The sequence below is a fragment of the Priestia flexa genome, assembly GCF_021441905.1.
GTDB lineage: Bacteria > Bacillota > Bacilli > Bacillales > Bacillaceae_H > Priestia > Priestia flexa.
This window is the reverse complement of sequence record NZ_CP090431.1, coordinates 3,785,001-3,837,500: the sequence shown is the minus strand read 5'-3', so window position 1 is coordinate 3,837,500 and position 52,500 is coordinate 3,785,001. Positions and strand designations below refer to the sequence as shown.

At 36.5% G+C, this 52,500-nt stretch carries 52 protein-coding genes, 2 tRNA genes and 1 rRNA gene (2 of these 55 running past the window's edge); 3 read left to right on the top strand and 52 right to left on the bottom strand.

Annotated elements, in window-relative coordinates; all coding sequences use genetic code 11:
* The 18 genes from LZP85_RS19755 to spoIIE form a co-directional block, all read right to left on the bottom strand.
* A 16S ribosomal RNA gene (locus LZP85_RS19755) occupies positions 1–741 on the bottom strand (it extends 812 nt beyond the left edge of the window).
* Positions 742–1,061: 320 nt separating this feature from the next.
* Positions 1,062–3,953 (bottom strand): type I pullulanase, encoded by a 2,892-nt coding sequence (pulA, locus tag LZP85_RS19750; protein WP_224840385.1) that lies wholly within the window; start codon positions 3,951–3,953, stop codon positions 1,062–1,064.
* 164 nt (positions 3,954–4,117) lie between these two features.
* Positions 4,118–5,602, bottom strand: a complete 1,485-nt coding sequence (gene lysS, locus LZP85_RS19745; RefSeq protein ID WP_025909854.1) for a lysine--tRNA ligase — start codon at positions 5,600–5,602, stop codon at positions 4,118–4,120.
* Positions 5,603–5,931: 329 nt separating this feature from the next.
* Positions 5,932–6,444 (bottom strand): 2-amino-4-hydroxy-6-hydroxymethyldihydropteridine diphosphokinase, encoded by a 513-nt coding sequence (gene folK, locus LZP85_RS19740; RefSeq protein ID WP_025909853.1) that lies wholly within the window; start codon positions 6,442–6,444, stop codon positions 5,932–5,934.
* Positions 6,444–6,803, bottom strand: a complete 360-nt coding sequence (folB, locus tag LZP85_RS19735; protein ID WP_025909852.1) for a dihydroneopterin aldolase — start codon at positions 6,801–6,803, stop codon at positions 6,444–6,446. The genes folK and folB overlap by 1 nt, the downstream gene beginning before the upstream one ends.
* Positions 6,796–7,650 carry a dihydropteroate synthase gene (folP, locus tag LZP85_RS19730; protein WP_025909851.1) on the bottom strand — a complete coding sequence of 285 codons (855 nt, stop codon included), beginning with the start codon at positions 7,648–7,650 and terminating at the stop codon, positions 6,796–6,798. Before folP ends, folB begins: the two co-directional genes overlap by 8 nt.
* A complete protein-coding gene (gene pabC, locus LZP85_RS19725; protein ID WP_226639687.1) occupies positions 7,628–8,521 on the bottom strand; it encodes an aminodeoxychorismate lyase in 894 nt (297 codons plus the stop codon). The genes folP and pabC overlap by 23 nt, the downstream gene beginning before the upstream one ends.
* Positions 8,522–8,524: 3 nt before the next feature.
* Positions 8,525–9,106 carry an aminodeoxychorismate/anthranilate synthase component II gene (gene pabA / locus LZP85_RS19720; RefSeq protein ID WP_025909849.1) on the bottom strand — a complete coding sequence of 194 codons (582 nt, stop codon included), beginning with the start codon at positions 9,104–9,106 and terminating at the stop codon, positions 8,525–8,527.
* 6 nt (positions 9,107–9,112) lie between these two features.
* A complete protein-coding gene (locus LZP85_RS19715; protein WP_061785374.1) occupies positions 9,113–10,519 on the bottom strand; it encodes an anthranilate synthase component I family protein in 1,407 nt (468 codons plus the stop codon).
* A 147-nt stretch (positions 10,520–10,666) separates the two neighbouring features.
* Entirely contained in the window at positions 10,667–11,611 is a 945-nt protein-coding gene (cysK, locus tag LZP85_RS19710; RefSeq protein WP_025909847.1) for a cysteine synthase A, read from the bottom strand.
* Between the two features lie 202 nt (positions 11,612–11,813).
* Positions 11,814–12,692, bottom strand: a complete 879-nt coding sequence (gene hslO, locus LZP85_RS19705; RefSeq protein ID WP_119542750.1) for an Hsp33 family molecular chaperone HslO — start codon at positions 12,690–12,692, stop codon at positions 11,814–11,816.
* A gap of 17 nt (positions 12,693–12,709) precedes the next feature.
* Positions 12,710–13,477: a type III pantothenate kinase gene (locus tag LZP85_RS19700; protein WP_025909845.1), complete on the bottom strand. Its 768-nt coding sequence runs from the start codon at positions 13,475–13,477 to the stop codon at positions 12,710–12,712.
* 157 nt (positions 13,478–13,634) lie between these two features.
* Positions 13,635–15,548 carry an ATP-dependent zinc metalloprotease FtsH gene (gene ftsH, locus LZP85_RS19695; RefSeq protein WP_025909844.1) on the bottom strand — a complete coding sequence of 638 codons (1,914 nt, stop codon included), beginning with the start codon at positions 15,546–15,548 and terminating at the stop codon, positions 13,635–13,637.
* A 93-nt stretch (positions 15,549–15,641) separates the two neighbouring features.
* Complete coding sequence (gene hpt / locus LZP85_RS19690) at positions 15,642–16,181, bottom strand: hypoxanthine phosphoribosyltransferase (RefSeq protein ID WP_025909843.1); 540 nt, start codon at positions 16,179–16,181, stop codon at positions 15,642–15,644.
* Positions 16,182–16,208: 27 nt separating this feature from the next.
* Positions 16,209–17,588, bottom strand: coding sequence for a tRNA lysidine(34) synthetase TilS (gene tilS / locus LZP85_RS19685; RefSeq protein ID WP_234561899.1), 1,380 nt, complete (start codon positions 17,586–17,588; stop codon positions 16,209–16,211).
* Between the two features lie 84 nt (positions 17,589–17,672).
* Entirely contained in the window at positions 17,673–18,635 is a 963-nt protein-coding gene (locus LZP85_RS19680; RefSeq protein ID WP_035320698.1) for a serine/threonine protein kinase, read from the bottom strand.
* Entirely contained in the window at positions 18,604–19,347 is a 744-nt protein-coding gene (locus LZP85_RS19675) for a vWA domain-containing protein (protein ID WP_025909840.1), read from the bottom strand. The genes LZP85_RS19680 and LZP85_RS19675 overlap by 32 nt, the downstream gene beginning before the upstream one ends.
* Before the next feature lie 70 nt (positions 19,348–19,417).
* Entirely contained in the window at positions 19,418–21,895 is a 2,478-nt protein-coding gene (spoIIE, locus tag LZP85_RS19670; RefSeq protein ID WP_119542751.1) for a stage II sporulation protein E, read from the bottom strand.
* Positions 21,896–22,221: 326 nt separating this feature from the next.
* On the opposite strand from spoIIE, the gene LZP85_RS19665 reads away from it, so the two are divergent.
* Both LZP85_RS19665 and LZP85_RS19660 read left to right on the top strand, forming a co-directional pair.
* Positions 22,222–22,295 (top strand) — tRNA-Met (locus LZP85_RS19665).
* 11 nt (positions 22,296–22,306) lie between these two features.
* Positions 22,307–22,378 (top strand) — tRNA-Glu (locus tag LZP85_RS19660).
* A 106-nt stretch (positions 22,379–22,484) separates the two neighbouring features.
* Here the strand turns inward: LZP85_RS19660 and LZP85_RS19655 are convergent.
* The 25 genes from LZP85_RS19655 to metG all read right to left on the bottom strand — a co-directional run bounded on the left by LZP85_RS19655 (position 22,485) and on the right by metG (position 45,646).
* Positions 22,485–22,955, bottom strand: a complete 471-nt coding sequence (locus LZP85_RS19655) for a S1 domain-containing RNA-binding protein (RefSeq protein WP_119542752.1) — start codon at positions 22,953–22,955, stop codon at positions 22,485–22,487.
* Between the two features lie 89 nt (positions 22,956–23,044).
* Positions 23,045–23,416 (bottom strand): FtsB family cell division protein, encoded by a 372-nt coding sequence (locus LZP85_RS19650; RefSeq protein WP_025909837.1) that lies wholly within the window; start codon positions 23,414–23,416, stop codon positions 23,045–23,047.
* 4 nt (positions 23,417–23,420) lie between these two features.
* On the bottom strand, positions 23,421–24,044 hold the full coding sequence (gene yabQ, locus LZP85_RS19645; protein ID WP_119542753.1) for a spore cortex biosynthesis protein YabQ: 624 nt from the start codon (positions 24,042–24,044) through the stop codon (positions 23,421–23,423).
* Complete coding sequence (yabP, locus tag LZP85_RS19640) at positions 24,041–24,346, bottom strand: sporulation protein YabP (RefSeq protein WP_025909835.1); 306 nt, start codon at positions 24,344–24,346, stop codon at positions 24,041–24,043. The genes yabQ and yabP overlap by 4 nt, the downstream gene beginning before the upstream one ends.
* Before the next feature lie 99 nt (positions 24,347–24,445).
* The gene (locus tag LZP85_RS19635; RefSeq protein WP_025909834.1) at positions 24,446–24,709 is read right to left on the bottom strand and encodes an RNA-binding S4 domain-containing protein; all 264 of its coding nucleotides are present in this window, start codon (positions 24,707–24,709) and stop codon (positions 24,446–24,448) included.
* A gap of 20 nt (positions 24,710–24,729) precedes the next feature.
* Positions 24,730–26,184, bottom strand: a complete 1,455-nt coding sequence (yabN, locus tag LZP85_RS19630; RefSeq protein WP_025909833.1) for a bifunctional methyltransferase/pyrophosphohydrolase YabN — start codon at positions 26,182–26,184, stop codon at positions 24,730–24,732.
* Between the two features lie 27 nt (positions 26,185–26,211).
* Positions 26,212–27,807 carry a putative polysaccharide biosynthesis protein gene (locus LZP85_RS19625; protein ID WP_076513785.1) on the bottom strand — a complete coding sequence of 532 codons (1,596 nt, stop codon included), beginning with the start codon at positions 27,805–27,807 and terminating at the stop codon, positions 26,212–26,214.
* Positions 27,808–28,027: 220 nt separating this feature from the next.
* A complete protein-coding gene (gene spoVT / locus LZP85_RS19620; RefSeq protein ID WP_025909831.1) occupies positions 28,028–28,564 on the bottom strand; it encodes a stage V sporulation protein T in 537 nt (178 codons plus the stop codon).
* Between the two features lie 196 nt (positions 28,565–28,760).
* Positions 28,761–32,291 carry a transcription-repair coupling factor gene (gene mfd, locus LZP85_RS19615; RefSeq protein WP_119542754.1) on the bottom strand — a complete coding sequence of 1,177 codons (3,531 nt, stop codon included), beginning with the start codon at positions 32,289–32,291 and terminating at the stop codon, positions 28,761–28,763.
* Positions 32,292–32,359: 68 nt separating this feature from the next.
* Positions 32,360–32,590 carry an anti-sigma-F factor Fin gene (locus LZP85_RS19610; protein ID WP_025909829.1) on the bottom strand — a complete coding sequence of 77 codons (231 nt, stop codon included), beginning with the start codon at positions 32,588–32,590 and terminating at the stop codon, positions 32,360–32,362.
* Positions 32,591–32,651: 61 nt separating this feature from the next.
* On the bottom strand, positions 32,652–33,209 hold the full coding sequence (gene pth / locus LZP85_RS19605) for an aminoacyl-tRNA hydrolase (RefSeq protein ID WP_025909828.1): 558 nt from the start codon (positions 33,207–33,209) through the stop codon (positions 32,652–32,654).
* Positions 33,210–33,298: 89 nt separating this feature from the next.
* Positions 33,299–33,931, bottom strand: a complete 633-nt coding sequence (locus LZP85_RS19600; RefSeq protein ID WP_025909827.1) for a 50S ribosomal protein L25/general stress protein Ctc — start codon at positions 33,929–33,931, stop codon at positions 33,299–33,301.
* Between the two features lie 149 nt (positions 33,932–34,080).
* Positions 34,081–35,034: a ribose-phosphate diphosphokinase gene (locus LZP85_RS19595; protein WP_025909826.1), complete on the bottom strand. Its 954-nt coding sequence runs from the start codon at positions 35,032–35,034 to the stop codon at positions 34,081–34,083.
* 18 nt (positions 35,035–35,052) lie between these two features.
* Positions 35,053–36,432 (bottom strand): bifunctional UDP-N-acetylglucosamine diphosphorylase/glucosamine-1-phosphate N-acetyltransferase GlmU, encoded by a 1,380-nt coding sequence (gene glmU, locus LZP85_RS19590; protein WP_025909825.1) that lies wholly within the window; start codon positions 36,430–36,432, stop codon positions 35,053–35,055.
* A 195-nt stretch (positions 36,433–36,627) separates the two neighbouring features.
* A complete protein-coding gene (spoVG, locus tag LZP85_RS19585) occupies positions 36,628–36,918 on the bottom strand; it encodes a septation regulator SpoVG (RefSeq protein WP_025909824.1) in 291 nt (96 codons plus the stop codon).
* A 144-nt stretch (positions 36,919–37,062) separates the two neighbouring features.
* Complete coding sequence (locus LZP85_RS19580) at positions 37,063–37,440, bottom strand: RidA family protein (RefSeq protein ID WP_025909823.1); 378 nt, start codon at positions 37,438–37,440, stop codon at positions 37,063–37,065.
* Positions 37,441–37,460: 20 nt separating this feature from the next.
* On the bottom strand, positions 37,461–38,282 hold the full coding sequence (gene purR / locus LZP85_RS19575; protein ID WP_025909822.1) for a pur operon repressor: 822 nt from the start codon (positions 38,280–38,282) through the stop codon (positions 37,461–37,463).
* Between the two features lie 56 nt (positions 38,283–38,338).
* Positions 38,339–39,208, bottom strand: a complete 870-nt coding sequence (ispE, locus tag LZP85_RS19570) for a 4-(cytidine 5'-diphospho)-2-C-methyl-D-erythritol kinase (RefSeq protein WP_119542755.1) — start codon at positions 39,206–39,208, stop codon at positions 38,339–38,341.
* 180 nt (positions 39,209–39,388) lie between these two features.
* Positions 39,389–39,562 (bottom strand): alpha/beta-type small acid-soluble spore protein, encoded by a 174-nt coding sequence (locus LZP85_RS19565; protein ID WP_025909820.1) that lies wholly within the window; start codon positions 39,560–39,562, stop codon positions 39,389–39,391.
* 147 nt (positions 39,563–39,709) lie between these two features.
* The gene (veg, locus tag LZP85_RS19560) at positions 39,710–39,943 is read right to left on the bottom strand and encodes a biofilm formation stimulator Veg (RefSeq protein ID WP_025909819.1); all 234 of its coding nucleotides are present in this window, start codon (positions 39,941–39,943) and stop codon (positions 39,710–39,712) included.
* 292 nt (positions 39,944–40,235) lie between these two features.
* On the bottom strand, positions 40,236–41,102 hold the full coding sequence (yabG, locus tag LZP85_RS19555) for a sporulation peptidase YabG (protein WP_076513780.1): 867 nt from the start codon (positions 41,100–41,102) through the stop codon (positions 40,236–40,238).
* Positions 41,103–41,187: 85 nt separating this feature from the next.
* Positions 41,188–42,066 (bottom strand): 16S rRNA (adenine(1518)-N(6)/adenine(1519)-N(6))-dimethyltransferase RsmA, encoded by an 879-nt coding sequence (gene rsmA, locus LZP85_RS19550; protein WP_119542756.1) that lies wholly within the window; start codon positions 42,064–42,066, stop codon positions 41,188–41,190.
* Positions 42,063–42,623, bottom strand: a complete 561-nt coding sequence (gene rnmV, locus LZP85_RS19545) for a ribonuclease M5 (RefSeq protein ID WP_025909816.1) — start codon at positions 42,621–42,623, stop codon at positions 42,063–42,065. The genes rsmA and rnmV overlap by 4 nt, the downstream gene beginning before the upstream one ends.
* A 167-nt stretch (positions 42,624–42,790) precedes the next feature.
* The gene (locus tag LZP85_RS19540; protein ID WP_076513778.1) at positions 42,791–43,561 is read right to left on the bottom strand and encodes a TatD family hydrolase; all 771 of its coding nucleotides are present in this window, start codon (positions 43,559–43,561) and stop codon (positions 42,791–42,793) included.
* Positions 43,562–43,633: 72 nt separating this feature from the next.
* Positions 43,634–45,646 carry a methionine--tRNA ligase gene (gene metG / locus LZP85_RS19535; protein ID WP_225002335.1) on the bottom strand — a complete coding sequence of 671 codons (2,013 nt, stop codon included), beginning with the start codon at positions 45,644–45,646 and terminating at the stop codon, positions 43,634–43,636.
* Between the two features lie 505 nt (positions 45,647–46,151).
* On the opposite strand from metG, the gene LZP85_RS19530 reads away from it, so the two are divergent.
* The gene (locus LZP85_RS19530) at positions 46,152–46,436 is read left to right on the top strand and encodes a transition state genes transcriptional regulator AbrB (RefSeq protein WP_025909813.1); all 285 of its coding nucleotides are present in this window, start codon (positions 46,152–46,154) and stop codon (positions 46,434–46,436) included.
* Between the two features lie 24 nt (positions 46,437–46,460).
* Here the strand turns inward: LZP85_RS19530 and rsmI are convergent, their stop codons facing one another.
* The 9 genes in view from rsmI to LZP85_RS19485 are tightly spaced (at most 54 nt apart) and all read right to left on the bottom strand, a layout consistent with a single transcriptional unit that may run on beyond the window.
* On the bottom strand, positions 46,461–47,336 hold the full coding sequence (rsmI, locus tag LZP85_RS19525; protein WP_025909812.1) for a 16S rRNA (cytidine(1402)-2'-O)-methyltransferase: 876 nt from the start codon (positions 47,334–47,336) through the stop codon (positions 46,461–46,463).
* On the bottom strand, positions 47,314–47,601 hold the full coding sequence (locus LZP85_RS19520; RefSeq protein ID WP_025909811.1) for a GIY-YIG nuclease family protein: 288 nt from the start codon (positions 47,599–47,601) through the stop codon (positions 47,314–47,316). Before LZP85_RS19520 ends, rsmI begins: the two co-directional genes overlap by 23 nt.
* Entirely contained in the window at positions 47,588–48,334 is a 747-nt protein-coding gene (locus tag LZP85_RS19515; protein ID WP_025909810.1) for a tRNA1(Val) (adenine(37)-N6)-methyltransferase, read from the bottom strand. Before LZP85_RS19515 ends, LZP85_RS19520 begins: the two co-directional genes overlap by 14 nt.
* Positions 48,335–48,384: 50 nt before the next feature.
* On the bottom strand, positions 48,385–48,750 hold the full coding sequence (gene yabA / locus LZP85_RS19510) for a DNA replication initiation control protein YabA (RefSeq protein ID WP_025909809.1): 366 nt from the start codon (positions 48,748–48,750) through the stop codon (positions 48,385–48,387).
* Positions 48,751–48,764: 14 nt separating this feature from the next.
* On the bottom strand, positions 48,765–49,592 hold the full coding sequence (locus tag LZP85_RS19505) for a PSP1 domain-containing protein (protein ID WP_025909808.1): 828 nt from the start codon (positions 49,590–49,592) through the stop codon (positions 48,765–48,767).
* Positions 49,593–49,596: 4 nt separating this feature from the next.
* Positions 49,597–50,589: a DNA polymerase III subunit delta' gene (gene holB / locus LZP85_RS19500; RefSeq protein WP_061785784.1), complete on the bottom strand. Its 993-nt coding sequence runs from the start codon at positions 50,587–50,589 to the stop codon at positions 49,597–49,599.
* Between the two features lie 37 nt (positions 50,590–50,626).
* Positions 50,627–50,956, bottom strand: a complete 330-nt coding sequence (locus LZP85_RS19495) for a cyclic-di-AMP receptor (protein ID WP_025909806.1) — start codon at positions 50,954–50,956, stop codon at positions 50,627–50,629.
* Positions 50,957–51,010: 54 nt separating this feature from the next.
* Positions 51,011–51,637, bottom strand: a complete 627-nt coding sequence (gene tmk, locus LZP85_RS19490) for a dTMP kinase (RefSeq protein ID WP_025909805.1) — start codon at positions 51,635–51,637, stop codon at positions 51,011–51,013.
* Between the two features lie 13 nt (positions 51,638–51,650).
* A protein-coding gene (locus tag LZP85_RS19485; RefSeq protein WP_206833788.1) for an aminotransferase class I/II-fold pyridoxal phosphate-dependent enzyme crosses the window boundary here: on the bottom strand, positions 51,651–52,500 show its 3' portion. Its footprint extends 584 nt past the window's final position; 850 of the gene's 1,434 nt are visible here — the last part of the coding sequence; its start codon lies beyond the right edge, outside the window; its stop codon occupies positions 51,651–51,653.

The window sequence follows — 52,500 nt, the reverse complement described above, 5'->3', positions numbered from 1 at the left end:
CGCCTTCGCCACTGGTGTTCCTCCACATCTCTACGCATTTCACCGCTACACGTGGAATTCCGCTTTTCTCTTCTGCACTCAAGTTCCCCAGTTTCCAATGACCCTCCACGGTTGAGCCGTGGGCTTTCACATCAGACTTAAGAAACCGCCTGCGCGCGCTTTACGCCCAATAATTCCGGATAACGCTTGCCACCTACGTATTACCGCGGCTGCTGGCACGTAGTTAGCCGTGGCTTTCTGGTTAGGTACCGTCAAGGTACAAGCAGTTACTCTTGTACTTGTTCTTCCCTAACAACAGAGTTTTACGACCCGAAAGCCTTCATCACTCACGCGGCGTTGCTCCGTCAGACTTTCGTCCATTGCGGAAGATTCCCTACTGCTGCCTCCCGTAGGAGTCTGGGCCGTGTCTCAGTCCCAGTGTGGCCGATCACCCTCTCAGGTCGGCTATGCATCGTTGCCTTGGTGAGCCGTTACCTCACCAACTAGCTAATGCACCGCGGGCCCATCTGTAAGTGATAGCCGAAACCATCTTTCAATTTTCTCTTATGCAAGAGAAAATGTTATCCGGTATTAGCTCCGGTTTCCCGGAGTTATCCCAGTCTTACAGGCAGGTTGCCCACGTGTTACTCACCCGTCCGCCGCTAACGTCATAGAAGCAAGCTTCTAATCAGTTCGCTCGACTTGCATGTATTAGGCACGCCGCCAGCGTTCATCCTGAGCCAGGATCAAACTCTCCGAAGAAATGTTTGACTTGCTCATAAAAGTTTAAAAAAATTAACGTTGACGTTTGTCGCTTTGTTCAGTTTTCAAAGTTCAACCGTCGCTCTTAAGCGACTTTTCTATCTTACCAAGTTTCGAACTCAGTGTCAATAGTTTTTTTGTTTCCTTTGAGATTCGTTTGTGTCTCTCAAGGACATTTATAAATATAACAGACATATTATTATATAGCAATACCAAAATAATAAGTTTAAATTTTCTAATATCTTCTATTCGTTATATCAGTTGGATAAAAAGGAAAAAGACAGCTTTTAAACTATCTTTTTCTAAGTAATAGTTAAACTTTACTTCCTAAAAGTATTACCTTCTAAAATAAATGTACTAAAAGCCGGTACAGTTACATTATCACTTTTTATTTTCTTTATAGACTTTGTACCAGCTTTTTTTCCATCGACAAGCAGGGATAGATTGCCTTTGCTAGAGACTTTCATTTTTATCTCATTGGAATTGGCATTGTGTATGATAGTTAGTTGATTTTTGTTTTTACCTTCCAATGTATAAGCTACTACATTTTTAGGTGCATTTAAGAATGATAGGTTCTGACGAATCTCAGAGGCAGTTGTCATACGAAATACTGGATACTTTTTACGAATCTCAATTAAACCTTTCATATATTCAACCTCTTGATTAAATGCTAAACGCCGCTCCCAATCTAGTTGATTTACAGAATCTGGTGATTTGTAGCTATTATGGTCCCCACCTTTAGTTCTCATAAACTCTTGACCAGCATGTATGAAAGACACTCCTTGTGAAGTTAACACCATAGATGAAGCAAGCTTATGCATTTGCTTACGCTCAAGCTCAGTAGCATTTGGATTCGTTAATAGTAGTTTGTCCCATAAAGTATGATTATCATGGGCTTCTACATAAGTTACTACTTGTTCAGGATCTTGATAAGTAGATGTTGAAGAATCGTATTGAAGGCCACCTGCTATACTCTTTTTCATCGTGTCTTCCATACCTTGTTTGCCATTTACAAAGCCGCTATCTTCATCATAAAATACACTACCTTTTAAACCATCACGAATAACATCATTAAAATGCGCTACGCCTGGCATTTTGTTTGCATTCTTCTGGTTTGCTTTTTGGTCAGCAGGTAAAGGCGTATTTAAATCCCAACCCTCTCCTAAAACAATAATACTCGGATCAATTTTATTTAAAGCGTCTCGTACCTCTTTCATGGTTTCTACATCATGAATTCCCATTAAATCAAAGCGAAAACCGTCTAAATTATATTCTGTTGCCCAATATTTTACAGAGTCTACAATAAACTTCCTCATCATTTTACGCTCTGATGCTGTATCGTTTCCAACACCTGTTCCATTAGCTAACGTTCCATCTTCATTATATCGGAAATAGTAACCTGGTACCAACTCATTAAAGTTTGACTCACTTACAGCATACATATGGTTATACACAACATCCATAATTACGCGTAAATTATTTTTGTGCAGTGATTGAACCATCTGCTTCATTTCTTTAATTCTTACTTTAGGTTCATATGGATTTGTAGAATAAGAACCTTCCGGCACATTATAGTTCTTTGGATCATATCCCCAATTGTACTGCGGCTCGTTTAATTTTGTTTCATCCACTGTGCGGTAATCATAGATAGGAATAAACTGCACGTGCGTCACACCTAAATCTTTAATATGATCTAATCCTGTTTTAACTCCACCAGGTCCTCTTGTTCCTTCTTCAGTAACGCCTAAAAACTTACCTTTATTTTTAATTCCACTATTTGGATCAATCGATAAATCCCGTACGTGCAGCTCGTAGATAATAGCATCTTCGCGGTTTTTCAAGAATGGCTTTTTCGCTGGCCACTTCTCTGGGTTTGTGGTTTTTAAATCTACCACTACACCTTTATCTCCGTTTACAGTTACAGCACGTGCATACGGATCAACAGCCTCATTCCACTTATCTCCAATTTTAACTTTATACGTGTAGATTAATCCATCTTGATTTCCTTTTAATTGTGTAGTCCATGTACCTCGCTCTGCTTTTTTCAGTGGAATTTCTGTTCCGCTAGTTGAGTCCCACTTTTTATATGAGACTAGTTTAGCTTCAGTAGCAGTAGGAGCCCATAAGCGAAAAGACGTTTTATCTTTTTTATACGTATTTCCTAAGTCATTTCCGTCATAATAAAACATGTCATCAAATTCTTTAGAACGCACTGCTGCTCCAATTTCAACCGTCGCGCTTCCAAACAAGGATTTCGATATCTTATATGCCTTTGTTAAATCTAAGTTATTTTTCGTCACAACTCGAACCTTGTTCGTTGTTTTTTCTTCCTTATTTAATGGTATCACTTCCTTAATTTCTACTCCTTCTAATGTAATACCAGAGTTATCTGCCTCTTCTATAGCGAATGGAACGTTTGTTTGAAGCGTAATTTCATTCATTTTATCAATAGTAGCTCCAACAATCTTTGGATTTAAATCAATTTGGCTTGGATCGTAGAATACACGCTCGATTCCTTGAGCAATCCAAATTTCAGCTGATCCATCTTCTTTAAATTTCGTGATATAGCGATTATCTAATTCTTTATTCCCCCATTCGTTTCCATTTATGCTTTGTCGAGCAATAAACCCTACCTTTTGAATACCTTGGGGATCATTCAATTCAAAAGTAGCAACTTTTCCAAAATCATCTTCATCTTTAAACTGAACGGCTTGTCCACTCTTTCCATCTGGCCAGACCCACAAATCCCAGTCTTTATAGTTCTTATCATAACGTGCATAATGAATGGTTACTTTAACGTTCTCATAAGATGGTAAATCACGATACTCTCCATCTGGTGGCTCGTTATATACTGTGTTATCTCCACTTTTTATCCATACTTCCCCTTCACCATTTTGGATATCAACCCAGCGATCTTCCCCATCTTTTTCCCAAGTATCTGTCCGGACAATAAATCCTACCTTTTTGGTGTTTGTAGGAATTTCAATCTCAGCAACTTTTCCAAACGCATCTTCCCCTGTAAAGTCGTACGCTTTCCCTTCCCCGCCTTCAGGCCAAATCCATAGGTTCCAATCTTTTGTGTTATTCGGCGCTTCTTGATAATGAATAATTACTTTCCCTGTATTTGCAAACGTTTGCATAGGGAAGCTCGAAAAAGCGGAGGCAAACATTGCAAAAACGATTAGAACAACAAACCATCGATTAATTTTCATAAAGCCCATCCCCTTTGTTTATAGTCGATAACAAATCTATTATATAAAAAATGAAAACGTTTGCACAATATAAAATTTTTAATTTTCGAAAATTAAATCCAAAAGACCTATTAAAAAAATAGATAATAATAAATAAAAAAGACAGCCAATTAGCTGTCTTTTTATTAACGGTGGCGCATTTGCGGGAATAACAGTACATCACGAATAGAAGGAGCGTTTGTTAATAGCATAACTAATCGATCAATACCAATTCCTAAACCACCAGTTGGCGGCATACCATATTCTAACGCTTCAATGAAGTCATCATCCATCTCATGTGCTTCATCGTTACCTTGTTCTTTTTCTTTTAACTGCGCTTCAAAGCGTTCACGCTGATCAATTGGATCGTTTAACTCCGTGAAGGCATTTGCATGCTCTCTTGCTACAATAAATAACTCAAAGCGATCAGTAAAGCGAGGGTCATCCTCATTCTTTTTCGCTAATGGTGAGATTTCTACAGGATGTCCGTAAATGAATGTTGGTTGAATTAATTGCTCTTCTACTTTTTGTTCAAAGAATTCATTTACAATGTGCCCGTATAACATATGCTCTGTAATTTCAACATTGTGTTCTTTTGCAAGAGCACGTGCCTCTTCAACAGATGTTTCTTTCCAGAAATCAACGCCTGTATATTGCTTAATAGCATCTACCATATGAAGTCTTGTCCATTCTGGAGTTAAGTCTACTTCATACTCCCCATACTGGATTTTAGTCGTTCCTAATACTTCCTGAGCAATATGTGCAATTAAGTTTTCAGTTAATGCCATAATATCTTTGTAATCAGCGTATGCTTCATAAAGCTCAATCATTGTAAATTCTGGGTTGTGACGAGTTGATACCCCTTCATTACGGAAGACGCGACCAATTTCGTACACTTTTTCTAAGCCACCAACAATTAATCGTTTTAGGTGTAGCTCAATTGCAATACGCATATAAAGCTCCATATCTAGAGCATTGTGATGAGTAACGAATGGACGAGCCGATGCACCACCAGCAATTGAATGCATCATTGGTGTTTCAACTTCTAAGTAGCCATTATTATCTAAGTAGCGGCGCATTGATTGAATAATACGGCTTCGCAAGATAAATGTTTGTTTACTTTCTGGATTAGTAATTAAATCTAAATAGCGCTGACGATAGCGTTGTTCAATATCTTTTAAGCCGTGATATTTATCCGGTAAAGGACGTAAAGCTTTTGATAATAGCGTGAAGTCTTTTACTTTAATTGATAATTCACCAACTTTTGTTTTAAACAATACGCCTTGTACACCAACATGGTCACCAATATCAACTGTTTTAAAGATTTCGTATTGTTCATCCCCTACTGAATCTTTACGAACATAAAGTTGAATTTGACCCGTTAAATCTTGAACGTGAGCAAAGCCTGCTTTTCCTTTTCCGCGCTTTGTCATAATACGTCCTGCTAATGAAACTGAAACTTCATTTTCCTCTAAAGCTTCTTTTGTTAGTTCTTCATATGCATCAATTATCTCTTGTGATGTATGTGTACGTTCGAAGCGTTTTCCAAATGGATCCATACCTTGTTCTCGAAGGTTGTTCATTTTTTCACGACGAACGAGAAGTTGATCATTTAATTCTTCATGATTCATTATGTGCTCATCTCCATCGTATTAATAAATTTTCTAAAACAGAAAAAAGGCCAGCTTTTCCACTGGCAATTCCTACGTTTCTTTAAAATTATTATAAATTCAGTCGTTTCTCTATGTCAAATCGCTTTAGACTTACAGTGTGTTCTTGTCTCAAGCTAAAACAACTTGATATAGTAATCCAACTGCCTTAATGCGTAATTATATCGCTTCTTTTCTTTACGCACTTTCGACCTTATCGAATTCTAAATAATGTTTGGTTATCAATTTCTTATTGTAACGAACTAAGAAAAGCAAGTAAACCTCCTGGCTCTTAAAAACAAAAAACGTTTTTATGGAGCCGTTACATCATATAAGTTACCAATTAATTTAATCCCTTGTTCTGCAGCTAGTCTTTCCGCTAAGTATACTGTCGATGTATCCTCAATAGGTATAATGAGGTCACTAGCAATTTCTGCTAGAGGGACCATTACAAATGCTCTTTCTGTCATCCGAGGGTGAGGAACAATAAGTCTAGAACTATGTATAACCTCTTCATTATACAGAAGAATGTCCAAATCTAACGTACGAGGTCCCCATACAACCTCTCTTTTTCGGTTCTGCTGTAGCTCAATCGCCTGCAAAACATCGAGCAACTCTAGAGAAGAAAGTTCTGTTTTAATTTCGGCTACCATATTTAAGAAAGCGCTTTGGTTAGTATAGCCAACCGGATCCGTCTCATATACGGAAGAAAGATTTTCTAATAAAATGCCTTCATGACTGTCTAGTGATTGAACAGCTTGCTTTAAGTAGTTACTGCGGCTTTTAATATTAGACCCCAGGGCTATAAAAGCTCTATTGTTCATTAGCGGCTCCTTGTAATTTCGACGGCAACCGAATCATAATGACCTTGAATCGGAGGGTCGGGTTTATATACTTTTACGGTACAAGCTTGAATTAGATGATAAGAGGATAAAACCGTTGACGCAATGGTCTCAGCAATAGTTTCAACCAGCTTAAACGTTTCTTTCTCCACAATGTTTTTACAGACTTCGTAGAGCTCTGCATAACTTACAGTTGCTTCTAAATCATCCTCTTGTCCAGCTTTTTTTAAATCTAATTCTACTGTTAAATCTACATTAAAACGTTGACCTAACTTATTTTCCTCAGTAAAAACGCCGTGATAACCATAAAAGCGCATATTATTCACATAAATTTTATCCATTCTCGATTACTCCTTTACCTACTAAAACATCCATCATCTTCGTAAAGCGAGCAATCTCTTTCACATCGTGTACTCTTGTCATATGAATACCTTTAGAAATACCCATTCCAATAGTAGCAGCAGTTCCTTCTATTCGTTCCTTTGGAGGCAAATTAAGGACGTGTCCAATTGTTGACTTTCGAGATGTAGCCAACAACACAGGATAGCCTAGTGCTGTAAACTTATCTACATTTTGAATAGCTTCAATATTTTGCTCTACTGTCTTAGCAAATCCAATCCCTGGGTCTAAAATAATATTCTTATCTTTTACACCAGCACTTTTAACGATTTTTATGCTTTCATATAAATCAGCAATCATATCTGGAATGAGGTTTTGATAATTTTTATTGTCTCTATTATGCATGAGGATGATAGGTACATTATAATCAGCAGCTACTTTTGCCATCTCCGGGTCAGCCTTTGCTCCCCACACGTCATTAATAATGTGTGCACCTGCTTCAATTGCTTGCTTTGCTACCTCAGATTTATACGTATCAATAGAGATAGGTACGTCTAGAGTTCGAGATAATTCTTTGATAACAGGAATTGTACGCTCTAATTCTTCTTCCACACTTACTTTATCGCTTCCTGGACGTGTTGATTCACCACCGATGTCAATGAGGTCTGCACCATCTATGACCATTTGTTTAGCATGCTCAATTGCTTTATCGATATGGTTAAATGAACCACCATCTGAAAACGAATCTGGGGTTACGTTCAGGATCCCCATAATCAATGTCTTTGTAGAATAATCTAACTTATGGGAACCACAATCGATAAATTGACTATTTACTACCGTTTTTGTCATCTAAGACTTCCTTTCGTACGCCTTCTTTATTCCATAAATGCGAAGTATATTTCTCATATTGTCGCTGTAATGTATAGGTTAGCGTTTGTTCACCCGTTTTAAACTCTTTCTCTCCAATTTTATGGATAGCAAAAATTTCTTGAATTGAATTTGTCATAAAGATTTCTTCGCTCTCAAGAAGCTCTGATAGTGTAAAGAATCCTTCTTTAATAGAAATCCCCTTCACACTTAAAAGCTTACATATAAATTGGCGAGTAATACCGTTTAATATTCCCGTTTCAACAGCAGGAGTAAAGACGGTGTTATCTTTCACAAAGAAAAGGTTTGAAACAATTCCTTCCGCTAAGAACCTTTCCTTTGTTAAAAAAATCCCTTCCTTACTTATATCGTTTCCAACTTCTCTTTTAGCTAAGATATTATTTAAATAATGATGAGATTTCAACCGTTCATTACTTTCGGGAGTATTTCTTTTTGTTTCAAGAATAACCCCCTCTTTTATAAGAGGGGTTTTCTTATCAGGCATAGACTTCATATAAACAATAAGTGATGGACGAGTATATGCTTCTACCTGTAGTCCAATTTCACCTACACCTGCTGATACGTTTAGTCGAACATACGCATTTTGAAGATTATTCTTTTGCAGCAACTCATTAAGAATTGTAAGTATATCTTCCTTTGAATATGTCCATTCAATATTTAAAAGCGATAAACCACTTTGTAATCGACTCAGATGATCATCTAATAAAAATGGATGACCATTATAGATTCTCATTGTTTCAAATAAACCCAGGCCATACATATAACCATGATCAAAAGGAGAAATAGTTGCTTTGCTTCTTTCTAAAATCTCTCCGTTTACATAAATGTACAAAGGTTACACGCCCTTTTTCTGATACGTATTAATAAAATTTTGCAGCATTTCTCGACCATATGAAGTCATAATGGATTCAGGGTGAAATTGGACGCCCTCAATTGGCATAGTTTTATGGCGAATAGCCATAATCTCATTTTCATCTGTCCATGCTGACACCTCAAAACAATCAGGCAGAGATCCAGCTTCTACAATTAAAGAATGGTAGCGAGTAGCTGTAAACGGATTGTCCAACCCTTCAAAGATTGTTTTTCCATCATGGTGCATTTCTGACGTCTTACCATGCATAAGTTTATCAGCTCTGATAACATTTCCACCAAATGCTTGACCAATGGACTGATGTCCAAGACAAACGCCAAAAATCGGAATTTGACCAGCAAAATATTTAATTGCTTCTAAGCTAATACCAGCTTCATTTGGGCTACATGGCCCTGGAGAAATCATTAAAAAGTCAGGGTTAAGGTTTTCAATCTCTTCAATTGTAATTTCATCATTACGCTTGACGACTAACTCATGGCCTAGCTCACCTAAATACTGTACTAAATTAAATGTAAATGAATCGTAGTTATCAATCATTAAAATCATCTGTTCTCATCCTCCACTCAACTCTTTTTCACTCTGCTCTTTTGCTTTCCATAAAGCCATAGCCTTTTTCAATGACTCTTTGTACTCATACTTAGGGTTGGAGTCAATAACAACACCAGCTCCCGCCTGTACATGTACTTGACCATCTTGAACGACCATTGTACGAATTGCGATGTTAAGTTCCATCTCGCCGTTATAGCCTATCCAACCAATTGATCCTGTATAGACACCTCTTCGAACGGGCTCTAGTTCTTCAATAATTTCCATTGTCCGAACCTTAGGTGCACCTGTGATGGTTCCTCCTGGGAATACTGCATCTACTACATCTACAATGTCTTTATTGTCAGCAATTTCACCTTTGACATTTGATACGATGTGCATAACATGGGAGTATTTTTCAATCACCATAAACTCATCTACACAAACAGTCCCATACTTACTTACTCTACCTAAGTCATTTCGCTCTAAATCAACAAGCATTACGTGCTCCGCACGCTCTTTCTCATTTTCAATTAACTCTTTAGCCAGTGCACTGTCTTCTTCGTTTGTCTTCCCTCTAGACCTTGTTCCTGCAATTGGTCTTGTACTAAGCTCAACTCCTGATTTTTTAACTAATAACTCTGGTGAGCAACTCACTAAATGAAACTCATCGGTTTGCATATACGACATGTATGGAGAAGGATTAATCTTTCGGACTTGTTCGTAAATATGCATTGGATGTGTATTAAGAGGCTGTGACTGTCTTACAGATAAGTTAACTTGAAACACATCACCTTGTCCAATATATTCCTTTATCCTTTCAACAGCCACACCAAACTCTTCTTCTGACATTGACAAAGTTGTGTGTGTATTAACACTCTTCACTTTCTCATAAACAGGAGTATACTTCGTTTCAGACAACCATTGATTTTTATATGAAGTTAAACGAGCTTTAGCATTCTCTTCATCTGTATGGTTAACCATTATCCATAGCTCTTCTTTATGGTGGTCATATACAAAAACATCATCAAAAATTAAGAAATAAATATCAGGCATCTTTAACGGATCATCTGCTATTGTTGGTACATGTTCTACATACCTTACGTAATCATAGCTAATATAACCAATGGCCCCGCCTTGAAACGGAGGTAGCTCTTTACGCTGAGGTGTTTGGTACTTCTTCATCCATTTACGCATTAAATGCATTGGATTACCTTTTTCAACACTTCTTCTTCCTTGCTCTATAATATGAAGCTCGTTAGACTCTCCTCGTAAAATAGCGATAGGATTAAGGCCCATAATATGAAAGTTACCGCCTCGCCCACTTTCCAACAATATATGATGCGGCTCATCTACAGATAATTCTTGATACTTACTAAACCATTTATCCTTAGGAATCGAAATCGATTCACCCCATGTCATTCGTTGCTGCATTTGCTCACTCTCCTAAAATGAATCACCTATCCTTATTTTACATGATTTTAGAAAGTTATTCACTAGATGAAAAAAACTACCCCTTTAAGCCACAAAGTTACTATGACTTAAGGGGGTAGCTAAATAAAAACTATTTATCGTAGCTTATCAAGACTGACCTTGTGTTTGCTCTTCGAATTGGAATAATGGTGTACTTAAATAGCGCTCACCGTTACTTGGAATAATGGCTAACACTTTTTTACCTTTTCCTAATTCTTTTGCTACCTTTAATGCTGCAAAAATTGCTGCACCTGAAGAAATTCCGACTAATACACCTTCAGTTTTAGCTACTTTTCGAGCATAGTCAAATGCTTCTTCATTTTTCACAGGAATAACATGGTCATATAGGTCTGTATTTAACACACCTGGTATGAAGTTAGCACCAATTCCTTGAATTTTATGAGGTCCTGGCTGACCACCACTTAAAATTGGTGAGTCTGCTGGTTCTACAGCATAAAGCTTAATCTCTGGGTAAGCTTCTTTCAATACTTCTCCAGCACCCGTAATTGTTCCACCTGTTCCAATCCCAGCTACAAAAGCATCCAGTTGGTCACCGAATTGTTCAACAATTTCTTTACCTGTTGTTTTACGATGCACTTCAGGGTTTGCCTCATTTTGGAACTGTTGAGGAATGAAGTAACCATGTTCTTTTGCTAATTCAGAAGCTTTATTAACAGCTCCTTTCATTCCTTCAGGTCCTGGTGTTAAGACTAACTCTGCGCCGTATGCACGAAGTAGGTTACGACGTTCAATACTCATTGTTTCAGGCATTGTTAAGATTGCGCGATATCCCTTTGCTGCTGCAACCATAGCTAGACCGATACCTGTATTACCACTTGTAGGTTCAATGATTGTGTCGCCAGGCTTTAAAACGCCTTTGGCTTCCGCATCTTCAATCATTGCCAATGCAATGCGATCTTTCACGCTGCTTCCTGGGTTCATAAACTCCAACTTTAAGTATACATCTGCCATATCTTCTTCAACTAAACGATTTAATTTAACAATTGGTGTTTGACCAATTAATTCCGTAATTGAATTTGCTACGCGTGCCATATCTCCACTCCTAATCCCGAGTAATTTTATTGAATTTGTATACAATTTATCAGTTATTTTCTAAATTGTCAATCATTTTGTTTTGTGACAATGACTTTTTTTTCTATTTTTCTAGACCATTATATCCTTACTGTACCATTTTCAGACCAAACTTCAAAAGAAAAAGACACCGGCTGCATGCGATGTCTTTTCAGAGACTTATTTATATAGCTTCTTCTTTCATTTCTTTTAGCTCTTCTGCAGGAAAGTGATACATTTCATTACAGAAGTGACATTGCGCTTCAGCTTTGCCATCTTCATCAATCATTGATTGAATTTCATCTTTTCCTAAGCTAATAATTGCATTACCAATGCGCTCTTTAGAACATTGACATTTAAATTGAACAGGCATGGTTTCAAGAATTTTAAGGTTATCTTTTCCTAGAACTTCTTCAAGAATTTCTTCTGGTGTTAATCCACGTTGAATAAGCTTAGAGATAGGTTCAATGGTTTGCAAGCGCTGTTCAATTGCTGAGATTGTCGCTTCATCTGTTCCTGGTAACAGCTGAATAATGAAGCCTCCTGCAGCCAAGATGGTGTTATCAGGGTTTACTAACACACCAACGCCAACTGATGAAGGAACTTGTTCAGATGTTACAAAATAATACGTGAAATCTTCTCCTAATTCACCTGATACAATCGGTACCTGACCATTAAATTGATCTCTCATTCCAACGTCTTTTACGACACTAAGCGTGCCTCCCGTACCTACTGCACGAGCGACATCTAATTTACCGTGTTTGTTTAATTCAAAATGTGTTTGTGGATTTGTAACATAACCACGAACTTCCCCTTTGGCATTGCTATCCACAAGGATTGCGCCAATCGGTCCGCCACCTTCGACTTTTATTGTTAACTTCTGCTCTCCCTTTAACATCGCACCCATCATTACACCGGCACTCATCGTACGTCCTAATGCAGCTGAAGCTGTTGGCCATGTATAATGGCGACGCTGCGCTTCACCTACTGCCTCCGTTGTTTTCACAGCGTAGGCACGAACTTGATTATTATATGCTAAAGCCTTGACTAAGTAGTCACTCATAATAATACTAACTCCTCTTATTCCATATTTTTCGTATAAATAATCTGTAGACCTTTTAGTGTTAAAAACGGATCTACAATGTCAATAATGTCTGACTCTTTTGCGATTAATGTTGCTAAACCACCTGTTGCAATTACTTTAGGATTTACGTTTGATTGCTCTTTCATTCGTGTAACAATACCTTCAACTTGTCCAACATATCCATATAAAATTCCCGCTTGCATCGCAGAAACTGTATTTTTACCTACAATGCTATTCGGCCTAGCAATTTCAATCCTCGGAAGTTTAGATGCCCTAGAATATAGCGCTTCAGTGGAAATATTAATACCAGGTGCGATAGCTCCTCCCATATACTGTTTGTCTTCATCAATGTAACAGTAAGTTGTTGCTGTTCCAAAATCCACAATAATTAATGGGCTGCCATAAAGCTTAATACCTGCTACTGCATTTACGATTCGGTCTGCCCCAACTTCTCTTGGATTTTCATATTTAATATTTAAACCTGTTTTAATACCAGGACCTACTATAAGCGGCTTTAAATGAAAATATTTTTGGCACATACGTTCCAATGCAAACATAATTGGTGGCACTACAGAGGAGATAATAATACCATGAATATCTTTAAAAGATAAACCAACGTGCTCAAGGAGTGCCTTAATTGTCATTCCGTATTCATCTTCTGTTTTATTACGACTCGTTTCAATGCGCCAATGATATTTTAGTTCATCACCATCATATACTCCTAATACAGTATTCGTATTTCCAACGTCTAATACAAAAATCATGTTAATCACCACTTCGCCTTTAATCAATATTTACACTGAAACCATCATACCATAACTAAGAAAAAGGGGTGTACAGTAAAAGAAGCTTTTCCTTTTTCTTACTAATGTTCGTATAAAAAACAAAAAAAGTAAGATGCTCCTAGGAGCATCTTACTTTTTATTCTTTAGGCTCTTCCTCTTGATCTGGCTTCGATTGAATGTTTACTTTTACATCTTCATCGCTGCTTTTTGGAGAACGATCTGGAAGCGTCCCATGATCAACTAAATGCTTGATTTGCTCAGCATCTAACGTTTCAACTTTTAATAACGTTTGAGCAATAAGTTCTAACTTATCACGATTTTCAGTTAGAATTTGTCTTGCACGCTCGTAGCTATCTTTAATAAAGCGTTGAATTTCTAAGTCAATTTGATGAGCAATTGCGTCACTGTAGTTTTGTTCATTTTGGATGTCACGTCCTAAGAACACTTGGCCACCTTGCGATTGACCAAACTGCATTGGACCTAACTTATCGCTCATACCGTATTCAGTAACCATACGCCTTGCGATACTTGTTGCACGTTGGAAGTCATTATGTGCACCCGTACTTACTTCGCCAAAGATTAATTCCTCAGCAACACGTCCACCTAATAAACCAACAATCTTATCTAAAAGCTCTGGTTTTGTCATGAAATAGCGATCTTCTTTCGGAAGCATTACAGCATAACCACCTGCTTGCCCACGTGGAACAATCGTTACTTTATGTACCATGTCCGCTTCATCTAATACAACACCAATAATTGTGTGACCAGCTTCATGGTACGCGACAATATTGCGTTCTTTTTTAGAAATAACCCGACTCTTTTTAGCTGGTCCCGCAATTACACGGTCCGTTGCTTCATCAATATCGCTCATATCAATCTTTTTCTTATCTTGTCGCGCAGCTACTAAGGCAGCTTCGTTTAATAAGTTTTCTAAGTCGGCTCCTGAGAAGCCTGGTGTACGCATCGCAATGGCATTTAGATTTACATTTTCATCTAAAGGTTTGTTGCGAGCATGTACTTTCAACACTGCTTCACGACCATTTACATCTGGACGATCTACAGTAATCTGACGGTCAAAACGTCCTGGACGTAATAAAGCTGGATCTAAAATATCAGGGCGGTTTGTTGCTGCAATGATAATGATTCCTTCATTAGCACCAAAGCCATCCATTTCAACAAGCAATTGGTTTAGAGTTTGTTCACGCTCATCGTGACCTCCACCTAGACCAGCACCACGTTGACGACCTACAGCATCAATTTCATCGATAAAGATAATACAAGGCGCGTTTTTCTTTGCATTTTCAAACAAGTCACGCACACGTGATGCACCGACACCAACAAACATTTCAACAAAGTCTGAACCACTGATTGAGAAGAAAGGCACGCCTGCTTCACCAGCTACAGCTCTCGCTAATAATGTTTTACCCGTTCCTGGAGGACCTACAAGAAGTACACCTTTTGGAATTCGAGCGCCTAAGTCGGCAAATTTACGAGGGTCTTTCAAGAACTCTACAACCTCAACAAGTTCTTGTTTCTCTTCGTCTGCACCTGCAACATCTTTGAACTTAACTTTCTTCTTTTCTTCACTGTAAAGTTTCGCTTTACTTTTACCAAAGTTCATTACACGGCTACCGCCACCTTGAGCTTGGTTTAGTAAGAAGAAGAAGAGGATGAAGATAATGACAAAAGGTATAATTGATGTAAAGAATGTTACCCAACCACTTGTTTCATCTGCTGGGTCAACCTTCACCTGAATGTCCTTACTATTTGCAGCGGCATTAATACGCTCTAACGCTTGATCACCATCTACAATGTAAGTTTGGAATTTCTGATCTTCATTATAAGATTCTAATTTCCCTTGTACGACATAAACCCCACGTTCAGGCTTCAATGTTAATGATTCAATATCTCCACTTTCCAAGTGTCCTACAAATGTGTCATATCGCATTGCTTCAGTCTTCTGGTTGGAACCACTGAAGAAACTGACCACGCCAATAATGACTAAAAATATAAGTAAATAAAAGATGGTATTACGGAAGATCCGATTCATTTCTTACCTCCTCCCACGATAAACAAATACTGTATTCAATAGTACCATAGAACCTATATCCTATCCAACAAATTGCATTTGCAAATATGCTGATTAATTACTATACACTTCTGGTTTTAAAACGCCAATGTAAGGTAGGTTACGATATTTTTCCTGATAATCTAACCCATACCCTACTACGAAAGCATCTGGAACCTCAAATCCAACGTAATCTGCTTTAATATCCGCTTTACGACCCGTTGGTTTGTCTAATAGTGTTACGATTCTAATTGATTTTGCTTTGCGATACTTAAATAACTCTACTAGATAGCTTAGAGTTAATCCGCTATCAATAATATCTTCTAAAATTAAGATGTCTCGACCTTCTACAGAAGTATCTAAATCCTTTAAGATTTTCACTTCACCAGAAGAAACCATTTCTTTACCATAGCTTGATACATCCATAAAATCCATTTCTAAATATGTATCGATGCGTTTAATTAGGTCAGACATAAAAGGCATTGCACCTTTTAATACACCAATTACTAAAGGAAAACGACCTTCATACTCTTCAGTGAGTAGTTGTCCTAAATCCTTTACCTTTGCCTGTATTTGTTCCTCTGAAATTAGAATTTCTTTAATATCATGCTTCATTCCTTGCTTGCCTCCTAGAAGTTTTCCCTACTTATAGTATAAAATAACATATCTTAACTTATGAGTGTGTAATTCATAAGCAGATTTTTTTAATTTTGGCAGCCATAAAATTGTACCATTACTATCTTCTACAACCGGCCACGCATCTCTTTTCTCTAAAGGCACTTTTTCATCAATAAAGATATCCTTTACCTTTTTATGCCCCTTCATGCCTTTTAATTGAATTTTATCTCCTGGCCTTCGCGTCCGAACTCGAATTGGAAACCTAACCTTACTTTCATCTACTAAAAAGATGTCAGTTTCTTTCTTATCATATTTTCCATTATGTATTCTAGCAGTAAGGGAATGACCATTCGGCAGCTGAATGACCCCTGGAATAGGGATATCATATTCATATGCTGGAATAGACTGCGTTAACTCAAAAGTGAACACACAATCGTCATACGAACGAGAAATGGTCAGCTTGTTTGGAAAGTGAAGCACACCAGAAGGTTTATCAGCTTCTAAAAACCTCAATAAATTATTAATATGAACTGAGGAAAGATCTGAAGGGATTTTTTTATAGAGATAGTTTAATATTAGTTGAATCCCACGCCTTTGTAAAGGTTTGCTTATATTAAGGAAAGACCCTCGACTCATTAAAAGATATCCTTGTCTTTGCTGTTTAATTACCTTATTCATCTCTCGAGTTGTTAATTCCTCTAAATAGGCTTGATCTTCATATAAGTTTTCACTAAAAGCTTGAAATTTTTCATGTATATCGTGATACTCATCCTTTAAAAAAGGTAATATATATTGTCTAATGCGATTACGAGTATACGTATCCTTCTCGTTAGTAGGGTCTATTCTAGGATTTAAGTTAAATCTCCTGCAATATAACAAAATTTGTTCTTTTGTAACGGATAAAAAAGGGCGAACGAGAGACCCTGTGGCATAAGGACGCTTTGCCTCCATCCCTCCATACCCTCTCATCGTACTACCACGTGCCAACCTCATGAGTATTGTTTCTACTTGATCATCTCCATGATGAGCTAAAGCTAGTACTTCTGCACGGTACTTATTCATCATCTCTTCAAAGAACGCATACCGACATTCTCTAGCTGCTACCTGAGCAGATACTTTGTGCTTTTTCTGATAAGTTGTTACATCGATATTAACGCCTTCAAATGCAATACCTGCATCTCTACAATAAGCTTGCACATATTCTAAGTCATTTTTAGACTCTGCTCCTCGAAACATATGATCAACGTGTAACGCCACTAAATTTAAACTTCTGTGCACTTGCTCCCTATGTAGAAAATGAAGCAACGCTAAGGAATCTGGACCTCCAGAAACACCCACTAAGACTGTTGCATTAATTGGTAAAAGGTTATGTTTATCAATAAATTCTGTTGTTTCCCTTTCCATTATTCTGTTCATCCTTACGTGATTAAGACTAGTTACCACTATCCCTTTCTCATTTTACGGATATTCCATTAAAAAGTTTCACATTTATAATACTTGAATGAAAAGATATAACAAGTACATAAACATGACGGATGCTCCTAATAAAACGGTTTCTAGGAAATGTGTACGCTTCTTCTTTACTTTAACACGCTTTGGACTATGCTGACGAACCTTTTGATTTCCTGAAGATTTAACAGATTCACCACTCTTGATCCCTTCAATCAAATCTTGCTTCATCTCATGAGCTGTAAGATAGTTGCCATGAATCGATTTATACAAAATCGAACGATGTGCTGACAGAGCATTATGCGTTTTTAATAATCTTTTTAGCTGTTCATTAGGTTTATCAGCTTTGTTTAAACGCTCGCCGATTAATAGCTCGATTATAATCATAGCTACAGCAAACAAATCATATGCTGGTTCTGCTTTTCGAGAGCCAAACCCCCAATATGCTCGGTCATAGTAGTCTGTAAACTCTTTGATAGCTCTCCCTTGCATTGTTGTTCCACCTACATCGATTAAACGAATCTTGACAGGGTGATTGGTAACAACCAAGTTCTCTGGCTTCAAGTCTCCAAAAACCCAACCCGCTTTGTGTAATTCATGTAAATCCCCCAATAGCTGCATGACCAGTACATTTACCCATTCCTTTCCTCTTTTCGCAACGAAAGCTTTTAACGATGTTCCTTTTACATATTCCATTACATAAAAAGAGAGTGCTTGATTACGATAAACCCAGTCATCTACATCGAATAAGAAAGGCCCAAGAGACTTGCCATGGACCTTTGAGAAGTTACGTAATACATTTACTTCAGCCGTTACTGAGTTGTTGTCAAAGCTTAACTTTAGCGCTGCAGTTTCTCCATTTGGTGATTGAACCAAATACACAACTCCAGTTGCACCTGTGCCTAGTTGTTTCATAATGGTGTACTGATTATGATGCCACTTCCCTGTTAATGTTGTACCGGCTGATAAATTACATACCAGATTCTTCATTGTAGTGTTCATCACTTCTTAACATCCCCCTTAAGGAACGTTTCTTCTGAACAAAGTGGTTTGTTGCCGCTTTAATTGCTGGACCAGTAGGTGTAATACCACCAGCTGTTAACTTCGGAAATATAGTAGATAACGATTCTAGCTTTGGATTCCAGTCCATAAGCTTTTCAACATCTTTCTTTTTCCCTGGAAATAAAAATACTGAAAATTGGTTGTACCCAATTCTAGCGTTGAGGCTGAGGGATAAATCTAATAATGCTTCCTTAACAGTTGGAAGCTTCGACTTCATGCTTCCACTCATATCAACTAAAATGAGAATCTCTAAATCAACTGTTTCACCTAACTCGTCAACAACTTCCATAATTTCTCCACGTTTTTCCGGAGGTAAATCTTCCATTTTTGAAGCTGATGCACCTAATATTTGTTGAAGTTCTTTATTTACTACGCCTTGTAACGTTTGAGTCATCGCTTGTCTTGTAACCATTTGAACGGTTTGAGAAAGTTGCTTTACATAAACGATTTGGCTAACTCCTCCACCTGACATAGCAATACCTTCAATTTCGTTTTGACTTTGTTCATCAATCACGTCTTCTTCCATAACGCCTATAACATTCACACTGATGCCTTGTTCCTTTGCTAGTGCTGCCATTGCAATTGGATCTTCTCCTGTATTAGAACCTCCATCTGTAATGACTAACATTTGCTTTAACGTTCCTTTTTTCATAAATAAAATCCCCTCCTCATTATCAGTATTAACATGATAGACGAGGAAGGGATAATTTATACTCTATAATCTACTGTGCTTTTTTACGATACGCATATGTTGGAATGGAAGACCATTTTGGCGTATTATGCTTCAGTTTAGCAACCACCACGGTCATATCATCTTCAATTAAACCGGACCTTGTTCGAATGACTTCTTCCATAATTAAATCTGCAATTTCTTGTGGATCATCGGTTTGTAGCTCTCCAATTTTACGCTTCATCCACATCTCATAATTCTCAACATGTCTTGGGCCTTCAAACACCCCATCACTCATCATAATGAGCAAGTCCTGTGCTTTCATTTGTTCACTCACAACGTCTACTTCAAACTCTTCAATAATCCCCATTGGTAAATTACTTGCTTGTACCTTGATTACTTTATCACCACGCTTAATAAAGCTGGGTGTCGAGCCAATTTTCAAGAAGTTTACGTTTGCATCTTGTAAATCAATCATTGCCAAGTCAAGCGTCGAAAAGATTTCATCACTCGTTCGCAACGACAGAATAGAATTAATAGATTTTATTGCAATTGTCTCTTCAATCCCGGTTTGTAGGATTTGTTTCAGTAATTGTAGTGTTTCACTACTCTCATAGTGAGCTCTTTCACCGTTCCCCATACCATCACTGATCGCTAATGCATATTTGCCAGCATTTAATTCAATCATTGAATAGCTATCCCCTGACACAAATCCTCCTCCTTTTGCAGCGTGAGCAACCCCTGTATCTACTACATACGCTTTGGTGGAACCAAAGGAAACGTGACAATAACCTTGTGGATATTTTGCACACTCTTCATTTTTTACCACGATACTTTCACCAAGTATATCCGTAAGCATTGGGGCAATAATTTTTTCACACTCACCTCTGCCGTGACAGTAAGGAACCCACATTTCTACATCTACATTACCAGGTTCTAAACTATAAATTTCAATTTGGTTAATTTCCATGCCAAAGCTTCTCAATGCTTCGACAATCTGTTCTTCTTGAACATTTAAGTTTTCTCTTTCTCTTTTTATTTCTTGAGCGAAATTATTCATGACTTGCGAAACTCCATGCAACTGCTCAGCTACAATCCGACGACTTTCATGAATCTGAGATTTCAACTGCTGATTGGCTTTAAAATAAGTCAGCTCATGCTCAATAACATCGATTACTTTTTTGGACTTCACACAATGCTTGTCCATCTCTCTGACTAGCTTGGGATTTTGTTCTAACGAATTATTATCAATTTCTAGCATAATTTCTTTCATATATTCATAGGTTGTATCAAACTGTTGAGCCCAACACTGCTCTTTCTTGAAACAGAATTGACACGTTCTCTCCGTTACACTACTTAGAAAATAATCTATTTCTTTTTCTTCATTTCGCTTTTCTTCATAAAATCCATTTTGAGTAAAACTATCAGATAAAGCCTGAAATACGTTGGAGAATTGTTCTACTCGATTTGCCGTCACATCTCTTACTTTTCGAATATACTGCTGTTGCTCCATCATATTTTCAGATGTACCTGGAACGAGCTTACTTAAGTTTTTCAAAAGAAATGTTGGTGTTAATAGAAATAAAGTGACAGCGATAAGCGACTCATATAAATTGGTTGAAAGTGCCTGTTCAGCTTGTGAATAGAGCCCAATTAAAAGAGATCCCACAATCAATCCTAGAGATGCACCCATTTTTTTGCCGTCTTTTAGTAATCCTCCTAACAAACCTGAAAAAGCTAGTAAGCTCATTTCATATAAACTCGTTACGTTAGCAAAGCTTAAGATTAATCCCGTGACTACACCAACAGTAGCTCCAATTGTCGGACCTGATACAAAAGCAAAGATTAATACTAAATAACGTGATAGTACGTGTTCTGCCGATAAACCGTACATGACCCAACCAATGGTTCCTGTCATGACCGATGCTAAAAGAATAATAAGAGAAATAACTTCTTCTGTTTTAAGAGATTGCTTTCGCTTTCGATATGAAATAAGAGGTACACTCTGTAGAAAAATCATTGTTAGGATAAAGCTCAAGCCCGCTTCTACAGCTATAAATGAAAAGTCATACATTGTGACTCCTTGTGAAAACAAGTAGAAAATTCCTAATTTCGTTAGAAACATAGAAATAAACACAGTAAACGGTAACTTTTTAAGAGGATCTATGGTTATAAAACCACTAAAGCGATGAAGAAGTAAAAATACGAATAGGGAACAGAAGACAACCCCACCGTTTTGTAAGGATAGACTAAATGCTCCAGCCAAGATGGCCAGGCCTGCAAGAGCTGCCTTATCTTTCTTAATAGCAAGTACAGCCGCAAAAAATGGTAATGCAAACGGCATAATTTCCATTAAAATTAAAGCTCGTCCTAATAAAAATCCTACTGCTAATAAAATTAATCCCCATTGGAACAATACCTTTTCTGTTTTCAGACTCGTTTTCGTAAAAATGCGTGACATTTCTAACCTAGTACGATTAAAAACAGCTTCAGTTGCTGGACCGGCAAAATTCCGCTCAGTTTTTTGCATTTTTCCACCACCCGCTAATTATACTTATAAGCTATTATAGCGAGAAAGGGATTAATATTTTGTCAAATCGACTCTCTCTCGTACAAGAATCGTTCGACGACTTTCTAGTTAGAGACCGAAAACTATACAAAAATATGTATAATATTACATTGTAACTTAAAAAATTTTAGAAGTTATGCTCTAAACTAGTATTTTCTTGCACTAATTTATTTAAATTTATGAGGTTTATTATTTATATTTTTTGGTTTGCTATTATTTTAAAAAATGTTATTGACAACCAATGAGGATTTTTATATTATTATACATGTCTTTTATAAAGAATTTATGGCGGTGTAGCTCAGCTGGCTAGAGCGTACGGTTCATACCCGTGAGGTCGGGGGTTCGATCCCCTCCGCCGCTACTTATTATAAAGGCCCGTTGGTCAAGTGGTTAAGACACCGCCCTTTCACGGCGGTAACACGGGTTCGAATCCCGTACGGGTCATCCAAAAACATGTACATCATTGTACATGTTTTTTTATATGCAAAAAAAGCACCTTCACTGAAGGTGCTTTTTAGAACTCGCTATCTATATCGTGATAAGCAGCAAGTTAGCCGCGTTTCGCGCCGCGTCCGCCACGTTTTGATTCTGTATGGCGTTTTAGGGAAGATAAACGTTCTTCACTATCTTTTAAGAAACGATTCATTTTTTGCTCAAACGTTTCTTTTGAACGGAAGTCATTACCACCACCGCGATTATTATTACGCTGTGGGCGATGTGAGTCACGAGGTCTGTCAGAACGTGGTGCACGCGCTGGTCGCTCTGGACGTTCTGGGCGTTCTGCACGCTCTACAGCTTTCTTAATTGAAAGACCAATCTTGCCATCTTTCTCTACGTTAATAACTTTTACTTCAACTTCATCGCCGACTTTTAAATGGTCGTTAATGTCTTTTACATAGTTATCAGCCACTTCACTAATATGAACTAAGCCTGTTGTTCCCCCTGGAAGCTCCACAAAAGCTCCAAAGTTTGTAATACCTGTTACCTTTCCCTGTAACTTGCTGCCTACTTCAATTGACATAAAAAAAATGCTCCTCCTTAAAATGATAAAAGAAATCAATTTACTCTATTATACAAAAAGCGAAAATATGCTGTCAACGCACCGTGGATTTAGTCTTTTTTGATGTTAAAGATAATCTCACCGTCTTCTGATAAGAAGTAATCTCTTCTCGCAATTTTTTTAATATACTCATCATCATTTAATTTAACAATTTCAGATTCAAGTTGCTTTTCCTTGCTTTCAAGCTTTGTTAACTGTTGTTCTAACTTTTCTTTTTCAGCTTTTTTATTTTCGATAGCTGATGCTTGAGTAATCAACGTTGTAACAATACCTATACCAATAAGTAGAGCCAAAACACCAAAGAAAGTTAGACGTCTAATTAAGCCAATGCGCTTTCGATCTGTTTGTTTTTTAAGATTTTGTTGCTGTTGACTATATTCTGTATTTAACTTTGTTACATTTTTCTTGCGTTCAGCACTCATTAACCTAGTCGTCCTCCTTATTTTTAAAAGTGTTTAACCATGATACAGCTCTCATTATGGTATTCTTTACACGTTGAAAAATTCCTTCTAAATACGTAAAACACCTCTGTAGAAATCGTCTTACAGATTTAGGCATGATTCTCCAAAAAATTAAGAATACCCATCTTATTGGTACAAAAATTACCTTTAGTATAAATGAAACAAGGCCGTATCCAAAGCGATAACATAATAAGCCCAAGGCATTTATACACCTTAACAGCATTCGAGCAGGCTTGACCAATATAATAGTAAGAATCGTTAGTAAAGCTCGATAAACGGCTAACACACTTGAAACAATAAATTTTAAAACTTTTAAATAAATGGATTGAATTAAGCTCTGATAAGCTGCAAATCCGCATAATAAAGCAAGAAATGCATAAAATCTTAGCTCACCTTCATTAACTAAAAACAACACATAAAAGATGAGTAGTGCTTGAACTACCCAAAACAGTAAGTCGCTAATAAAGACGAACCACCTTACTGTTTGAGCCCGATTTACAAAGTAGCGATATGTATCCAATGATGCTCCAACACATCCACCCATCGAAATCATCGCAAGCATAGTATAGAATTGTATATTAAGGCTCATCGAAACAACTTACTAAAGAATCCTTTAGCTTTCTCCGACTGGTTCTCATCTAAGTAAACTATATCAAAGATTTTTCCTTTTATCGATACAATTCCTTTTTCAACATCTAAATTTTTCATTTGAAGGTTTTGACCACGTACAGATAAAAACCCCATCACAGTTTCAAGCAAAAATTCCTCATTGTCAAAACTCTCTACTTGCTTGACTCCGGTAATATCTAAGAGGCGTCTCCCCTTCATTACTAAATCATGATTTGGAGTTTGATCTTTATTTGCACTGCCCATTTCGTAAAATTGACTCATCTTCATCCCCACCTCATTATTAAGCTCTTCATTACGTTTGGTTTAAACATATGAAGTGAGAATGAAGTTTAGAACAAGCTCACAGATGTCCTAACTGTTTTATGAGTTTGATACTTTTTCTTCTCTTACTAAAGAGTATAAGTTAGCAGCTTCTTCTTTCTTAGCATTTTCTTGAAGAGCTTCTATCTTTACTGTCACAATCTTTGTCCCAAATTGAATAGCTAACTCATCACCTACTTTTACGTTTGAGCTTGCCTTTGCAACAATTCCGTTAATGGAAATTCTTCCTTTGTCTGAAATCTCTTTTGCTAACGTACGACGTTTAATTAGACGAGATACCTTTAAAAACTTATCTAATCTCATAGTTCCCTCACCTTTCTTTATTACAAACCTATTTTTTTTGCTTCATTCCAAAATTGGTCTAGCTCTTCTAATGTAAAGTTTGCAAATGATTGACCAGATTTCTTTACCTGCTCTTCAATATAGCGAAAACGCGCACCAAATTTCTCATTCGTTTTAGCTAATGCGGTTTCCGGATCAATTTTGTAGTAGCGAGATACGTTTACTAACGCAAATAAAAGATCGCCAAACTCATTGCTCATCTCTTCCAGATTCTCCGCCTGCACTTCTTCTTCAAATTCCTGAAGCTCTTCTTTTACTTTATCCCACATCGGCTCAATCGTTTCCCAATCAAACCCGACTTTGGCAGCTGCCTTTTGATATTTATATGCTCTCATCAAGCTAGGCATGGTAGACGGTACATCATCTAATAATGAAGAAGGTTCTTCCCCTTTTTCTTGCTTTTTAATTTCATCCCAGTTTTGAAGAACCTCTTCCTCATTATCGGCTTTTACGTTGCTAAACACGTGTGGATGACGCCTAACCATTTTTTCTGCTACGGTAGAAATGACGTCCTCAATGGTAAACATTCCTTCATCTTCACCAATTTGAGCATGTAGCATTACTTGTAGCAGAACATCTCCTAGCTCTTCAACAATATGGTCGTCATCTTGTTGATCGATAGCATCTAGTAGCTCATAAGCTTCTTCAATTAAATAACGCTTTAACGATTCATGCGTTTGCTTTTTATCCCATGGGCACCCATTTGGCCCTCTCAGTATCGCAATAATACGGCGAAATTCTTCAAATTGGTGATATAACAATGCAGAGTCTTTTACAGGTGGAACATAAACCGTTGTTAGATTATTGAGCTCCATTCCATGATCAAGCTCATACAGTTTGACTTTTTTAATATGCTCATCTGAGCTACCTGCCGCTGTTACAATGTATACTTCATATTCATCTGGCAGCTGCTCCATTAGTGTAAGCTTTACATCAGAAGCTACAAACTGGTCATACACCTGCCCTATTAAAATATGCTGTTGCAACCTTAGCTCATCACGATGTAGTGCAGTGCCATCTAAAAGCTGAAAGCCTTCAATTGGGTCAATTTTCAATGACGTAAAAATAGGATCTAGAAAGCTTTGCCCACCTTTCACATCAATTTCAATACCTTCTTCGTTTTGCAGTAACAGCTGAACTGTTCTTTCAGCAACTAGAGGATGACCTGGAACAGCGTAAAGAACATTGCCATTCTTAGCTTGTTCTAACAGTTGCTTTGTAATACTTTCGTATACATCATCGAATGAATCAAATGATTCATAGACACCATCAAAAGATTGATAAGAAAAACCTTCTTCTTCTAATGCTCTCACAGCTGGGTGCTCTTTCGTTCTTAAAAACACGCTCTGATTTTGTTTTAATAAACGATAAATTCCTACTGGAAGCTGGTCAAGATCTCCTGCACCTAAACCAACAATGGTTATTTTATTAGTCATGGAATCCTCCTTCATGTTCTAGTTAAACTATAAGATGTATTTTATGAGCCACTTTCCTAGGGGAACGTCTCTTAATTCGTTTTTGGTAAAAATGCTGCTTTTGATAATTAAAGCTAAATAAAAAAGGCCACCAAACATAACACCTGATAGTGCAATACCCACATTTAATCCTCTACTGACTGAATGTGCATCTAGTATACCATTCATTGTCCACAAATACCCTCTTAATACCATTACCATTAAGAGACCGACTGCTATAATTTTTACCGCATGACGAATGAGCTTGTTTTTTGGGCCAAGTACTTTATACAAAAATATGCTGTTCATAACAGTAATAACTAAGAAGCTAATAGCAGACGAAATCGCGGCCCCTTCTGTGTACATAATAGGAACAAGCCACAAATTAAGCAGGATTTTGATAACCACACCGATACAAATGGCGTATGCAGGTGCTTTCATTCGACCAATCCCTTGCAGTACAGCGGCTATAGTGGCAGATATCGTTGTAAAAATAACGAGCATACTTAACATTTTAAGCACTTGCGAACCTTCAATGTTCCCGTATAACATGTGGTTAATTGGTTCCATTAAGCCCGCTAGTCCACAAGATGCACCGACACCAACAACCAACGAAAGCTTGATTGAAACGTTAACCTTACTTTTTACAAATGCCCAATCATTTTGAGCGATAGCTGAAGATATAACCGGAACAAGTGAAAGTGAGAATGCTGTTCCAACAACCGTTCCAAGCTGAATTAAAGGCACGCCTCGGTCATAAATACCTTTCATTCCCTTAGCTTTTTCAGCGTCAATTCCGCTTGTCAGGAGCGAAGGATATAAGGTAAAGGAATCAATCAGTTGAATTAATAGCAACCCCATCCCACTAATACAGATGATTATGCCTTGAATGGCTACCTTTTTTAAAATAGGAACTGCCCCTGTAAGCGTTTGTTTCGAGAAACTCCATGTAGTAACTACACGACTTCGAAATAAAAAGAAAATGAGTACCATTAATGAAAAAGTAATACCTACAACTGAACCAAAGATTGCGCCTGCGCCTACTATATAAGGACTGTAGTTATTTTTAACGAGCAGAAAAGATAACAGTAAAATTGTTGCTACGCGAAGCGTTTGTTCTGATACTTGAGACACAGCTGTTGGGAGCATTTCATTTAACCCCTGATAGTATCCTCGAATGCTCGCGACAAATGGAACAAATAAAAATGAAAATGAAATAATTTGAATTAATAGCGTTAACTCTTTATCTCCCATTAAGGTCGCAATATTCTCTGCAAACCCATACTGAATACCGAACAGCATGAGGCTTAACATGCTCAAAAACACAAAACTGACTTGAATAACCTGGATAGCTTGTTTTTTTTCATTATTCGCCACATGTTCTGAGACCAGTTTTGAAATAATGACGGGAAATCCATACGTGCTAATTTGTAAGATAATTCCGTATAAAGGATATACTTGTTGATAAATATAAAACCCAACATCACCTGCAATATGATGATATGGAATTCGGTAACTAGCGCTTAATATCTTTGTAAAAAGACCAGCTAAGGTTAAGATAACAGCGCCATTTAGTAACATTAAAACATTTGATTTCTTCTGCATCATGACACCTTTCGTATTATACCAATTCTTTATGATGACCTTGCAATATCAACCTCTAAAGGCATATGCAGTTAACCTGGTATTGTAAGACTTTTATATTATAGCACGTTCTCATTGCGTGCTCTTTATGTGTTTTACAGAAAAAACCACATAGAAAAAAGACAGCAGTTCTGCTGTCTTTTCATAGATAAATTAAAATAACATTGATTAGATCTGTCGCTTATTGCTCCATTTGACGAGATAAGAAACCTGCAGCAGTTTCAGCCGCTTTATGCTCTACTTCACCAAGGGATTTCTCTTTTGAGAAGAGAATTACCGCTCCAATCGGGTCTCCATTCGCAATAATTGGACCAATTGTATAAGATGAAATTTCTTCTTCATGCCCATCAACAAACTCTAAGCTTTTGCCTTCTTTCACTAAAGTTGAGCTTCTACTTTCCATTGTAGATTCAACTAGAGAACTAATGTTTTTATTTAAATACTCTTTTTTTGAAATACCTGCAATAGCAATAAATGTATCGCGATCACAAATTAATACGGGATGACCTAGGCTATCGTAAAGAGCCTCACCATATTCTTTAGCAAAATCACTTAACTCGCTGATTGGTGAATACTTTTTCAAAATGACTTCTCCATCACGATCAACAAAAATCTCTAATGGATCGCCTTCACGAATACGGAGCGTTCTTCGAATTTCTTTTGGAATTACGACACGCCCTAAATCATCAATACGACGAACAATACCTGTTGCTTTCATTGATTAAAGCCTCTCTTTCATCTGATGATTAAAAATAGTAGGTGAATGAGTGAAATAATTCATTAATCATTCACCGGTGTTGAGGTTAGTATTCGTTACTATGCAACTTCTATTCACCAACCATCTCTTTTTTGTTAAAAAGTTCCCTTTTTCTCAAAAAACAAAACCATTTGTCAGCGACAAATGGTTTTGTTTTTTAATTTGGAACTTGTTCCTTCTTAACTTTTGCTAAATCACGCGTTAAATGGTGAACAATTTTCAGCCATTCTTTTTGTGCAAGTTCTTTTGTATTAATAACAACCTTCACTTTTTTACCTTCCATACCTAGGCTGACCATTCTGCCAAACTCATTACCTAACATAAATAATTTTTGACCGTCTACAGTAGAGCTAGCTTCTTCAGATAATAAAATCGTAACGTCTTGCTTTGATTGAGTAATGGATTCCACTAGGTTCGTATTGGCATATACTTTTGTTTCAGCTACCGTAAATAAATGCATCACTTCAACTGGATATTCACCAAAACGATCAATCATCTCATCTTGTAAGTCTTGAATATCATCAAATGTTTCAATAGCACGGAAACGCTTGTACATTTCAATTTTTAAACGCCCGTCTGTAATGTATTGATCCGGTATATATGCGTCTAGGTCTAGATTAATTTCAACCTGTATTTTCTTTTTCTGCTCATCTGTGCCGCGTCGTTCTTCAATGGCGTCTTTAAGCATTTGAGAATATAAATCAAAACCAACTGAGTCAATAAATCCATGTTGTTGTGCACCTAGAAGGTTTCCAGCCCCACGAATAGATAAGTCGCGCATCGCAATCTTAAACCCTGAACCAAGCTCGGTAAACTCTTTAATTGCTTGTAGCCTTTTCTCAGCGACTTCTGTCAATACTTTATCTTTGTGGTATGTGAAATATGCATACGCAACGCGGTTAGAACGACCTACACGCCCTCTGAGCTGATACAGCTGCGATAATCCCATTTTATCTGCATAATTAACAATAAGCGTATTAACATTTGGAATGTCAACACCTGTTTCAATAATTGTCGTACTAACTAACACATCATATTCGCCTTCTAAGAAGCTTAAAATAACAGCTTCTAATTCCGTTTCATTCATCTTACCATGAGCATACGTTACGCGAGCATCGGGTACTAACATCGAAATCTCTTCAGCTTTCCTCTCAATATCTTCAACCCTATTATATAAAAAGTATACCTGGCCATCTCGCGCTAGTTCACGCTCAATTGCTTCACGTACCAATACAGGATTGTACTCTACTACATACGTTTGAACCGGAAAACGATTTTCAGGCGGCGTTTCGATGACTGATAAATCCCTTACACCTAGCATTGACATGTGCAGTGTACGTGGAATTGGCGTAGCAGTCAGCGTTAGCACGTCTACATTTGCTTTCATTTGCTTAATTTTCTCTTTATGAGTTACACCAAAACGTTGCTCTTCATCAATAATTAGTAGTCCTAAGTCTTTATATATCACATCTTTTGATAATAAACGATGGGTTCCAATTACGACGTCAACCGTACCGTCCTTTAAACCTTTAATTGTTTCTTGCTGTTGCTTTCGAGTTCTAAAGCGACTTAAGAGCCCAATATTAATCGGATAGTCTTGAAACCTTTCTCGAATCGTTTCAAAGTGCTGTTGAGCTAAAATCGTTGTTGGCACGAGTATTGCGACTTGCTTACCATCTGTGACCGCTTTAAAAGCAGAACGAATAGCGACTTCCGTCTTCCCATACCCAACGTCACCGCATAGTAAGCGATCCATTGGACGCTCTTTTTCCATATCCTTTTTGATTTCTTGGATAGAGCGCAGTTGATCTTCAGTTTCTTGGTACGGGAATGAAAGTTCAAATTCACGCTGTAGGTCTCCATCTGGAGAAAAAGCGTATCCTTTGCTGGCTTCACGCTCTGCATACAGTTTAATTAAATCGTCAGCAATATCTTGGACAGAAGATTCTACTTTACGCTTCACTTTCTTCCAATCATTACCGCCTAGTTTGTATACTTTTGGCTCTTTGCCTTCGGAGCCAACGTATTTTTGCACTTGGTCGATTTGTTCAACAGGAACATATAATTTATCAGAGCCTTCATATTTAATATGGATATAGTCTTTATGATTTCCATTTATCTCAAGAGTTTCCATACCTAAATAGCGACCAATTCCGTGATTCACGTGCACGACATAGTCGCCAACATTTAATTCAGAGTAGCTCTTAATACGCTCTGCATTAGATAGTTTTTGGCGTCTCTTTGTCTTTTTTACACGCTTTTTAAATAGTTCCTCTTCTGTTAATACCGCTAGCTTTTGCATTGGAAGTTCAAACCCAGCCTGAAGATCCCCTTCAATGACTTGAACAATCCCTGGCATTAACTGGCCATCGCCGTCTAAAATAGCTGCTTCAATATCATAATCAGCTAATACACCCTCTAGTTTGGTAACTCTCTCACGATCTGCTCCAAGCATAACAATTGTGTAGTTTGCTTTTTTCCATCGTTCAATTTCGCCTTTTAATAAATTCATCTGCCCATAGAACTGCTGCATTTGCTTATATGAAATAGTCACGATATTTTGTGGATTTGTATATGAAACATGTTTTAGAAATAACGATGTGTAAATTAGCTGATGTGGCGTTGATTGAATTAATCCTGCAAGCGGATGCGAAAGCTGTACATCTCGTACAACCTGACCTTGTCCCAGTAGCTCCGTTACCCATTCGCCTTCTTCACTATCAAGTTGTTCAGACGTCTCTTGGATACGAGTTGTCTCATCAAAAAAAACAACTCCACCTTCTGGAAGATAATCTAGCAAACTAGCGGGCTGTTTATAGAACAGAGACAAATACTTAAACATATTGTCTAATGTTTGTCCTTGTTTTAGCTGTTCAATTTCCCCTTGAATGTTTTCAATCAGCTTTTCCTTGATTGCTTTATCTTTTACTTTGGCTAAGCTATCACTTAAACGCTTTTCAAGTTCCACTGTTCCATCTTTTAACTCATCCTTTGAGAAAATAAACTCTGTAGCAGGTCCAATACTAATTTTATCTAACTGCTTTTGAGAACGTTGATCTTCAAGCGTAAAAGTACGAATAGAATCAATTTCTGTATCAAAAAGCTCAATTCGAACAGGAAGTTCCTCTGTCAGTGGGTAAACATCAATAATTCCCCCACGTACGCTAAAATCTCCTGGAGCTGAAACCATTGACACTCGTTCATATCCCAACTGAATTAACTTTTGCAAATAGTGGTCAACATCAATATCATGACCATTTTGAAATATTAACTGAGTTTGTTCCCACCTAGCTTTAGGTGGAAGAATTTTTCTTACTCCTGATACAGTGGTTACAACAATACCAGATTGTTTATGGCTCCAATGGTTTAATGCTTCAATCCTTTGTGCTTTTAACTCTGGGCTAGCAATTCCTACTTCTGTTGCTACAAGATCATTAACTGGATAGAGAAACACATCTTTGTTCGGTAAAAGATGTACTAAATCTTCATACACCTTTTGAGCCTGAAATAAGTTATGAGTAACCACTAACAACGGATAACCTTCATTTTCATTCAGTAGCCCCATTAAAACTGAACGTGCTGAACCAGAAATTCCCGTTATTAATTGTTCTTTTAGACCTTCTTTTAAGCTATTAACAATTGTATTTATTTCACCATTTTCAACGAAACGTTGTATAATCCCTCTCAAGGAATTCCCTCCTCCCATGTTGCTATGTAAGTAAATAGAAAAACGCTTTGGTATATAACCAAAGCTTTTTATTGTATAAATGTTTCATACTGATGATAGTCTGGGTTTCGATCTAAAGCCTCCTGGCAATCTTCACAAATTGTTTTAACAATTAAATCGCCATTCGCTTGGTATTGAACTAGCTCTTGCCTTTCATCAGCTGTCAAATGATGAAAGCCTAGTTTTTCTGTGCTATATTCTTTCCCTTCTATCATACCGACTTTTGCATGACAATGTCTACAGAAATAATGAATAGACAGAATAAAGCCCTCCTAAATGTTTTATTGTTAGTATTAGCATTTAGAGAGAGCTTTATTCCTGTTAATTATATCGATTCATTACTTCTAAGAACGGTTTAGATAACCACTCTTCACTAGCTTTAACCGATTTCTCCATGGCTCCATTCATTTCAATCATCTCTTCAGATGTAAACCTTCCAAGTACATAGTCTACAACTTTCATGCCATTTTTAGGACGATCAATTCCAATGCGAACACGGTTGAATTCTTGTGTTTTTAAGTGCTGAATAATTGATTTAATTCCATTATGACCACCTGCACTGCCTTTTGTTCGCAAGCGTATTTTTCCACAAGGCAAATCCAAGTCATCATAAATAACAAGCAAATCTTCCACATCGATGTCATAATATTCCATCAGCGGACGAATGCTTTCTCCCGAGAGGTTCATATATGTTAATGGCTTTAATAAAAGAACTTTTTCTCCTCGCACCATTCCCATGCCATAAAGTCCATTAAATTTTGTGCGATCCAACTTAATATCAAAGTAATCTGCAAGTTCGTCAATTGTCATAAAACCGATGTTATGACGCGTTTGATCATATTCTTTTCCAGGGTTACCCAATCCAACAATTAATTTCAACGAAATGCTCCTTTCTCTTTAAACACTCTACCCTTCTTATTATAATCAATTCATCATAAAAGGCGTAACCTTTTGGTTACGCCTTTGTATTATTCTTTGTCTTTTTGTTCTGTTGCTTCTACTTCTTGATTTTCTTCATCACCTTGTTGTTCTCCACTATCAGGTAATTCTTCTTGTTGTGGAGGTAGTACTGAAGCAACTGGCTCTTCAAGACTTTGTGTAATTTCAATTTTACCATCTACTTTTACATCTTGTAGGGTTAATACATCGTTAACCCCCAACTCAGTTACGTCTACATCAATTGATGATGGAATATCCTGCGGTAAACCTTGCACTGTTACTTCGTATAGGGACTGCTGTAACACGCCGCCTTCTTTTGTACCTTTAGCTTCCCCAACTAACGATAAAGTAACCGTAGACTCAATTTCTACAGACATATCAACAACTTGGAAATCCGCGTGTACAATTTCGTTTTTTAATGGATCAGTTTGAATTTCATGCAAGATAACTGAATGTTTGTTCTTGCCTACATGTAACGTTAATACGCCATTTCGACCTGCTTCGCGAATTGTTTTAATAAACTCAGCGCTATTTAAGTAAATTGACGTAGGTTCTACTTTATTACCATAAACAACTGCTGGAAAATTACCCTCTTCACGAATTTTTCTATTTACAGAGTTTTGAAAGCTCGTTCTTTCTTTTGCCTGAATTGAAATACTCATATTCTTCACCTTCCAGTATGTTTTCTATATTAAAATGTACCCTAATTAGAAAATGATTAAACCTCAAAATCAAATTAATTTGTATTAGTGCTATGATTACAATAAAAAAGAAGCTTCTCTCACAAGGAGAGAAGCTTCTTTTCAACAAATTAATCGAATAGTGTGCTCACTGATTCCTCTTCATGAACACGAATGATTGCTTCAGCCATTAAAGGAGCAACTGAAAGCTCTGTTACTTTGTCAATTTTCTTTTCTTCTGTTAGTGCAATCGAGTTTGTAACTGCTAATTCTTTAATTTTAGAATTTTGGATGCGCTCAATTGCAGGTCCTGATAGGACTGGATGTGTACAACATGCATATACTTCTTTTGCACCTGACTCAATAAGTGCATTTGCTGCCAATGTAATGGTACCAGCTGTATCGATCATATCGTCAATTAAAATTGCCGTTTTGCCTTCTACTTGACCAACAATGTTCATTACTTCTGCAACGTTTGGACGTGGACGACGCTTATCAATAATAGCAATTGGTGCTTTTAAACGTTCTGCTAAACGACGTGCGCGTGTTACACCACCGTGGTCTGGAGACACGATGACAACGTCATCAAGGTTTTTACTCTTAAAGTATTCACCTAAGATTGGAACACCTACTAAATGATCAATTGGAATGTCAAAGAAACCTTGAATTTGTGGAGCATGCAGATCTAATGTGATGATACGAGTCGCACCAGCTTTTTCAATAAGGTTTGCTGTTAATTTAGCTGTGATTGGCTCACGAGCACGTGCTTTACGGTCTTGGCGAGCGTAACCGTAGTAGGGAATTACGATGTTAATTGTTTTAGCAGATGCACGTTTTAAAGCATCAATCATAATAAGTAACTCCATTAAATGTTCGTTAACAGGGGCACTTGTTGATTGAATAATAAATACATCGCAACCACGAATACTTTCTTCAATATTAATTTGAACTTCTCCGTCGCTAAAGCGATCTACAGAACACTTTCCTAATTCAACACCAATCACCTTAGCAATTTGTTCAGCTAAAGCCTTATTAGAATTTAACGTAAACAATTTCAAATTTTCATCAGCATATACATTTGGCATTTTGTTGTAAAACCTCCGTTAGGATTTTTTATTAATATCAAGCTTTTCAGCGTAGTTCTCTTTATTAACTTGTTTTGCACGAGCAATTGATAAAGCTTTACCCGGCACATCGTCTGTAACGGTAGATCCAGCGGCTACATAAGCGCCTTCTCCAATCGTTACTGGTGCAATTAAATTTGAATTGCAACCAACAAATGCACCATCTTGAATCTTAGTTAAGAATTTGTTTTTCCCATCGTAATTAACGGTAATTGATCCGCACCCCAAGTTTACATTCTGACCTACTTCTGCATCCCCAATATAACTTAAATGTGAAGCTTTACTTCCTTTACCAAATGATGCTTTCTTAATCTCGACAAAATTTCCTATTCTTACTTCATCATCAATCATAGATTGTGGACGAATATGCGCGAATGGTCCAATCGTTACGGATTGACCAATTTCACTATTATGAGCGACTGAATGGCGAATAGATGTATTATGTCCGATTTGGCAATCTTTGATTTCGCTGTTAGGTCCGATTTCACAGTTTTCACCGATGGATACAGCACCTTGAATTACTGTTCCTGGATAAATAACCGTATCGCGTCCAATGACTGTATCTGCTGAAATATATGTGTTAGATGGGTCAATGATTGTTACCCCATTTAACATATGTTTCTTATTAATACGTTTCTTCATTGTTTCTTCTGCTTGTGAAAGCGCAAAGCGATCATTTACACCTAATGTTTCAGCAAAGTCACTTGTTTGATAAGCTGAAATGATTTCCCCTTCATTTTTCAAAATCTCAATCACATCCGGCAAGTAATACTCACCTTGAACATTGTTATTTGATACTTTTGAAAGCGTCTCAAATAGCTTTTCATTATCAAAGCAATACGTACCTGTATTAATTTCTTTTACTGCTCTCTCTTGTTCAGTTGCATCCTTGTGCTCAACTATCTTTTCAACTGAGGCAGAGCTATTGCGAATAATTCGCCCATATCCAGTTGGATCTTGAGCATGAGCTGTTAAAATTGTTGCTTTTGCATTTGTCTCTTCGTGATGCTTGAGCAACGCTTCGATTGTTTCCGTTGTAATAAGTGGCGTATCACCACAAACAACAATTGTCGTACCCTTTTCATGTGCAAGTAAAGATTCTGCTTGCATGACTGCATGAGCTGTTCCTAATTGCTCTTCTTGCAAAGCAAATAAGCTTTTATCTCCAACATGTGATTTCACTTTTTCGGCACCATGGCCTACAACAGTAATTAATTTACTTAATGAAACATTTGACACTTGGTCGATTACATGTTGTACCATTGGTTTTCCACACACAGGGTGTAACACTTTATATAAAGATGACTTCATACGTGTACCCTGACCAGCTGCCAATATGACTGCATATCTTTTTGACATAACAGGCCTCCAATTTTACCTTTTTATCCATTAAGAATATTATATCAAAAATGACCTCATTTCAAGAAATCATTCGAAAGTCATTCATTTTATTTTAAAATTTTGTTAAATTTTTATAATGAAGAAAGTTTATGGATAGAAGAGACGGACAAAATAAAAAGCCTACCGTCAAGTAGGCTTTTAATCTATCATATGTTATGAAGCACCCGCTTCTTCAAATTCAATTTCTAGTTCACCTAATCGATGATACTCTGCTAAAACAGCATCTTGAATTTTTCCGCGAGTATTAGAATTAATTGGATGTGCAATATCGCGGAACTCACCATCAGGTGTACGTTTACTTGGCATTGCTACAAACAAGCCGTTATTACCATCAATCACTCGAATATCATGAACAACAAATTCACCATCTAATGTGATTGAAGCAATCGCTCTCATACGTCCTTCAGTGTTTACGCGGCGTAATCTAACGTCAGTTACTTCCATTTTGTTCACCACCTTTTCCTATGCGAAGCTTTACTACATAAATTCCACGGAATTTTTGTTTTTCCTGCTTCTACAGAAAAGTTTTTAGAAAATTTTCGCAAAAAAAGTGAACAATTGGAAATAATTTGGTTTTAGTTAGTTAATTTATCCTTTTACTAGCGCAACTACTTCAATTTCAACCAAAACATCTTTTGGTAACCTTGCTACTTCTACACATGAACGCGCAGGTTTATGATCACCAAAGTATTGTGCATATACTTCATTAAGGTCAGCAAAATTATCCATATCCTTAATAAATACAGTTGCTTTTACTACCGTATTCAGTGAAGCACCAGCTTCTTCTAAAACTGCTTTAAGGTTTTGAAATACTTGTTCAGTTTGTGTTTTAATATCCCCTTCAACTAGCGTTCCATCTGGACGTAAAGGAATTTGCCCTGAACTGTAAAATAAATTATTAACAACAATTCCCTGAGAATAAGGTCCAATAGCCTGTGGCGCTTGCTTTGTTTGAACTTGTAACATGATTACTTCCTCCCCCAACCTTAAATATATTTTAAATAGTTCCCTTCCTGTACGCTGATATGTTTCTCTTTTATGTTAACATCTTTCAGTTGTACAAGAGAGATGTATTCATCTACTAGACGCTCTTCAATGTCTTCTGATTCAACTAAAACTCCAATTCCCGCAACTGTTGCATCAAACTCTTCAAGCAAGCTAATCATCCCATTAACTGTTCCGCCTGCTTTCATAAAATCATCAATAATTAAAACGTTCGACCCTACAGCTAGGCTTCTCTTGGCTAACAGCATGGTTTGAATACGCTTTGAAGAACCGGATACGTAATTAATACTTACTGTTGAACCTTCAGTTACTTTACTATCTCTTCTTACTACCACAACCGGTACATCTAAGTATTGTGCTACTGCATAAGCAACTGGAATTCCTTTTGTTGCCACAGTCATAACTACATCGATTTTGCGATTAGCAAATAAAGATGCGTATAGACGACCAATCTTATTTACAACACGAGGGTCTCCTAAAATATCTGTGAGATATAAATATCCACCGGGTAATAGTCGCTCTGGTTTTTCAATCATCCCACATAACTCTTCAACAAGTTGACTTGCTTCTTCATTTGACATCTTTGGCATAAATTTTACGCCACCAGCTGCCCCTGGTAAAGTAACAAGCGTACCAATACCTTGTTGTTCAAAAGTTTGCTTTATAATCGCCATATCTTCACTTATAGATGATTTTGCAGAGTTATATTTATCTGCAAAATATGTCAGAGGAATAAGGCGCTGAGGGTTTTGAATGAAATAATTCGTCATATCAATTAAACGTCCACTACGTCGAAACTTCATAACTTCCTCCCTAAAATCCGAATATTTTATTATAAATATAACACTAATATACGGATTTATTCAAGCGTTATTCGTTCTCCAATAAGCCGGACAGCGTATACCTTATCACAGAAACCTCGTAAGCCGTTATAAATACGGTGCATACGAGAATCATGCTGTACAAGTCCAAAAACCGTTGGTCCGCTACCGCTCATGAGAACTGCATCTGCTCCAAATCGCTTCATTTGTTCTTTAATTAATAAAACTTCCGGATGCATCTTTAACGTTACTTCTTCTAATACATTACCTACATATTTACACATTTCCCTATAATCTCCTGCTTCAATTGCTTCAATCATCCCTTCTACATTAGGATGACTCACATTTTGCACCTTTAAATTGCGATATACATCTGCTGTTGATACACCTATTTCTGGCTTTGCTAAAATCACCCAGCAGTTTGGAGGTGCTTCAATATGTTCAATTACTTCTCCTCTTCCTGTTGCAAGGGCTGTGCCACCATACACACAAAACGATACGTCAGACCCAATTTCTGCTCCAAGCTCTGCAAGCATATCTAGAGACAAACCTAAGTCCCACAATTGGTTCAGCCCTCTAAGGGTAGCTGCTGCATCACTGCTTCCTCCTGCTAAACCAGCCGCTACAGGGATTTGCTTATCAATTAAGATATTGACACCCTTGTCCACTTTGCAACGCTTTTTAAGCAGCTGTGCAGCTTGATATGCTAAATTCCGCTGATCATCAGGAACAAAACGATTATGTGAATAAATAACGATTCGACCATCTTCACGCTCCGAAAGCTCAATACGGTCTGCTAAATCAATTGTTGTCATGACCATCTTAACTTCATGATAACCATCCGTACGCTTATGTAACACATCAAGGGACAAGTTTATTTTAGCTGGTGCCTTAACCATTAACTTCATAAATCTTTCACCTACTTCATCTAATCAATTGTAAAGTTATTTTATCACAAAATGGGAAGGTTTATATATCTTTACATAAACAGTGTATAAAAGTATAAAAACCACTAAAAAGCCGAAGTGATTTCCACTTCGGATCCTCATTCCTTTATTCTAAAAAAGCAAGTAGAACATGTTTACTACCTAAGACTTAGCCAGCTGTTCTTTCGCTATCTCTACGGCACGCTTTACCATGTTACCTGCATCCTTGGAATGAATAGCACCCCATCCATGGCTTTTTACAACATCATAAAAATCAAGTTCTTTAGCCAATTCCTCTTTACATTTCATTGACATAACGCCTCGACGTCTGCTCATTTAGTAAAGCCTCCTTTAAAACACCTCAAACCGTACTTATAGTATAAATCACCAAAGAGAGAGTATGTTTTGAAAAAAAGCCCAATAAAAAAAGCAGTAAACCAAAAACGTCCACTGCTCACCGCTACGTACTATATTACTTTTGGTTTAAAAAAACTTTAGCTCAACCGTTTCAGTTAACACGTCGGCATAGCTATAAGAAACTCGCTCTAAAGAGTTTTCTTCTTGATCTAGCTCCACAATAAAAACAGAAGGATACGTTTCAGTTAAGACTCCTGAACGCTCTACCGTTTTTCTTCGTCCACCGTTTGCTTTTAAAGTCAATCGTTGACCTAGGTGCAAATCCAGCGCTTGCTTAATATCAGATAAAGTTTTCGCCATATTGGTCCACCTCACTATACGTAGTGTAACACAAAAAGATAAAAAAGTCAAAAACATAAAATTATAACAATGTATGTCTAATGATGTCAACAAATAATTTTCTACACAAATCTACATTTCCTTTATATTTTGTGCAAACAAACTTACAATATGTATAAGTTTTACATTTATTTAAAATAATTCTTATAAAAGAAATGTATAGCACATAAATTCACCTATGATATAGATATAGATAAAAAAAACTGCTATACAAAAGGTTAAAATCCTCTTTTGCATAACAGACTTATACTCATTATTCCGCTTCATAAGGCATACCTGTTCGTAAAAGTCCTCTGGTTTCTATTCCACCTAACCCCTTTGCACCTGTTAATGTATTACGCAATACATCCCACACGTTAATACGATCATTAAAAGGCGTAAAACTTAACTTTGCTACAACATATACAGGATCTAGAGCATGAATGTTCACTCTGGATGGTGAACTTGCAAAATTTGCACCTGCTTGTATTAGCTGTTCGAAGTGAGATTGACAAGCGCCGGCAAAAATCACAAGCTGATCTAGATTTGCAATTTTACGTCTTGCCTCGTATACCGTTTTTACATAATATTTAGAGTGGCGATAGGCTAATAAATCATTTTTATTACCTTTTGACTTTGAATAGGCATCATGTCCAGTTAATACTAAAATATCAGGCCTCACTTCTTCTAATAAGGCGCTTATTTTATTTGGCATTTCCGATTCTGTACAATGTACACCATATACAGGAACGCCTATCTTTTCATACACTGCTAAACATTTCTGTAAATAGTTAGGGTCTCCATCTACATGTAGCACCTTGCCTGGCATCTGAAAAAGGCGGTGTGAATGATTATACCCATTTGTCATACCATATTCGGCTTTTTCTCGAATGAGGTCGTAATCTTGACGTAACAGCTTTAGAGACCTCTCTAACAGTTGCTCTTCTTGTTCTTTTCGTCGCTGTTGCTCTTGAACATCTACAACTTCTAAATCGGATAAAGGAGCATCAGCAATAAGGCGGATATCTTCTCCAATTAATGTTGCATATTGTTCCTCTCCTTCATTAACCGCGATTACGCGAAATAACAAATCGCGATCATAAGAAGGACGTGTTACAATATCACCAATTTTGATATTCATAAACTTCACTCCGTCTTTACTACTTAAAAGCTAAATATTCAACTCTCTTCATAGCCTATGAACACGAAGCAAAAAGGTGATTATTCTATGCGAACGATTTTCCTAGCTCATCGCTTAACTTACCAAACTCTTCAATTGATAATGTTTCTCCTCTTCTTTTTGGATCAACTGAAGCTTCTGAAAGAGCTTGTTCAATCGCAGCTTTATTTGCTTTTCCATTAGGTAAATTATTCACTAGATTATTTAAGATGGTTTTACGTCTTTGACCAAAACTTGCTCTGACAACTTTGAAGAAGAATGCTTCACTTTCAACCTTTACGGCTGGTTCATTACGTCGAATTAAGCGAATAACAGCTGAATCAACATTTGGTTGAGGGTTAAATACCGTTTTGGGGACGACCATAACTGTTTCAGCTTCCGTATAGTATTGAATAGCAATAGAAAGAGAACCATAATCTTTTGTCCCTGGCTTTGCTGCGATACGGTCAGCTACTTCTTTTTGTAGCATAACAACAATTCCTCGAACAGGAATCTGCTCCTCTAGCAACTTCATTAGAATTGGAGTTGTAACATAATAAGGTAAGTTTGCTACTACCATTAAGTCTTCAATACCTTCAAACTCTTGTGCTAAGGTCTCTTTCAAGTTGGCTTTAAGTACGTCTTGGTGAATGACTTTAGCGTGCGGATAAGGTGAAAGCGTGTCAGCTAAAATGGGTAACAGGCGTTGGTCGATTTCAAAAGCCAATACTTTTTTTGCGCGCTTTGCCAATTGCTCAGTTAGAGCCCCAATCCCAGGACCAATCTCAATAGCTCCTGTCTCGTCTGTCAACTCAGCATGGTCAACAATACGATTTAAAATATTAGTATCAATTAAAAAGTTTTGTCCTAAGCTCTTTTTAAACGTAAATCCGTATTTCTTTAAAATTTCTTTCGTACGAGTTGGGGTTGCAATATCTTTTGTCACGATTTTTGTTCCTCCTGATTAATTTTCTGAACAGCTTTGATAAACTCATCTTTTGAAATTTGAAACATTTTTAGTCTTTTGTGTAGCTGTTTTCCGTTTGCATAACCAATTTTTAAAGATTTACCTATTCTCTCACGCCTACTTTTTGCTTCACTATCACCTATTAAGCGAGCAACAATTAAATCCTCTTGTGTAATTTGTTCATCGATTCCTTGCCATTCTTGTTTCACGTCTTGTAAAGCTTGTCTAATATCTTCAATAGACGCATGCTCAACGCCTATACCTTTTCCATTTTTACCTTTTGCTTGTTCTTTTGACAAAAATGCATGCTTACATCCCGGAACTTTTTCTGAAACAATATTACGAATACGCTGACCCGGATAATCAGGATCTGTAAAGATAATAACGCCTCTCGTTTGTTGTGCTAGCTTTATCTTTTCAATGGTTTCATCGTTTACGGCTGAACCGTTCGTCTCAATTGTATCAGCTTGTACTGCTCGACGAATTGTAACAGTGTCATCCCTACCTTCAACCACAATTATTTCTTTAATCTTCATTATGAACCTCCTCAAAAATGAAGTCTTTCTCTCTTCATTTTGCTTCTAACCTATCAGTATGAAATCAACTGAAAAAAGGCAGAGGATTGCAAGACCCTCTGCAAGTGTTATTCCATTTAATACTTTTTATTTTAACATTGTTTTAAACCAATAGATATGTTAAACATTTAGTCATTAATTCGGAATAATTTTAGCGCATTTTCAGTAGTATGCTTTGCTAATTCATCGTAGCTAATACCTTTTAATTCCGCAATCTGTTCTGCTACGTATGAGACATATGCTGGTTCATTTCTCTTTCCTCGATAAGGGTGAGGTGTCAAATATGGACAATCTGTTTCTATTAATAATTTATCAAGTGGAATTTCAGCTGCTACCTCTTTTGGCTTCTTCGCATTCTTAAACGTGACAGGTCCACCAAATGAGATGTACATATTCATATCCATACACTGTTTAGCAACTTCAATGCTCCCAGTAAAGCAGTGCATGATACCACCAACTTCTTCCACTGACTCTTCCTTTAAAATGGTTATGACGTCTTCTGTTGCATCACGATTATGAATAATGATTGGAAGATTTACTTTTCTCGCTAAACGAATTTGTCTACGAAATACTTCTTTTTGTATATCTTTAGGTGACTTGTCCCAATGATAATCTAATCCCATCTCTCCAATAGCCACCACTTTAGGATGTGCTGCTAGTTCTTCAATCCAAGTTAAATGTTCATCTTTCATATCAATAGCATCTACGGGATGCCAACCAACGCTAGCATACATAAAATCATACTTTTCAACAAGTTCCATCGCTCGATTAATGGTTGGTTCATCAAACCCAACCACGACCATCTTTTCTACATTACGCTCTTTTGCTCTTTCAATAACATCCTCTAAATCATCATTAAATTGGTCTGCATTTAAATGTACATGTGTATCAAATAACATATTAGTGCTCCTTTCATTTACGAAATAAAAGAGGGCTTTCCCGTGTTCCACGTGAAACGCCCCCTTATCTTATTATTTTACTTTAGTTCCGTTGCTTAAAGATTGGTCAACCTCTGCAAGTGATAAGCCATTAGCATCCTCACCCGCTAAAATCATTCCTTGTGAAAGTTCTCCACGTAATTTTACTGGCTTTAAATTCACAATACAGATGACTTTACGGCCAATGAGTTCCTCTGGCTTATAAAATTTAGCAATGCCTGATACAACTTGACGTTTTTCATAGCCTAAGTCTAGCTGGATTTTCAATAGCTTATCTGCTTTCTTTACAGGCTCAGCATGAATAATTTCTGCTACGCGTAAATCAACCTTTAAGAAGTCATCTAAACTAATTTCTTCACTTTGTTCTGGCTGAACCTCTTCTTTTTTCTCTTCCTGTGCTGGCAATGAACTTAACATTTTTTCTTTAATAAATGTAATTTCTTCATCACGATCTAGACGTGGGAACATTGGTTCACCTTTTTCTACTTTCGTACCTTCACGAAGCATGTTAAACGTTTCAATACTTTCCCAACTCTTTAACACATCTTCTTTCACACCAATCTGTGAAAAGATTTTTTCTGGTGTTCTCGTTAAGAATGGTTGTAGGAGAACAGCTGTATGACGGATAGCTTCTGCTAAGTGTACCATTACTGAAGCTAATTCATTACGCTTCTCTTCATCCTTAGCCAGGGTCCAAGGCTTTGTTTCATCAATGTATTTATTTGTACGACTTACATACTGCCAAACCGCTGATAATGCCACTGAAAACTCCATATTTTCCATGGATTCTTCGTATTTTTTCACCATATCTTTTTGAGCTTGCACAAGCTGAGCATCAAACTCTGTTACATTCCCCTCATACATAGGAATGACACCATCAAAGTACTTATTAATCATTGCTACTGTACGGTTAACTAAATTACCAAGATCGTTTGCTAAATCAAAATTAATACGCTCTACAAATGCTTCAGGTGTGAACACTCCGTCCGAACCGAAAGGGACTTCTCTTAATAAATAATAGCGTAAAGCATCTAAGCCGTAGCGATCAATTAATGTTACTGGATCAACGACGTTCCCTTTTGACTTAGACATTTTACCATCTTTCATTAATAACCATCCGTGTGCAAAGACTTTCTTTGGAAGAGGTAAATCTAATGCCATTAAAATAATTGGCCAATAAATTGTATGGAAACGAACAATTTCTTTTCCTACAAGATGAACGTTAGCAGGCCAGTACTTTTTGTATAATTCGTCATTTTCAGTGCCGTATCCTAATGCTGTAATATAGTTTGATAATGCATCAACCCATACATAAATAACGTGCTTGGGATTCCCTGGAACTTTAATACCCCAATCAAAGGTTGTGCGTGAAACAGCCAAGTCTTCTAATCCTGGCTTAATGAAATTATTAATCATCTCATTTTTACGAGATTCCGGTTGAATAAAGGTTGGATTTTCTTCATAAAAAGCTAATAAACGATCTGCATATTTACCCATTTTAAAGAAATAAGATTCTTCTCTTACTAATTCCACTGGATGCCCACTGTCTGGACTTTTTCCTCCCACTACTTTTCCATCTTCAATAATTGGATCTACTAATTGAAGTTCCGTATAGTAAGTTTCGTCAGGAACTGAATACCAGCCTTCGTATTCATCTAGATAAATATCACCTTGCTCCAGTAAACGATTGAAGATTTTATCAACAACCTCTTTATGTCTAGATTCTGTGGTGCGAATAAAGTCATCATAGGAGATGTCCATTTTCCCCCATAAGTCTTTAATCCCTGCTACAATATTATCTACATACTGCTGAGGAGTCACATTTTCTTCTTCTGCTTTGCGCTGAATTTTTTGCCCATGCTCATCCGTACCCGTTAAATAACGAACATCGAATCCTCTTAATCGCTTATAACGAGCCATTGCATCCCCTGCAACTGTTGTATACGCATGTCCTATATGTAATTTACCACTTGGATAATAAATTGGCGTGGTAATGTAAAACGTATTATTTCCCATCTGTATAACCTCCAAAATCCGTTTAAACACTTCCCAAATACAGTATTTTGTATTTCGAACAAAAATAAAATCAACTATTTATTCTATCTTCTATAATACTATTTTCTAGGACGTTTTGAAAACCATCTAGCTAAAGACATTAGAAATTTAAATAAATGCTGTTTACTTCTACCATTTTTGCCTCTTTTATAGATAAAATACCTTATTACTTTTTGGATGAACTCTAAAGAAAGTAGTTTTTGTCTTATTTTGTCGAAAAATGAATTTTTGATTAAAAAAGCTTGAATTCAATCATCTTTATATCAAATTTATTATGTTATTTTTTTCAATATACTACCTAAAGATATTATTGGTATTCTTCACAAACCCTTTTTATATAAGTGTTTTTATATTTTTTTATTTCCATCTACATTTTTTTACATACAAAATGATTGACTAGTTTTGGAAACGTTGGTATTATAAAAGTACGTTGAATTTGTCGAATAATGACGAAAGTAATAACATAGAAAACTAAAAGGTGAGAGGGGAAAATAAGATGAAATCTACAGGTATTGTTCGTAAAGTTGATGAGTTAGGACGTGTAGTAATTCCAATTGAATTACGTCGTACATTAGGGATCGCTGAAAAAGATGCGTTAGAAATTTATGTTGATGAAGAGCGTATCATTTTAAAGAAATATAAACCAAACATGACTTGCCAAGTAACTGGTGAAGTTTCAGATGAAAATATTCAATTAGCTGGTGGTAAGCTAATTTTAAGCCGTGAAGGTGCAGAACAAATTATGAAAGAACTTGAAAATAATCTACAATCTTCAAACTAAAAAAGCTGTCTAACGACAGCTTTTTTAGTTCACATGATATTCACTATATATCTCTCTTTTTGATTGATTACGATCTTTTGCTACTTGTTTGATAGCATCCTTATTACTAAATTGCTGATCATTTATATAATAGTTCACGTGTTCAATAATTGTTAACTCTGTCCACCAAGCTTCTTTATCTTCTATAATGTCTTCAGTTGTTCCTGAAACAATGAAACAAAATTCTCCTCTAAGTTCTGTTTCGTTAGCCCAAATTATTGCTTCTTCAATAGTTCCTCTTAAAAACTCTTCATAACGCTTTGTTAACTCTCTACATAGTACAATCTCTCGGTTTCCAAAGGCTTCAAACATCAATTTTAACGTCTCTTTTAAACGATGAGGTGCTTCATAGAAAACCATCGTTTCTTTTTTTATAGATAAAAGTTGAAGTTCCTCCTTTTTACTTTTTTTATTTCGATTTAAAAAACCGTAAAAATAGAATTCATAAGTAGGTAGTCCAGAAGCAATCAAAGCTGTCAACGCAGCATTCGCACCTGGTAAAGGAATAACAGTATAACCTTTGTTGGTCGCTTCTCTTACTAATTCATATCCTGGATCAGAGATACATGGCATACCAGCATCACTCACAAGACCAATTTTAAGACCTTTTTCTAAATCTTGAATAAGCCTCTCGGTTTTCGTTTCTTTATTATGATCATGATAGCTAACGATTGGTGTCCCAATCTCAAAATGGTTACACAGCTTCTTTGTATGCCTTGTATCTTCTGCAGCAATATAATCTACTTCTTTTAATAATCGAATTGCGCGAAATGTCATATCTTCTAGGTTACCAATAGGTGTTGGAATTAGATATAATACTCCTTTGTCTTCAATTCCTTCATAACTTTTTTGTGAGTTCATTACTTTTCTTCTGCTCCTTTAGGATATATTGTTCTTTCTGTCTACGGCTTAACTGTTTAAACCAGTATTCTTTTTTCATGGCTTCAATTTTAGTTTCGTACTCTTCATGCCATAAAAGTACAACTGGTAAACGACTTTTAGTATATTTAGCACCTTTGCCACTATTATGAACGGCTAAACGCTTATTCAAATTATTTGTGTATCCTGCATAATAGCTTTGGTCTTTACATTCTAATACGTAAAAATAATGCTTAGTTTGTTCCATACAAAATTTCCTTTAGCTCGTTTGTATATTCATTGTCTTCCTTATAAACAACGAGTGGTGGAAGGATTTTTAAGTCTGCATTACCATCTTTAATTCCTTCAATTAAAATGGTGTTAGCTTCTTTATTTTTCTTCGGATAGATAAACTGTAAGCGTTTTGGCTCTAAACGGTATGCCCTCATTAACGTAATGATATCAACAAGTCGACCTGGTCGATGTACAATTGAGACCTTTCCCCCTTGCTTTACTAGTTGACTACTTACACGAATCACATCTTCTAGATTACAATGAATTTCATGCCTAGCAATTGCATAATGCTCATTTTTATTTTGCTCATCAACTTTAGGAGTAGGAAAATAAGGAGGGTTACATGTTACTACATCATACTTTCCATGCCCTAATTTCTGTGGCATGTCCTTCAAATCGCCTAGAACAATGTTAATTTGATCATTTAAGTTATTGTAATCAACACTTCTAGTGGCCATGCTAGCTAAACGCTCTTGAATTTCTACACCCGTAATCTTAGCATTTGTTCGCTTTGATAAAAATAAAGGTATAACTCCGTTCCCTGTACATAAATCAATGATATTCCCTTTTTTTATAGGTACATACGCAAAGTTTGATAGCAAAACAGCATCTAATGAAAATGAAAAGACAGAATGACTTTGAATAATGCGCATACTTTCGTCCGCTAATAGATAATCAAGTCGTTCATCTTCATATAATTGAACCATGTTCCATTTCTCCTTATACAAAAGCAGCCTCTCCTTGTGGAGAGGCTTTGTTATTTTTTATTTAAAAATGATAAGCAAAACAAACAATCTCCATCTTGACGGACGCTACCATAATGAATGTTACAAATATGGAAGCCTTCTTGATACAGTCTAGCTAGATTATCGTATCCTTCTCCGATATCTATCTGCTTTTGTACTTTTGTTTGACTACTTACCTTTTGATTATGACTTTTGGGCTTTGTTTCCAAATTGGTTTGGTCAAGGCGGCGGCGCAAATGGTCATTTTCAATCTGTAAGTGATGATTTTCTTCAATTAGTTCAGCTAAATACTCTTTTAAGTCTCCTAATTGTTTGTATAAGTGACCAATTTGTTCCTCCATATTTGTAACCGAATCAAAAATCTCTTTTTTATCCACCTTTACCCACCTCGTTAATCTGTGGCTTGAAACGAAACAGCACCTTCATTAATAATTTCATCTAATGTATACTCTAAGATTTGCTCACGATTTGATAATTCTACCTGTATAATACGCTCTAAAATATTTAGACCTATTACACGACCTGAACCTTCAGGTGTTTTAATGGTAGATCCAATATCAGGAAGCTGCTCTTTCGCTGTTTCGTATTCATCATTTTCGTATTTAAGACAGCACATGAGACGACCACATAACCCTGAAATTTTTGTAGGATTTAACGATAAGTTTTGGTCTTTTGCCATTTTAATTGACACTGGCTCAAAATCTCCTAAGAAAGTTGAGCAACAAAGCATTCTTCCACAAGGACCAATACCACCAAGAAGTTTCGCTTCATCTCTAACACCAATTTGACGTAATTCAATACGTGTACGGAAGATGGCTGCTAAATCCTTTACTAATTCTCTGAAGTCGATACGTCCATCTGCTGTGAAATAAAAGATTACCTTATTACGGTCAAATGTATATTCTACATCTACTAGCTTCATATCTAGGTTATGTGCCTGAATCTTTTGAACACATACACCATATGCTTCGCTAGCAGCTTGTTTGTTTTCCTCAACAATGAGCTTGTCTTTAGGCTCTGCAATACGAATGACTTTTTTTAGTGGGAGAACAACATCATGTTCACTGACTTGCTTTTTATTAATAACAACCCTACCAAATTCAACACCACGGATTGTTTCAACAATAACAAACTCCCCATCTGGTATTGTTAAATCACCAGGATCAAAATAATATATTTTACCCGCTTTTTTAAAGCGAACACCTACTACATCATACAAGCTTTTATCCCTCCTGCAAATCCAACACCAGCTGTTCCATCAATAACTGTATATTCATATTTGAATTTAATTTATTTTTAGCTCTTAAAATGACTTCAATCTTTGCAATAATTTTTTGTTGAGTAGCTTGAAGTGCATGAGATTTTAAATGATCTTCTTTATAAAAATAAATAAGCATTGGCTCTTCTTCTACTTGCAACGTTAAAACATCGCGATACAGAAGCATTAGTAAATTTAACCCAATATGAGCTTGTTCTTTTTCTTTAAAATGAGGTACCCATTTTTCGTGAATAAAGAGAAGCGCTTGTTGAGGTCTAGTTGTTAACACTTCATATAATTGTATCACTAACTTTCTTGCAAGTCCAAACCATTCATCTTCACTTAATTCAATTGCTTCTGTAATACTATTTGTTAAGTATGGCATGAGCGTTGCATCTGCTCTGGAAAGGTTATGGTTCATTAGTTGTTCGGCTAATTGTTTTTCTGTTAAAGAACGAAGAGAAATAACCTGACATCTAGATATAATTGTATCCAACAGCTTCTGAATAGTCTCTGTTAACAAGATTGCATATGTACCATCCGTTGGCTCTTCTAAAAACTTTAATAAACTATTAGAGGCACTTACTGTCATCTTATCAACATGATTAATAATATATAACTTCTTATTGGATTCAACACCAGTTTTTGTGAATTCAGCTTGTAAATATTGTACTTGTTCTTTTTTAATTGATAAGCCATCTGGCTCAATAAAATGTACATCCGGATGATTACCAGAATCAATTCTTTTACAGTTAATACATTCATAGCATGGTTCATGTTCATGAGGATTTAAGCAAAATAATCGTTTTGCAAATAAAAAGCTAATCTCCTTTTTTCCAGTTCCTTTACTTCCTTCAAGCAGGTAAGCATGAGCTACTCTATCTTTCACAATACTGTTTTTTAACATTCTAAGAGCAGTTGGTTGGACACCTTCTAGCTCTCCCCACTTTTTATTCATTTCATCACACTTTCTACTTCAATTGTAAGGCAATTTTTTAAAATTGATGAAATTGGTCAATTGGCAACACAAATACCGTTGCTCCTCCAACTTCTACTTCCACTGGATAAGGAATATATGAATCTGCATTACCACCCATTGGAGAAACTGGAGAAATAAATTGATTACGATTTTGACATTCACCTTTGATAATATCTAACACCGTTTGAACTTTTTCGTCTTCTGTTCCAATCATAATGGTTGTATTTCCAGATTTTAAAAAACCGCCAGAACTAGATAATTTTGTTGAGCGGAAACCTTTTTCAACTAATGCGTTTAACAACTTTGTACTATCTGAATCTTGTATAACTGCAATTACTAATTTCATGAATATGCACCTCATTATGAACTTATTTACTTTATTATATCAAGAATTATTTGCTTACAAAAATCCTCTTAACACATCACATATATCATTGTATACATCATCAACGCTTTGCTCAGCATTAACTTCTTTGATACGATTTGGAAATTGATTTAATAAAAGTTTATATCCTTCTCTTACTTTATAATGAAAGTCGATTTTCTCTAAATCTAAACGATTAATTTCATGACTACGACCTTTTTCTATTCGCTGTAATCCTATTTCAGGTCTAATATCTAAATAAAAAGTTAAATCTGGCATAAGGTGATCAATAGCAAATTGATTAATCCCCAATACTTCTTCAATGCCTAAACCTCTCGCGTACCCTTGATATGCAAGAGAACTATCAATGAATCGATCACATATAACAACTTTACCCTGTTCTAGCATGGGAATAACTTTTTCAACTAAGTGTTGCCTTCTAGCTGCCGCATATAAAAGAGCTTCTGTTCTACCGTCCATTTCTTTGTTTTTAGGACTTAAAATAACTTCACGAATTTGCTCTGCGATTGAAATACCACCTGGTTCCCTTGTCAGAACAACATCTATTCCTTTTTCTTTTAACATATTTTCAACCATTTGAATAACTGTCGTCTTTCCAGCACCCTCAGGCCCTTCAAATGTAATAAAAATTCCCTTTTGCATTGCAATTCCCCTTTTACTTAAACACACGAATGAACCCATGTCTTATATTTGTACTTCCTTGTATTTTACCTTTAAAAGATAAGGTTTGCTTTAAATACTTTAAATGATGTAATGAAATCTCTTCACCTTCTAACAGCAGTGGAATGCCTGGTGGGTAAGGTATAATGGTTTCCGCACATATCTTTCCTACAGCGGTATCTAGTGAAACTATCTCGGTTTCATTTTTATGAGTATATATTTTATGTGTAATTTTTTCAGGGTAGTAAAGAGTATGAATCATATCTTTTACAAACCCACCTTGTGCACTTAATCCAACTGCTTTTTTGATTCGCAATAACGTATCACTAAAATCAAATGATGATGATAAAGGTAGCACTAATAAAACATACAAAGGATCTGCTAGCTCTGTATATATTCCTTCCGCTTCTAAAGCTGCCTGAAGCTCATAACCAGTGAGTCGCGTAGATGATAAGATGAGTTTTAATAAATCAACCTTAAGATTCCCCTCCTGATTTAACTCTACAATAGAAAGGGTATCAATCTGATTTAACTCGTTATAAAATCCTTTTAAATTAGCTTTAATTTTTGCTGTACCTTCATTTTTTAAACACTCTACATAATAACGTGCAATATCTAAAGAAACCATAATAGGATAAGATGGACTACTAGATTGTAAAGCACCTAAAAGATAAGATAATCTATTTTTATTAATAAAGTTTCCTTTCACATGTAAATATGAGCCCATTGTCATTGCTGGCAGTGTCTTATGAGCGGATTGGATAACAATATCTGCACCAAACTCTGTAGCTGACTTTGGAAAAGGAGCTCCTAAAATAAAATGAGCGCCGTGAGCTTCATCCACA

Bases quoted from the DNA above. Each gene is read 5' to 3' on its own strand.
- rnmV (WP_025909816.1), bottom strand. From the start codon at position 42,623: ATGAAGATTAAAGAAATAATTGTGGTTGAAGGTAGGGATGACACTGTT.
- lysS (WP_025909854.1), bottom strand. From the start codon at position 5,602: ATGAATCATGAAGAATTAAATGATCAACTTCTCGTTCGTCGTGAAAAA.
- purR (WP_025909822.1), bottom strand. From the start codon at position 38,282: ATGAAGTTTCGACGTAGTGGACGTTTAATTGATATGACGAATTATTTC.
- spoIIE (WP_119542751.1), bottom strand. From the start codon at position 21,895: ATGCAAAAAACTGAGCGGAATTTTGCCGGTCCAGCAACTGAAGCTGTT.
- LZP85_RS19520 (WP_025909811.1), bottom strand. From the start codon at position 47,601: ATGGAACAAACTAAGCATTATTTTTACGTATTAGAATGTAAAGACCAA.
- LZP85_RS19625 (WP_076513785.1), bottom strand. From the start codon at position 27,807: ATGCAGAAGAAATCAAATGTTTTAATGTTACTAAATGGCGCTGTTATC.
- LZP85_RS19650 (WP_025909837.1), bottom strand. From the start codon at position 23,416: ATGAGTGCTGAACGCAAGAAAAATGTAACAAAGTTAAATACAGAATAT.
- LZP85_RS19700 (WP_025909845.1), bottom strand. From the start codon at position 13,477: ATGATTTTTGTATTAGACGTTGGAAATACGAATACTGTATTAGGAGTA.
- LZP85_RS19580 (WP_025909823.1), bottom strand. From the start codon at position 37,440: ATGTTACAAGTTCAAACAAAGCAAGCGCCACAGGCTATTGGACCTTAT.
- LZP85_RS19675 (WP_025909840.1), bottom strand. From the start codon at position 19,347: ATGAAAAAAGGAACGTTAAAGCAAATGTTAGTCATTACAGATGGAGGT.
- LZP85_RS19680 (WP_035320698.1), bottom strand. From the start codon at position 18,635: ATGAACACTACAATGAAGAATCTGGTATGTAATTTATCAGCCGGTACA.
- LZP85_RS19715 (WP_061785374.1), bottom strand. From the start codon at position 10,519: ATGCAGCAACGAATGACATGGGGTGAATCGATTTCGATTCCTAAGGAT.
- ispE (WP_119542755.1), bottom strand. From the start codon at position 39,208: ATGAAGTTAATGGTTAAGGCACCAGCTAAAATAAACTTGTCCCTTGAT.
- veg (WP_025909819.1), bottom strand. From the start codon at position 39,943: ATGGCGAAAACTTTATCTGATATTAAGCAAGCGCTGGATTTGCACCTA.
- LZP85_RS19635 (WP_025909834.1), bottom strand. From the start codon at position 24,709: ATGAGATTAGATAAGTTTTTAAAGGTATCTCGTCTAATTAAACGTCGT.
- tmk (WP_025909805.1), bottom strand. From the start codon at position 51,637: ATGCAAAAGGGAATTTTTATTACATTTGAAGGGCCTGAGGGTGCTGGA.
- folK (WP_025909853.1), bottom strand. From the start codon at position 6,444: ATGAACAATAGAGCTTTTATAGCCCTGGGGTCTAATATTAAAAGCCGC.
- ftsH (WP_025909844.1), bottom strand. From the start codon at position 15,548: ATGAATCGGATCTTCCGTAATACCATCTTTTATTTACTTATATTTTTA.
- LZP85_RS19595 (WP_025909826.1), bottom strand. From the start codon at position 35,034: ATGCCAAATGTATATGCTGATGAAAATTTGAAATTGTTTACGTTAAAT.
- rsmI (WP_025909812.1), bottom strand. From the start codon at position 47,336: ATGAACTCACAAAAAAGTTATGAAGGAATTGAAGACAAAGGAGTATTA.
- LZP85_RS19600 (WP_025909827.1), bottom strand. From the start codon at position 33,931: ATGAGTATTTCAATTCAGGCAAAAGAAAGAACGAGCTTTCAAAACTCT.
- hpt (WP_025909843.1), bottom strand. From the start codon at position 16,181: ATGAAGCATGATATTAAAGAAATTCTAATTTCAGAGGAACAAATACAG.
- tilS (WP_234561899.1), bottom strand. From the start codon at position 17,588: ATGGAAAGGGAAACAACAGAATTTATTGATAAACATAACCTTTTACCA.
- LZP85_RS19655 (WP_119542752.1), bottom strand. From the start codon at position 22,955: ATGTCAATTGAAGTAGGCAGCAAGTTACAGGGAAAGGTAACAGGTATT.
- LZP85_RS19495 (WP_025909806.1), bottom strand. From the start codon at position 50,956: ATGAAATTAGTAATTGCAGTTATACAAGATTCAGATAGTACAAAGTTG.
- LZP85_RS19540 (WP_076513778.1), bottom strand. From the start codon at position 43,561: ATGTTATTTGATACACATGTACATTTAAATGCAGACCAATTTAATGAT.
- pabA (WP_025909849.1), bottom strand. From the start codon at position 9,106: ATGATTTTAATGATTGATAACTACGATTCATTTACATTTAATTTAGTA.
- holB (WP_061785784.1), bottom strand. From the start codon at position 50,589: ATGAATAAAAAGTGGGGAGAGCTAGAAGGTGTCCAACCAACTGCTCTT.
- yabQ (WP_119542753.1), bottom strand. From the start codon at position 24,044: ATGAGCCTTAATATACAATTCTATACTATGCTTGCGATGATTTCGATG.
- yabG (WP_076513780.1), bottom strand. From the start codon at position 41,102: ATGAATATCAAAATTGGTGATATTGTAACACGTCCTTCTTATGATCGC.
- folB (WP_025909852.1), bottom strand. From the start codon at position 6,803: ATGGATAAAATTTATGTGAATAATATGCGCTTTTATGGTTATCACGGC.
- hslO (WP_119542750.1), bottom strand. From the start codon at position 12,692: ATGAGTGACTACTTAGTCAAGGCTTTAGCATATAATAATCAAGTTCGT.
- glmU (WP_025909825.1), bottom strand. From the start codon at position 36,432: ATGTCAAAAAGATATGCAGTCATATTGGCAGCTGGTCAGGGTACACGT.
- spoVT (WP_025909831.1), bottom strand. From the start codon at position 28,564: ATGAAAGCAACAGGTATTGTTCGTCGTATTGATGATTTAGGGCGTGTC.
- yabN (WP_025909833.1), bottom strand. From the start codon at position 26,184: ATGACTAATAAAATAACCATTGTTGGTTTAGGTGCAGGAGATCTTGAC.
- LZP85_RS19515 (WP_025909810.1), bottom strand. From the start codon at position 48,334: ATGGTTCAATTATATGAAGATGAACGACTTGATTATCTATTAGCGGAC.
- yabP (WP_025909835.1), bottom strand. From the start codon at position 24,346: ATGAGTCAATTTTACGAAATGGGCAGTGCAAATAAAGATCAAACTCCA.
- folP (WP_025909851.1), bottom strand. From the start codon at position 7,650: ATGACAAAAACGGTAGTAAATAGTCAATTTATCGATTGTGGTTCCCAT.
- LZP85_RS19565 (WP_025909820.1), bottom strand. From the start codon at position 39,562: ATGAGCAGACGTCGAGGCGTTATGTCAATGAAATGTAAAGAGGAATTG.
- pulA (WP_224840385.1), bottom strand. From the start codon at position 3,953: ATGAAAATTAATCGATGGTTTGTTGTTCTAATCGTTTTTGCAATGTTT.
- LZP85_RS19530 (WP_025909813.1), top strand. From the start codon at position 46,152: ATGAAATCTACAGGTATTGTTCGTAAAGTTGATGAGTTAGGACGTGTA.
- spoVG (WP_025909824.1), bottom strand. From the start codon at position 36,918: ATGGAAGTAACTGACGTTAGATTACGCCGCGTAAACACTGAAGGACGT.
- cysK (WP_025909847.1), bottom strand. From the start codon at position 11,611: ATGGCACGCGTAGCAAATTCAATTACGGAATTAATTGGTCAAACACCA.